General features: G+C 69.3%; 54 protein-coding genes and 1 pseudogene (1 of these 55 running past the window's edge). 29 read left to right on the forward strand and 26 right to left on the reverse strand.

Going from position 1 to position 57671, the window contains the following annotated elements:
- On the reverse strand, positions 1–866 hold the 5' portion of the coding sequence (locus Q5696_RS20935; RefSeq protein ID WP_305093157.1) for an ABC transporter ATP-binding protein. 217 nt of this gene lie to the left of the window's left edge; only the first 866 of its 1083 coding nucleotides appear in the window; it begins with the start codon at positions 864–866; its stop codon lies off the left edge, out of view.
- Positions 867–995: 129 nt separating this feature from the next.
- Positions 996–1475: a nitroreductase family deazaflavin-dependent oxidoreductase gene (locus tag Q5696_RS20940; RefSeq protein WP_305093158.1), complete on the reverse strand. Its 480-nt coding sequence runs from the start codon at positions 1473–1475 to the stop codon at positions 996–998.
- Between the two features lie 104 nt (positions 1476–1579).
- Between Q5696_RS20940 and Q5696_RS20945 the strand changes: the two genes are divergently transcribed.
- From Q5696_RS20945 to Q5696_RS20965, 5 genes are all read left to right on the forward strand, one after another.
- Entirely contained in the window at positions 1580–1903 is a 324-nt protein-coding gene (locus Q5696_RS20945; protein ID WP_305093159.1) for a hypothetical protein, read from the forward strand.
- A 70-nt stretch (positions 1904–1973) separates the two neighbouring features.
- Positions 1974–2768 (forward strand): LLM class F420-dependent oxidoreductase, encoded by a 795-nt coding sequence (locus Q5696_RS20950; protein WP_305093160.1) that lies wholly within the window; start codon positions 1974–1976, stop codon positions 2766–2768.
- Positions 2769–2781: 13 nt separating this feature from the next.
- On the forward strand, positions 2782–4575 hold the full coding sequence (locus tag Q5696_RS20955) for an ABC transporter substrate-binding protein/permease (protein WP_305093161.1): 1794 nt from the start codon (positions 2782–2784) through the stop codon (positions 4573–4575).
- Positions 4576–4578: 3 nt separating this feature from the next.
- Positions 4579–5310, forward strand: coding sequence for an amino acid ABC transporter ATP-binding protein (locus Q5696_RS20960; RefSeq protein ID WP_305093162.1), 732 nt, complete (start codon positions 4579–4581; stop codon positions 5308–5310).
- A 114-nt stretch (positions 5311–5424) separates the two neighbouring features.
- A complete protein-coding gene (locus Q5696_RS20965) occupies positions 5425–7518 on the forward strand; it encodes a PhoX family protein (protein ID WP_305093163.1) in 2094 nt (697 codons plus the stop codon).
- Between the two features lie 59 nt (positions 7519–7577).
- On the opposite strand, the gene Q5696_RS20970 is transcribed toward Q5696_RS20965, so the two are convergent.
- Both Q5696_RS20970 and Q5696_RS20975 read right to left on the reverse strand, forming a co-directional pair.
- Complete coding sequence (locus Q5696_RS20970) at positions 7578–8582, reverse strand: NYN domain-containing protein (RefSeq protein WP_305093164.1); 1005 nt, start codon at positions 8580–8582, stop codon at positions 7578–7580.
- 36 nt (positions 8583–8618) lie between these two features.
- Complete coding sequence (locus Q5696_RS20975) at positions 8619–9353, reverse strand: glycoside hydrolase family 25 protein (protein WP_305093165.1); 735 nt, start codon at positions 9351–9353, stop codon at positions 8619–8621.
- A gap of 102 nt (positions 9354–9455) precedes the next feature.
- Here Q5696_RS20975 and Q5696_RS20980 point away from each other — a divergent pair, with 102 nt between their 5' ends.
- The gene (locus Q5696_RS20980; RefSeq protein ID WP_305093166.1) at positions 9456–10142 is read left to right on the forward strand and encodes an SDR family oxidoreductase; all 687 of its coding nucleotides are present in this window, start codon (positions 9456–9458) and stop codon (positions 10140–10142) included.
- 13 nt (positions 10143–10155) lie between these two features.
- Here Q5696_RS20980 and Q5696_RS20985 read toward each other — a convergent pair whose 3' ends face one another.
- Positions 10156–10527 carry a nuclear transport factor 2 family protein gene (locus Q5696_RS20985; RefSeq protein WP_305093167.1) on the reverse strand — a complete coding sequence of 124 codons (372 nt, stop codon included), beginning with the start codon at positions 10525–10527 and terminating at the stop codon, positions 10156–10158.
- Positions 10528–10729: 202 nt separating this feature from the next.
- On the opposite strand from Q5696_RS20985, the gene Q5696_RS20990 reads away from it, so the two are divergent.
- The 5 genes from Q5696_RS20990 (at position 10730) to Q5696_RS21010 (ending at position 16196) form a co-directional block, all read left to right on the forward strand.
- The gene (locus Q5696_RS20990) at positions 10730–11725 is read left to right on the forward strand and encodes a siderophore ABC transporter substrate-binding protein (protein ID WP_305093168.1); all 996 of its coding nucleotides are present in this window, start codon (positions 10730–10732) and stop codon (positions 11723–11725) included.
- Between the two features lie 87 nt (positions 11726–11812).
- Positions 11813–12793: an ABC transporter permease gene (locus Q5696_RS20995; protein ID WP_305093169.1), complete on the forward strand. Its 981-nt coding sequence runs from the start codon at positions 11813–11815 to the stop codon at positions 12791–12793.
- Entirely contained in the window at positions 12786–13841 is a 1056-nt protein-coding gene (locus tag Q5696_RS21000; RefSeq protein WP_305093170.1) for an iron chelate uptake ABC transporter family permease subunit, read from the forward strand. The genes Q5696_RS20995 and Q5696_RS21000 overlap by 8 nt, the downstream gene beginning before the upstream one ends.
- Positions 13838–14593 (forward strand): iron ABC transporter ATP-binding protein, encoded by a 756-nt coding sequence (locus tag Q5696_RS21005; RefSeq protein WP_305093171.1) that lies wholly within the window; start codon positions 13838–13840, stop codon positions 14591–14593. Before Q5696_RS21000 ends, Q5696_RS21005 begins: the two co-directional genes overlap by 4 nt.
- A gap of 91 nt (positions 14594–14684) precedes the next feature.
- Positions 14685–16196, forward strand: coding sequence for a lipase family protein (locus Q5696_RS21010; protein WP_305093172.1), 1512 nt, complete (start codon positions 14685–14687; stop codon positions 16194–16196).
- 74 nt (positions 16197–16270) lie between these two features.
- Here Q5696_RS21010 and leuS read toward each other — a convergent pair whose 3' ends face one another.
- Complete coding sequence (gene leuS / locus Q5696_RS21015) at positions 16271–19114, reverse strand: leucine--tRNA ligase (RefSeq protein WP_305093173.1); 2844 nt, start codon at positions 19112–19114, stop codon at positions 16271–16273.
- A 144-nt stretch (positions 19115–19258) separates the two neighbouring features.
- Between leuS and Q5696_RS21020 the strand changes: the two genes are divergently transcribed.
- Positions 19259–19654: an SdpI family protein gene (locus tag Q5696_RS21020; protein WP_305093174.1), complete on the forward strand. Its 396-nt coding sequence runs from the start codon at positions 19259–19261 to the stop codon at positions 19652–19654.
- A gap of 28 nt (positions 19655–19682) precedes the next feature.
- Positions 19683–20663 (forward strand): DUF1648 domain-containing protein, encoded by a 981-nt coding sequence (locus Q5696_RS21025; RefSeq protein ID WP_305093175.1) that lies wholly within the window; start codon positions 19683–19685, stop codon positions 20661–20663.
- Positions 20664–20699: 36 nt separating this feature from the next.
- On the opposite strand, the gene Q5696_RS21030 is transcribed toward Q5696_RS21025, so the two are convergent.
- Complete coding sequence (locus Q5696_RS21030) at positions 20700–21542, reverse strand: LysR family transcriptional regulator (RefSeq protein WP_305093176.1); 843 nt, start codon at positions 21540–21542, stop codon at positions 20700–20702.
- An 83-nt stretch (positions 21543–21625) separates the two neighbouring features.
- Between Q5696_RS21030 and Q5696_RS21035 the strand changes: the two genes are divergently transcribed.
- From Q5696_RS21035 to Q5696_RS21045, 3 genes are all read left to right on the forward strand, one after another.
- Positions 21626–22612: a bile acid:sodium symporter family protein gene (locus Q5696_RS21035; RefSeq protein WP_305093177.1), complete on the forward strand. Its 987-nt coding sequence runs from the start codon at positions 21626–21628 to the stop codon at positions 22610–22612.
- A gap of 78 nt (positions 22613–22690) precedes the next feature.
- Positions 22691–24079, forward strand: coding sequence for a glutamate decarboxylase (gad, locus tag Q5696_RS21040; RefSeq protein ID WP_305093178.1), 1389 nt, complete (start codon positions 22691–22693; stop codon positions 24077–24079).
- A gap of 33 nt (positions 24080–24112) precedes the next feature.
- A complete protein-coding gene (locus tag Q5696_RS21045) occupies positions 24113–24724 on the forward strand; it encodes an AAA family ATPase (protein ID WP_305093179.1) in 612 nt (203 codons plus the stop codon).
- Positions 24725–24737: 13 nt separating this feature from the next.
- Here the strand turns inward: Q5696_RS21045 and Q5696_RS21050 are convergent, their stop codons facing one another.
- On the reverse strand, positions 24738–25343 hold the full coding sequence (locus tag Q5696_RS21050) for a YqgE/AlgH family protein (RefSeq protein WP_305093180.1): 606 nt from the start codon (positions 25341–25343) through the stop codon (positions 24738–24740).
- A gap of 71 nt (positions 25344–25414) precedes the next feature.
- Entirely contained in the window at positions 25415–26107 is a 693-nt protein-coding gene (locus Q5696_RS21055; RefSeq protein WP_305093181.1) for a TetR/AcrR family transcriptional regulator, read from the reverse strand.
- Between the two features lie 141 nt (positions 26108–26248).
- Here Q5696_RS21055 and Q5696_RS21060 point away from each other — a divergent pair, with 141 nt between their 5' ends.
- Together Q5696_RS21060 and Q5696_RS21065 are read left to right on the forward strand one after the other, a co-directional pair.
- Positions 26249–27190 (forward strand): NAD-dependent epimerase/dehydratase family protein, encoded by a 942-nt coding sequence (locus Q5696_RS21060; protein ID WP_305093182.1) that lies wholly within the window; start codon positions 26249–26251, stop codon positions 27188–27190.
- Positions 27191–27200: 10 nt separating this feature from the next.
- The gene (locus Q5696_RS21065) at positions 27201–28490 is read left to right on the forward strand and encodes an MFS transporter (protein ID WP_305093183.1); all 1290 of its coding nucleotides are present in this window, start codon (positions 27201–27203) and stop codon (positions 28488–28490) included.
- A gap of 18 nt (positions 28491–28508) precedes the next feature.
- Here the strand turns inward: Q5696_RS21065 and Q5696_RS21070 are convergent, their stop codons facing one another.
- The 8 genes from Q5696_RS21070 to Q5696_RS21105 all read right to left on the reverse strand — a co-directional run bounded on the left by Q5696_RS21070 (position 28509) and on the right by Q5696_RS21105 (position 35830).
- Positions 28509–28964 (reverse strand): hypothetical protein, encoded by a 456-nt coding sequence (locus Q5696_RS21070; protein WP_305093184.1) that lies wholly within the window; start codon positions 28962–28964, stop codon positions 28509–28511.
- A 36-nt stretch (positions 28965–29000) separates the two neighbouring features.
- Entirely contained in the window at positions 29001–30719 is a 1719-nt protein-coding gene (locus tag Q5696_RS21075; protein ID WP_305093185.1) for an alpha/beta hydrolase, read from the reverse strand.
- Positions 30716–31012: a hypothetical protein gene (locus Q5696_RS21080; RefSeq protein ID WP_305093186.1), complete on the reverse strand. Its 297-nt coding sequence runs from the start codon at positions 31010–31012 to the stop codon at positions 30716–30718. The genes Q5696_RS21075 and Q5696_RS21080 overlap by 4 nt, the downstream gene beginning before the upstream one ends.
- Positions 31013–31221: 209 nt before the next feature.
- Entirely contained in the window at positions 31222–32325 is a 1104-nt protein-coding gene (locus tag Q5696_RS21085; protein WP_305093187.1) for a sulfate/molybdate ABC transporter ATP-binding protein, read from the reverse strand.
- Positions 32322–33128 (reverse strand): ABC transporter permease, encoded by an 807-nt coding sequence (locus Q5696_RS21090; RefSeq protein ID WP_305093188.1) that lies wholly within the window; start codon positions 33126–33128, stop codon positions 32322–32324. Before Q5696_RS21090 ends, Q5696_RS21085 begins: the two co-directional genes overlap by 4 nt.
- Entirely contained in the window at positions 33125–33916 is a 792-nt protein-coding gene (gene modA / locus Q5696_RS21095; RefSeq protein ID WP_305093189.1) for a molybdate ABC transporter substrate-binding protein, read from the reverse strand. Before modA ends, Q5696_RS21090 begins: the two co-directional genes overlap by 4 nt.
- Positions 33913–34320, reverse strand: coding sequence for a TOBE domain-containing protein (locus tag Q5696_RS21100; protein ID WP_305093190.1), 408 nt, complete (start codon positions 34318–34320; stop codon positions 33913–33915). Before Q5696_RS21100 ends, modA begins: the two co-directional genes overlap by 4 nt.
- Before the next feature lie 58 nt (positions 34321–34378).
- Entirely contained in the window at positions 34379–35830 is a 1452-nt protein-coding gene (locus tag Q5696_RS21105; RefSeq protein WP_305093191.1) for a CCA tRNA nucleotidyltransferase, read from the reverse strand.
- Positions 35831–35920: 90 nt separating this feature from the next.
- Here Q5696_RS21105 and Q5696_RS21110 point away from each other — a divergent pair, with 90 nt between their 5' ends.
- From Q5696_RS21110 to Q5696_RS21130, 5 genes are all read left to right on the forward strand, one after another.
- Positions 35921–36475: an NUDIX hydrolase gene (locus Q5696_RS21110; RefSeq protein WP_305093192.1), complete on the forward strand. Its 555-nt coding sequence runs from the start codon at positions 35921–35923 to the stop codon at positions 36473–36475.
- Positions 36472–38916, forward strand: a complete 2445-nt coding sequence (locus Q5696_RS21115; RefSeq protein ID WP_305093193.1) for a DUF6049 family protein — start codon at positions 36472–36474, stop codon at positions 38914–38916. The genes Q5696_RS21110 and Q5696_RS21115 overlap by 4 nt, the downstream gene beginning before the upstream one ends.
- A 257-nt stretch (positions 38917–39173) precedes the next feature.
- A complete protein-coding gene (locus tag Q5696_RS21120; RefSeq protein WP_370654955.1) occupies positions 39174–42848 on the forward strand; it encodes a lipid II flippase MurJ in 3675 nt (1224 codons plus the stop codon).
- A gap of 70 nt (positions 42849–42918) precedes the next feature.
- Complete coding sequence (gene sigM, locus Q5696_RS21125) at positions 42919–43500, forward strand: RNA polymerase sigma factor SigM (protein WP_305093195.1); 582 nt, start codon at positions 42919–42921, stop codon at positions 43498–43500.
- 64 nt (positions 43501–43564) lie between these two features.
- Positions 43565–44317, forward strand: coding sequence for an RsmA family anti-sigma factor (locus Q5696_RS21130; RefSeq protein WP_305093196.1), 753 nt, complete (start codon positions 43565–43567; stop codon positions 44315–44317).
- 6 nt (positions 44318–44323) lie between these two features.
- Here Q5696_RS21130 and Q5696_RS21135 read toward each other — a convergent pair whose 3' ends face one another.
- The gene (locus Q5696_RS21135; protein WP_305093197.1) at positions 44324–44926 is read right to left on the reverse strand and encodes a TetR/AcrR family transcriptional regulator; all 603 of its coding nucleotides are present in this window, start codon (positions 44924–44926) and stop codon (positions 44324–44326) included.
- Between the two features lie 191 nt (positions 44927–45117).
- Between Q5696_RS21135 and Q5696_RS21140 the strand changes: the two genes are divergently transcribed.
- From Q5696_RS21140 to Q5696_RS21165, 6 genes and pseudogenes are all read left to right on the forward strand, one after another.
- Positions 45118–46245, forward strand: a complete 1128-nt coding sequence (locus tag Q5696_RS21140; RefSeq protein ID WP_305093198.1) for an ABC transporter permease — start codon at positions 45118–45120, stop codon at positions 46243–46245.
- Between the two features lie 32 nt (positions 46246–46277).
- Positions 46278–46979 (forward strand): ABC transporter ATP-binding protein, encoded by a 702-nt coding sequence (locus tag Q5696_RS21145; RefSeq protein WP_305093199.1) that lies wholly within the window; start codon positions 46278–46280, stop codon positions 46977–46979.
- 30 nt (positions 46980–47009) lie between these two features.
- Complete coding sequence (locus Q5696_RS21150; protein ID WP_305093200.1) at positions 47010–47603, forward strand: TetR/AcrR family transcriptional regulator; 594 nt, start codon at positions 47010–47012, stop codon at positions 47601–47603.
- Positions 47604–47828: 225 nt separating this feature from the next.
- The gene (gene trxB, locus Q5696_RS21155) at positions 47829–48818 is read left to right on the forward strand and encodes a thioredoxin-disulfide reductase (RefSeq protein ID WP_305093201.1); all 990 of its coding nucleotides are present in this window, start codon (positions 47829–47831) and stop codon (positions 48816–48818) included.
- A gap of 27 nt (positions 48819–48845) precedes the next feature.
- Positions 48846–49187 (forward strand): annotated as a pseudogene (gene trxA, locus Q5696_RS21160) (thioredoxin); the annotation flags it as partial.
- A 159-nt stretch (positions 49188–49346) separates the two neighbouring features.
- Positions 49347–50549 (forward strand): N-acetylmuramoyl-L-alanine amidase, encoded by a 1203-nt coding sequence (locus Q5696_RS21165; RefSeq protein WP_305093202.1) that lies wholly within the window; start codon positions 49347–49349, stop codon positions 50547–50549.
- Positions 50550–50570: 21 nt separating this feature from the next.
- Here the strand turns inward: Q5696_RS21165 and Q5696_RS21170 are convergent, their stop codons facing one another.
- The 8 genes from Q5696_RS21170 to yidD form a co-directional block, all read right to left on the reverse strand.
- Positions 50571–51263 (reverse strand): GNAT family N-acetyltransferase, encoded by a 693-nt coding sequence (locus Q5696_RS21170; protein WP_305093203.1) that lies wholly within the window; start codon positions 51261–51263, stop codon positions 50571–50573.
- Positions 51264–51483: 220 nt separating this feature from the next.
- Positions 51484–52611 (reverse strand): ParB/RepB/Spo0J family partition protein, encoded by a 1128-nt coding sequence (locus Q5696_RS21175; protein WP_305093204.1) that lies wholly within the window; start codon positions 52609–52611, stop codon positions 51484–51486.
- 4 nt (positions 52612–52615) lie between these two features.
- Entirely contained in the window at positions 52616–53626 is a 1011-nt protein-coding gene (locus tag Q5696_RS21180; protein WP_305093205.1) for a ParA family protein, read from the reverse strand.
- Between the two features lie 70 nt (positions 53627–53696).
- Positions 53697–54386 carry a 16S rRNA (guanine(527)-N(7))-methyltransferase RsmG gene (rsmG, locus tag Q5696_RS21185; protein WP_305093206.1) on the reverse strand — a complete coding sequence of 230 codons (690 nt, stop codon included), beginning with the start codon at positions 54384–54386 and terminating at the stop codon, positions 53697–53699.
- A 412-nt stretch (positions 54387–54798) separates the two neighbouring features.
- Positions 54799–55494 carry a 16S rRNA (guanine(527)-N(7))-methyltransferase RsmG gene (rsmG, locus tag Q5696_RS21190; protein ID WP_305095398.1) on the reverse strand — a complete coding sequence of 232 codons (696 nt, stop codon included), beginning with the start codon at positions 55492–55494 and terminating at the stop codon, positions 54799–54801.
- Between the two features lie 86 nt (positions 55495–55580).
- Complete coding sequence (locus Q5696_RS21195; protein ID WP_305093207.1) at positions 55581–56180, reverse strand: Jag family protein; 600 nt, start codon at positions 56178–56180, stop codon at positions 55581–55583.
- Positions 56181–56201: 21 nt separating this feature from the next.
- A complete protein-coding gene (gene yidC, locus Q5696_RS21200; RefSeq protein ID WP_305093208.1) occupies positions 56202–57287 on the reverse strand; it encodes a membrane protein insertase YidC in 1086 nt (361 codons plus the stop codon).
- 76 nt (positions 57288–57363) lie between these two features.
- Positions 57364–57630, reverse strand: a complete 267-nt coding sequence (gene yidD, locus Q5696_RS21205) for a membrane protein insertion efficiency factor YidD (RefSeq protein WP_305095399.1) — start codon at positions 57628–57630, stop codon at positions 57364–57366.
- Positions 57631–57671: the final 41 nt, after the last annotated feature.

Consider the following 57671-nt stretch of genomic DNA (forward strand, 5'->3'; position numbering starts at 1 on the left):
TTGGGGGCTGGCTCGAGATGCTCGGGCCGGATACCGAGGACGACCTGCCCCTCCGGAATCTCCGCGATGGTTTCACGGGAAACCGGGACGATCGTCTCCCCGAGGACGACACCGCCGTCGGTGACGGGCAGCGTCAGCATGTTCATCGACGGCGACCCCATGAATCCGGCGACGAACTGGTTGGCGGGCCGGTTGTACAGCTCGCGCGGCGGCGCGCACTGCTGCAGGACGCCGTCCGCGAGGACCGCGACCCGGTCGCCCATCGTCATGGCCTCGACCTGGTCGTGGGTGACGTAGACGGTGGTGGTGCCGAGCCGGCGCTGCAGCTGCGCGATCTGGGTGCGGGTCTGCACGCGCAGCTTCGCGTCGAGGTTCGACAGCGGTTCGTCCATGAGGAACACCTGCGGGCTACGGACGATCGCGCGGCCCATCGCCACACGCTGCCGCTGACCGCCGGAGAGTGCCTTGGGTTTGCGATCCAGGTACGGCTCGAGGTCGAGCATCTTCGCCGCCTCCTGCACACGGCGCTTGATCTCGTCCTTCGGTGTCTTCGCGAGTTTCAGAGCGAACCCCATGTTCTCGGCCACCGACATGTGCGGGTACAGCGCATAGTTCTGGAACACCATCGCGATGTCCCGATCCTTCGGCTCCTGGCCGGTGACGTCCCGGTCACCGATGAGGATGCGGCCGTCGTACACCTCTTCGAGGCCCGCGAGCATGCGCAGCGATGTGGACTTGCCGCAGCCCGACGGGCCGACCAGCACGAGGAACTCGCCGTCCTCGATGTGCAGGTCCAGCTTGTCCACCGCAGGAGTGGTCGCGCCCGGAAACAGGCAGGTCGTCTTGTCGAACGTCACCGAAGCCATGAGTGATGCGGTCCCTTCACCGGCAGGAACGTGCCGGACGATCCGAGTAAGGGTGGGCTGGCGGAGACTAGCGCCTGAATGCGTCCGGCGTCACATCGAGGTGATCCGAGCCGGTCCGGGATGTGGTTTCTACCGCACCGGCCGCAACCGCACGAAGTGGATGCGGCGTCCGGCCTCCCGGAAGTCGTCGGCGCTGCCGTCCACCTCGAAACCCATCACCCGGCACAGTCGGATCGCGAGCTTCCGGTGCTCGCTGCCGTAGCGGGCCATGAGCTCGCCCCCGGCCGCGGCATCGAGCAGTTCGGCGTCGACGTCCGCCCGGCGCCGCCCCGACTGCACGTGCGCGCGGGGATGCGCCTCGAGATTCCGGTACCAGTCCGATTTCGTACCGAACCCGGCCGCAACCACCCAGCCGTCGGCGGTGTCGTCGTGGTTGACGACCTCGAGCACCACCTGCCGGGTCTTGCCACTACGGCGGCCCACATGCTCGAGATACAGGAACCGGTGACCCAGCAGTGGCCCGAGATGCCATCGATACAGGGTGATCGGCAGCCGGAACAGCAGACGCTTCACACCGGTCGGCGGGGTCGAGCGCTCGAGGATCCGCATGGGTCCAGTGTGCGCCCGCAGCCCGCCGGACGGGGCCGGTCGGAGGAACGGGCCACACCGAATCACACGTATCGGAATCGAACCGGTCCCGATACCCTCGCCGGATGACTCGAGAGGTTTCCACACCCGGGTGGACTCCGATGCTCGTCGGCATCCTGACCGGCTCGCTCGCGGCGCTGTGGCTCTATCTGCTCACGGTCGGCATACTCCGCGACGTGTGGGGCGTCGCCCCGCATCCGTCCGCCGGCGGCATGTACTGGGTGTGCCTGCTGCTGCCCTTCGCCGCGGGAGTCGCCGCGGCCGCGACGACGCTGGTCTGGCGGCGGGCCCGGCCCACAGCCTGGGCGTTCCTGACCACTTTCGTGGTGCTCGGCATCGGGATGGCCGCGTTCCAGAACTTCCTCGACACGTTCGCCGACCACATGTGACCGATGTTCGGAGGCGGCGGCCCCGCCACGGGTCTACCGTGAGATGCACGTTCGCCGCGAAGGAGGCCCCATGACCCGTCCCGTGCGTATCGGTATCCAGTTGCAGCCGCAGCACACCCCCGATTACGGCATGATCCGCGACGCCGTACTGCGCGCCGAGGACGCCGGCGCCGACGTCGTCTTCAACTGGGACCACTTCTATCCGCTGTACGGCGATCAGGAGGGCGCGCACTTCGAGTGCTGGACGATGTTGGGGGCGTGGGCCGAGCAGACGGAGCGTGTCGAGATCGGCGCGCTGGTGAGCTGCGCCGGTTACCGCAATCCGGACCTGCTGGCGGACATGGCTCGCACGGTCGACCACATCAGTGGCGGCCGGCTGATCCTGGGGATCGGTGCGGGCTGGTTCGAGAAGGACTACGACGCGTACGGCTACGAGTTCGGGACCGCGGGGTCGCGGATCAAGCTGCTGGGGGAGTATCTGCCGCGGATCACGAACCGGCTCGGCACGCTCAATCCTGCTCCGACACGGCATATTCCGTTGCTGATCGGGGGGAGCGGCGAGAAGAAGACGCTGCGTCTGGTCGCCGAGTACGCCGACGTCTGGCACGGGTTCGGTGATCGTGACGAGTTCGTCCGCAGGTCGGCGATCCTCGGCGAGCACTGCGGTGACGTGCAGCGCGACCCGCACGAGATCGAACGCTCCACCTGGTGGCACGGCCCCGATCAGGCGGCCGCGTACGTCGATGCCGGAGTCACCCTGTTCACCGTCAACTCGAGTGGCCCCGACTACGACCTGACCGAACTACGGGAAGCCCTCGCGTGGCGGGACGAGCACACGCCGCCGCAACTGTCCGGGCTCGCCTAGAACGCCGAACACCGTGTCCGCCACCGCCGCTCCCCGAGTCCGCGCGGTGGCGGTCGTGTTCCTCCTGCTGGCGGTCCTGCTGGCGGCCTGTTCGTCGTCGAGGACCACGGCACCCACCGACCTGTGCTCGCCGCCGGGGGTGGACAGCGCGTCGGCACTGCCCGCGAACTTCGACGCCGCGTCCACCGCCGCCACCGAGGACCGGTACACCACCGCGGACACGGTGCCGCTCGGCGACATCGACATCGGCGCGCTCGGTCTCGTCACGCCCGGTGTCCTGACCGTCGGGACGCTGTCGGACGCCCCGCCGAGCATCTGCGTCGACTCGGACAACGTCTTCACCGGCTTCGACAACGACCTGCTGCGCGCGGTCGCCGAGAAGCTGGGGTTGCGAATCCAGTTCGTGGGCACCGAGTTCGCGGGACTGCTCGCGCAGGTCGCCGGACACCGGTTCGACGTCGGATCGTCGTCGATCACCACCACCTCGGCGCGCCGCGACCTGGTCGGGTTCACCAACGGCTACGACTTCGGCTATTTCTCCCTCGTCGTCCCGAACGGCAGTGCGATCCAGGGGTTTCCGGATCTGACGGCGTCGACCCGGATCGGTGTGGTGCAGGGGACGGTGCAGGACGACTACGTCGTGAACACGCTCGGATTGGATCCGGTGAAGTTCCCGGACTACAACACCGCGTACGCGAACCTGAAGACCGGGCAGATCGACGCGTGGGTGGCGCCGTCGCAGCAGGCGCAGGGTGCGATCGCGCCGGGGGATCCGGCGTCGATCGTGGCGAACACGTTCAGCCTCGAGAACTATGTGGGCTGGGCCGTCGCGAAGGATCGTCCGGCGTTGATCGACGCCCTGAACTCCGGCCTCGACGCGGTGATCGCCGACGGGACGTGGGCGCGGCTGTACTCGGACTGGGTGCCGCGCGAGGTGCCGCCGGGATGGAAACCGGGCAGCAAGGCCGCACCGGCCCCCGCTCTGCCCGACTTCGCCGCCATCGCCGCGCAGCAGACCCCGGCGGAGCAGACCACGGCCCAGCCGAAGTCGACGCTGCAACAGTTGAGGGACACGTTCTTCGACTGGGAACTGTACGAGCGGGCGTTCCCGGATCTGCTGCGCACCGGGCTACCGAACACCCTGATCCTGGCCGTGACGTCCGGTGTCGCGGGCACGGTGCTGGGCATGCTGCTCGCTGTCGCCGGCATCTCCCGCACCCGCTGGCTGCGCTGGCCGGCCCGCGTCTACACCGACGTCTTCCGGGGTCTGCCCGCCGTCGTGATCATCCTGCTCGTCGGGCTCGGGGTGGGACCGATCGTCAAGGGGCTCACCGGCAACAACCCGTACTGGCTGGGTGCGGCGGCACTGTCACTGCTCGCGGCCGCCTACATCGGTGAGATCTTCCGCTCCGGTATCCAGAGCGTCGAGCCCGGGCAGATGGAAGCCGCCCGGGCGCTGGGCTTCTCGTATCGGCGGTCGATGGTGCTCGTCGTCGTTCCGCAGGGGGTGCGCCGTGTGCTGCCGGCCCTGATGAACCAGTTCATCTCGCTCGTGAAGGACTCGTCGCTGATCTACTTCCTGGGGTTGCTGGTGACGCAGCGCGAACTGTTCGCTGTCGGCCGCGACCTCAACGCACAGACCGGGAACCTGTCACCGCTCGTCGCGGCCGGACTGTTCTATCTGGCGCTGACGATCCCGCTCACCCATCTGGTCAACTACATCGACCGGCGGATGCGCACCGGCCGCCCGGACACCTCCGGGCCGCTCGACGACCTCGAGCAGGCGATCGTCGTGGAGAGGGGCTGACGCATGACCGAGTCGGTGTCCCTCACCGGAACCGGACTGCACCTCGCGTTCGGATCGAACCGGGTGCTGCGCGGCGTGGATCTGCACGTCGACGCCGGCAAGACCGTCACCGTGATCGGGCCGTCCGGTTCCGGGAAGTCGACGCTGCTGCGCGTCCTCAACCGGCTGCACGAGCCCGACGCCGGCGACGTCCTACTCGACGGCCGGTCGGTGCTGCGCGACGACCCCGACGTGCTGCGGCAGCGGATCGGGATGGTGTTCCAGCATTTCAACCTGTTCCCGCACCGCACGGTCGCCGACAACATCGCGCTCGGGCCCCGCAAACTGAAGAAGCTGTCGAAGGATGCGGCCCGGGCGGTCGCACTCGAACAGCTCGACCTCGTCGGCCTGGCCCACAAGGCCGACGCCCGCCCGTCGACGCTGTCGGGCGGGCAGCAGCAGCGGGTCGCGATCGCTCGCGCCCTGGCGATGGCGCCGCAGGTGATGTTCTTCGACGAGGCGACGTCGGCGCTCGATCCCGAACTCGTCAAGGGGGTGCTGGCGCTCATGGCCGATCTGGCCCGGGGCGGTATGACGATGGTCGTGGTCACCCACGAGATGGGTTTCGCGCGGTCCGTGTCCGACACGGTCGTGTTCATGGATCGCGGTGTCGTCGTCGAGGCGGGTGAGCCGGGGCAGGTGTTCGACGACCCGCGCACCGAGCGGCTGCAGACGTTCCTGTCCGACGTGCTCTGACCGCACCGAATCTCCGACGGCTGTTGGCTGCTCGTTCACCCGGATGTCGCCTCCGTACCGTTCCCGGGTCCTACGGTGCGTCCGTATTGTCGTAGTCGATCTCGGGAGACCTCGGTGAATCTCAAGCCCCTCGCACTGTTCGTCAAGCACGACGGCATGTCGTCGCGTGCTTCGGTCACGTGCCGGTACAAGTGCGGAAACGCCTGCGCGCACAACGTTCCCAACGAGTCGGGCGGTGAGTACTTCGGCGACATCGTGAAGTCGGCGATGACGCGACGCGGTCTGCTGCGGGGCAGCGCGGCGACAGTACTCGCGGTCGGTGCCGGTAGCGTCCTGGCGGCCTGCGGAAACGATACGGCCACCGCCGCACCCGACTCCGTCGACAGTGGTTCGCTCGGCTCCGGCTCGGCCACCGGGTCCGGGGCCCCCGGAACCGTGTTCTCGCCGGTGGCGCCCAACAAACAGGACGCGGTCGTCGTGCCGGAGGGCTACGAGCAGGGTGTGGTGATCCGCTGGGGCGATCCCCTGTTCCCCGACGCGCCGGCGTTCGACTTCGACAACCAGACGGCGGCGGCCGCGGAGAAGCAGTTCGCGTTCAACAACGACTTCGCGGGCCTGCTGCCGATCGAGGGGCAGCCGAACGCATACCTGCTGGTGGTCAACCACGAGTACACCACCGAACCGTCGATGTTCCGCGGCTACGACCCGGAGAATCCCACCGAGGAGCAGGTGCGGATCGGCTGGGCCAACCACGGCCTGTCGGTGGTGCAGGTGGAGGGCGAGGCCGGATCGGGCCGTCTCACACCGAAGTTCGGTCGGTACAACCGGCGCATCACCGCGCTCACCGAGTTCACCGTCACCGGCCCGGCCGCCGGTTCCGATCTGCTCAAGACGGCCGCCGACCCCACCGGCACCCGGGTCGTCGGAACCCTCAACAACTGCGCCGGAGGTGTCACCCCGTGGGGCACGGTGCTCTCCGGCGAGGAGAACTTCAACCAGTACTTCGCGAACACCGACAAGGTCACCGACCCCGTCGCCGCGGCACGGCTGAAGCGCTACGGACTCGAAGGTGAAGCGTCCGAACGGAAGTGGGAGCGTTTCGATTCCCGATTCGACGTGGTTGCCGAACCCAACGAGGCCAACCGGTTCGGCTGGGTCGTCGAGATCGATCCGTGGGATCCGACGTCGACGCCCGTCAAGCACACCGCGATGGGACGTTTCAAGCACGAGGCCGCCACCGTCCACGTCACCGACGACGGCACCGTCGTCGCCTACAGCGGTGACGACGAGCGTTTCGACTACATGTACAAGTTCGTCTCGTCTCGGAAGATGCAGCCGGGCAACAGCAGTGGCGCGATGCGTCACAACATGACGCTCATGGACGCGGGCACGCTGTACGTCGCGAAGCTCACCGGGGACGACCCGGCCGCGATCGACGGCTCCGGGAAGCTTCCGGCGTCCGGCGTGTTCGCCGGAACCGGTCAGTGGATTCCGTTGCTGCGCACCGGGGAAGACGGTCGCGGCGAGTCCCTCGTCGACGGTATGACCGCCGACGAGGTGGCGGTGTTCACCCGACTGGCCGGCGACAAGGTGGGCGCCACCAAGATGGACCGTCCCGAGGACTTCGAACCCAACCCGCACACCGGCAAGGTGTACGTCGCGCTCACCAACAACACCAAGCGCGGCGAGGACGGCAAGGCTGCCGCCGACACCGCCAACCCGCGCAACAACAACAAGAACGGCCAGGTCCTCGAGATCGACGACCAGCACGCGGGCACGTCGTTCACCTGGAACCTGCTGCTGGTGTGTGGCGACCCGGCCACCGCCGACACCTACTTCGGCGGCTTCGACAAGTCGCAGGTCAGCCCCATCTCGTGCCCCGACAACCTGGCGTTCGATCCGCACGGCAACCTGTGGGTCTCCACCGACGGCAACGCCCTGAAGTCCAACGACGGCCTGTTCTCCGTCGTTCTCGAGGGGGATCGTCGCGGCGAGACGAAGCAGTTCCTCACCGTCCCGGTCGGCGCCGAGACCTGCGGTCCGATCGTCGACGAGAAGCGTGTGATCGTGTGTGTCCAGCATCCGGGCGAGACCGACGACGCATCCATCGAGTCGCCCTCGTCGCACTGGCCCGACGGTGGGGACGCCCAGCCGCGGCCGTCCGTCGTGGCGGTGTGGAAGTCCGGTGGCGGCCGCATCGGCCTCTGACCCGCGGTACCGCACCGACGGCCCGAACGGAACTCGTTTCCATTCGGGCCGTTGAGGATTCAGCGAGCCGGGCAGTCCTCTGCGTACTTCTCCCAGAACCGGGCCCGCAACCGGTAGCGGATACGCTCGTCGAGGTCGTAGCGCTGCATCGCGTCGGACGCGTCGAGCAGCAGCGCCCGATCGATCTCACGGGGGATCGACGGGCGCGCCCGCTCGAGCTCGAGTTCGTCGTCGGCCGAAGCACTTTCACGAAACGACGCGAGCACCCGCATCACCACCTCGTCGATCGCCCGATCCTGCTCGCCGTCGTCGGCGTCGTATCCGGGCCGCACGTGGGCGGGGGACACGGACGAGGAACTGTAGGCGAGCACACTCGTCGGTGGGGGCGGCGCCGGAACGTGCGGCACCGTCACCAGATCGAGCGGTGTCGGAACCGATGTCCGGACGGCCGGCTCCTCCACGTCGGCGGGGCCGGGTTTCGGGGCCGGCGGGGTGACCGGTGCGGGTGGCGGTTTGCGGTCGACCTTCATGACCGCGGCATCGACCGCAGCGCCGTCGACGGTGTCGAGTTCGTCGGCGGCCCGGACGAGGTGCCTGCTCACCCCGTGCGGTTTGCCCTCGACGGTCGGCACCGCGAACACCACCACCTGGACGCCGTGTACCTGCGCCTCCTCGACGGCCTCGGTGAGGTCGTCGTCGCCGGAGACCAGGAAGAACACGTCGGAAGTGCCGTTGCGGGCGTGTGCGACGAGGTCGAGCCCGATCCGCAGATCGACACCCTTCTGCTCGCCGTTGACGCCGAACCGGCCCAGCCGGAGCTTGACCTTGGACAGTTCGCCGATGCGTTCCTGCTGCGCATCCGGGAGACCGTTGCGGGCCGAGTCGTACCAGTGCACCCGCAGCACCGGAAGACCCGACCGGGTCTGCGCGGTGTCCACCAGGGAACGGATCAGAGCGGCGTAGTCGACGTGGATGCCGCTGCGCAGGGACGTCCCGGTGACCCGGGTTGCGGCGGACGCGAGCAGATAGCCGGCATCGATGTACAGGGAGCAGGTCGACCGCATGCCACCACTATGGCACGCATCGGGTACCGGCCGGGGTCAGCTTCCGAAGAAGTTGCGGGCGTACATGTTCAGGTCGCCCATCGCTCCGCTGTAGACGTTGAGATCGATGTTCGCGTTCACGCCGGGGATCCGGCCACTGTCGGTGTACTGCCAGAACGCCCAGTTCTTCCAGCCGCCCGGCAGCGGTCCGGGCGCGTTGCCGCCGTTGTAGTCCGCGATCCACAGCGGATAGTTCGAGAACTCGGTGGTGTTCGCCATCGCGGTACGCCAGAAGTTGGGGTACGTGTAGATGATCGGGGTACGGCCGGTGAGCCCCTGCACGGCATTCAGATAGCGGCGGGTCCAATCGATCAGCTGCGGCGCCGACAGTCCACCGGTGCTCTCGAGATCGAGGACCGGCGGCAGCCCACCGATCTGGTTGACGGCGAGTGCGTTGGCCGCGAAGAACGCCGCCTGCGCCTCGGGGGACGCCGACGGATCCGCGTAGTGGTAGGCGCCGCGCGCCACCCCGGCGATGCGCATCGCCAGCGAATCCTGAGCGAAGTACGGGTTGGTGTAGAACAGGCCCTCCGTGGCCTTGACCATGCCGAACTCGTGCCCCGACGCCCGCACCTGGAACCAGTCGATCGGGGCCCCGTTCGGATGCTGCCAGGACGCGACGTCCACACCGCGCGGATTGGCCGCGGCCACAGCCGGTGCAGCGAAAGCCACCGTCCCGGCCAGGAGGAGAACGACGGCACGCGGCAGGGAGCGACGAAGGTTCCTCGGCATGGCCCGAGACTAAACGACTTCCCGACCGCGCGTACCGATTTCGCAGCGATGTTCATCTTCACCCGCCAGGGCCCGAACACCGGAAGGACTACCCTCGGCGGCATGTCGTCTCAGCGTCCGATCGCCCTCGTCACCGGTGGCAGCCGCGGTCTCGGTGCCGCCGTCGCCCGCGCCCTCGCCCCCACCCACCAACTGATCCTCGGTGGACGCAGCGCCGAATCCCTCGAACCGATCGTCGGGGAACTGGGGGCGGCGCCGTGGCCCGTCGACCTCACCGATCACGCCGCGGTCGCCGACGCCGTCACCGACATCGACCGTCTCGACGTGCTCGTACACAACGCCGGTGTCGCGGATCTCGGCACGGTCGCCGAGACACCGGCCGAGGTGTGGCGGCGCACGTTCGACGCCAACGTGATCGCCGTGGCCGAACTGACCCGGCTGCTGCTGCCCGCGCTGCGGGCGGCTCGCGGGCACGTCGTGCTGATCAATTCCGGTGCGGGACTGCGCGCCAACCCGGGCTGGGGTGCCTACGCCGCGAGCAAGTTCGCGCTCCGCGCGTTCGGTGACGCCCTGCGCCTCGAGGAGCCGTCGCTACGGGTCACGTCGATCCATCCGGGCCGCATCGACACCGACATGCAACGCGCGATCGTCCGTGCCGAGGGCGGCGAGTACGACGCCGCGAAGTTCCTCACCCCCGAGACGGTGGCGGCTGCGGTCCGCGGTGCCGTGCTGACACCGGCGGACGCGCACCCCACCGAGATCGTGCTGCGGCCGAATCCCCGGCCGTGACGGGACCTGCGCCTCAGGCGACCGTCATGTCCGACTGCGCCCAGTAGGCGCGGGTGCTGGTGATCTTGGCGTCGTCGTCGAAGGTCATGACGTCGATCGGCTCGATGACGTACGTCTTGTCGCCGGCCTTCGTGGTGACCCGGAAATGGAAGGCGGCGCTGTTGCCGGCGACCCGGATCGTCAGCAGTTCGGCCGTCTGATCGATCTTCTCGGTCGCGGTGAAGAACGCCCGGATCTCCTCGACGCCCCGCTTCGGCTCGGTGCCGACCGGATCCTCGACCGTTGCACCGTCGGCGAACAGTGCGGCGATCCGATCGGCGCTCTTGCTGCCCAGTGCCTCCATGTACGCGGTGACGGTCTTCTCGATGTCTGCTACGGATGCCATGTTCGTCGAAACCCCTTACCCGATGTGTTCTGTTCCGGCAGCAGGGTATTCGGCCGGACGCGGGTGCACTCCGACGAATCCCGCACGGCGGGACAGGGGGTCGAATAGTCACTTACAGGACATTAGGTTAGGCTCACCACAACCGCGGGGCGGAGCTGTCGCGCGGTAGGTTCCTGTCCGCACGAATCAAGGAATTCCGCAGATGAACGCGACCCGACTGGTCCGTAGCGTGGCCGCCGCAGCACTGGCTGCGCTCACCCTCACCGCCTGCTCCAGCACATCCGACGATGCAGCCGCCACCGGCGAGACGACCACGGTCACGGTCGAGGACAACTTCGGCGAGCAGACGGTCACCGTGCCCGCGGGGTCGGTCGTCGCCACCGACAACACCACCTTCGAGACCCTCGCCTCGTGGGGTGTTCCGCTGAAGGCCGGCGCGGTGTCGCTGATGCCCGACACGATCTCCTACAAGCAGGACTCGAGCATCGTCGACCTCGGCACCCACCGCGAACCGAACCTCGAGGCCATCGTCGCCGCCGACCCCGATCTGATCGTCAACGGCAACCGCTTCGCCCAGTTCCGTGAGGACTTCCGGAAGCTCGCCCCGGACGCCGCGATCGTCGACGTCTCCCCCCGCAAGGACCAGCCGCTGGACGCCGAACTCAAGCGCGGCACCACCGTCCTCGGTGAGGTCTTCGGCAAGCAGTCCGAGGCGCAGCAGCTCAACGACGAGTTCGATGCGGCCGTCGCGCGCGTCGAAGCCGCCTACGGGGCCGACACGTCGGTGATGGGCGTGATCGTCTCCGGCGGCAAGATCGGCTACGTCGCCCCGCACAACGGGCGCACCATCGGCCCGATGTTCGACATCTTCGGTTTCACGCCGGCACTCGACGTCCCGCAGGGTTCCACCGGCGAGAAGGGCGACGACATCTCGGTCGAGGCGATCGCACAGTCCAACCCCGGCCTGATCATCGTCATGGACCGTGACGCCGGCACCAGCGAGGCCAAGAAGGACGGCTTCACCCCGGCAGCCAAGGTGATCGAGGGCTCCGCCGCCCTGCAGAACGTGGACGCGGTCAAGAAGGGCAACGTCATCTACATGCCCGCCGACACGTACACCAACGAGAGCATCCAGACCTACACCGCGTTCTTCAACGAGCTGGCCGACCTGCTCGAGAAGAACGCCGGCAACAGCTGATCCCGCGCCTTCGTCACCCCGTGACACCGGCCCCGCACCGGATCACGGGGTGACGGAGGCTCCACCTCGGTACGGAAGTTTCATCCGATGAGTGCACCGCCCATCCCGGTCCGCGACAAAGGCCGCCTGTTCGACTGGAAACTGCTGCTCGGTTTCCTCGGCGTCGGCGTGCTGCTCGTGCTCTCGCTGTTCACCGGTGTGTTCGACATCTTCGACGGCGAGGCCGGCTGGGAGATGTTCAACATCACCCGCATCCCGCGCACCGTCGCACTCGTCCTCGCCGGTGCCGCAATGGCCATGTCCGGCCTGGTCATGCAGTTGTTGACGCAGAACCGGTTCGTCGAACCCACCACCACCGGCACCACCGAGTGGGCGGGACTCGGCCTGATGATCATGATGATCGTCGCACCGGGCGCCGGTCTCGTACCGCGGATGATCGCCGCGATCGTCGCCGCCTTCGTCGGCACCATGATCTTCTTCCTGTTCCTGCGCCGGGTCACGCTGACGTCGTCGCTGATCGTGCCGATCGTCGGCATCATGCTCGGCGCGGTCGTCGGCGCCGTCACCACCTACCTGGCACTGGCCACCGACTCGCTGCAGAGCCTCGGGATCTGGTTCGCCGGCAGCTTCACCTCGGCCATCCGCGGGCAGTACGAGGCACTGTGGATCGTGGCGATCATCGCGGTGGTCGTGTTCGTCGTCGCCGACCGGTTCACCGTCGCCGGTCTCGGCGAGGACGTCGCCACCAACGTCGGCCTCGACTACAACCGCATCATCCTGCTCGGCACCGGACTGATCGCGATCGCCACCGGCGTCGTCACCGTCGTGGTGGGCAATCTGCCCTTCCTCGGCCTGATCGTGCCGAACGTGGTGTCGATGATCCGCGGCGACGACCTGCGCAGCAATCTGCCCTGGGTGTGTCTGCTGGGCATCGCGATCGTCACCGTGTGCGATCTCGTGGGCCGCACGATCATCGCGCCGTTCGAGGTTCCGGTGTCACTGATCCTCGGTGTCGTCGGGTCGTTCGTGTTCGTCGCCATGCTGCTCCGGAGTCGTCGCAATGCTTGAGACCCAGCCGATTCCCGCCGTCGCCGACGTGCCGGTCGCCCGTCGGAGCACCGGTGCAGGCGCCTTCGCCACCACTCGGGACCGCCGCCGCTACTGGATCGTCGTGGGCGTGCTCGCAGTGCTCGCGGTGACGTTCGCGTTCGGTGTGCTGGCCTGGGACAACCCGTTGCCGGTGGGCTCGCCGGGGTTCTGGCGGATCGCCGAGATGCGCGCGACCAGCCTGGTCGTCATCGCGATCGTCGTGGTCTGTCAGGCCGTGGCCACCGTCGCATTCCAGTCGGCGACGAACAATCGCATCATCACGCCGTCGATCATGGGTTTCGAGGCGCTCTACGTCGCGATCCAGACCGCGTCGGTGTTCTTCCTCGGCGCTGCCGGGGTGGTGGCCCTGAAGGGCGTGCCGCAGTTCGCGTTGCAGATGACGATCATGATCGTGTTCGCGATGCTGCTGTACGGCTGGCTGCTGTCCGGGAAGTACGGGAACATGCAGGTGATGCTGCTGGTGGGCATCGTCCTCGGCGGCGGGCTCGGATCGGTGTCGGCGTTCATGCAGCGGCTGCTGACACCGAGCGAATTCGACATCCTCACCGCCCGCCTCTTCGGGTCGATCTCCAACGCCGAGATCGCCTACCTGCCGTTGGCACTGCCGCTGTGCATCGTCGCGTCCGGCGCGCTGTGGTGGCGGTCGCGTCGCCTGAATCTGGTGGCGATGGGCCGGGACGTCACCACCAACCTGGGTCTGGACCACCGGCGCGAGATCATGATCGTGCTGTTCCTGGTCTCGGTGCTCATGGCCGTGTCCACCGCGCTGATCGGGCCGATGACGTTCTTCGGCTTCCTCGTCGCCACGCTGGCCTACCAGTTCGCAGGCACCCACGACCACCGCTACATCTTCCCGATATCCGTGCTGACCGGTTTCGTCGTACTCACCGGCGCCTACTTCGTGCTCAAGAACGTCTTCTACGCCCAGGGCGCGGTGTCGATCATCATCGAGGCGGTCGGCGGCGCCACATTCCTCATCGTGATCCTGCGGAAGGGCAGACTGTGATCGAGATCAAGGGTGTCCGTAAGGACTACAGCAGTGCGGTGACGATCGGACCGGTCGACCTGCAGATCCCGGCAGGCGGCATCACCGCACTCGTGGGCCCCAACGGGGCGGGCAAGTCCACCCTGCTCACCATGATCGGGCGCCTGCTGGGCGCGGATGCGGGCACCATCGAGATCGGCGGCCACGACGTGGTCCGCACCCGCTCGAAGGAACTGGCGAAGGTCGTGTCGATCCTGCGGCAGGAGAACCACTTCGTCACCCGGCTGACGGTGCGTCAGCTGGTGGGTCTCGGCCGGTTCCCGCACTCGAAGGGCCGGCTCACCCGAGTCGACGAGGATGCCGTCACCCGCGCGATCGACTTCTTCGGCCTCACCGAACTGGAGGGCCGCTACCTCGACCAGCTCTCCGGCGGACAGCGTCAGCGCGCCTACGTGGCCATGGTGTTGTGCCAGGAAACCGAGTACATCCTGCTCGACGAGCCGCTCAACAACCTGGACATGAAGCATTCGGTGCAGATGATGAAGCACCTCCGCAAGGTGGCGGACGAACTCGGCCGCACCGTCGTGATCGTGCTGCACGACATCAACTTCGCCGCCCACTACGCCGACCGGATCTGCGCCATGAAGAACGGTCAGGTCGTCGAATTCGGCACGCCCGCAGAGATTCTCGTGGACGACACCCTCAGCCGTGTCTTCGACACCCCCGTCTCCTGCATGACCGGGCCGAACGGGCCGATCGCCGTCTACTACTGACCGGCGTCGCCGGCCCGTAGGTCCACCGGACACTCCCGACAATCCGGTGAAGCGGCACGAGCGGGATTACCCGGCTGTTACCGTCCCGCGCATGCCGAACCAGCGTGGGGGATTCCGGGGACGTGTACTTGTCACCGCACTCGCGGTGAGTGTCGTGGTCGGGGGCGGGTCCGCCGGCACCGCCGCCGCCCAGTCGAGCGGCAGCGCCCTGCCCGACACGAGCATCGGCGGAGTGGGATCGACGGGCAGCGCGGCCGGGCAGGGGTTCATCGGCCCCGGATCACTGACCGACGGAACCGGTTCGGACGGAACAGGTTCCAACGGCACCACCCCGATCACCGGATCGTGGGGGACCGCATCGCTGGCCCGATCGGTGTTCGGATCGTGGATGCCCGGCCTGGTGGGCTCGGTGGTCCCGGAACCCGACCTGCCACCACCGCCGCTCGACACCCTGCACCAGGAGTCGCTGCCGTCGCCGATCGGGGAACCGTTCTTCGACGAGTATCCGCCCGGCCTGCCCGGCATGGCGAACGGCCAGGTCGTCGAGGTCCGCGACGTCACGCCCGTCGCGAAGAACCTGCTGCTCGGGCCGGTGCGTGAGGTGAAGCAGATCAAGGTCAAGACCACCGATGCGTCAGGGGCACCGTCCTTCGCGACCGCGACGCTCGTCATACCCGCCGGCGTCTGGCCGGGCCCGGGACCGCGCCCGGTCCTGGTGAACAACGTGCCGATCAACGGCCTCGGACGGGCCTGCACACCCTCCCACACCATGGCCAACGGGATCACCCCGTCGACCAACTTCATCGAATTCCTCCGGCCCGTCACGACGAAGGCCGAGGAACGCGGCTACGCCGTGCTGATCCCCGACCACGAGGGGCCCACGATGGCGTACGGCGAACCGTACGTCGCCGGGCATGCGATCCTCGACACCATCCGCGGCATGCGCAGCGTGTTCCCCGCCGAATTCGGCACCAGCAAGATCGCCATGATGGGGTACTCCGGTGGGGCGATCGCCACGCACGGCGCGGCCAAGCTGCTCGACGGGTATGCCCCGGAGTTGGCCCCCGACATCGTCGGTGCCGCGATGGGCGGGGTGCCGGCCGACTTCGAGATGCTCGGACGCACCATGAACGGCAATCTCGCGAGCGGTCTGTTCCTCGCCGCGGTGTTCGGGATCTCCCGGGAGAACCTCGAGATCCTGCCGCTGATCAACGGCCTGGGACAGCGCATCGGCATCTCGTCGATCAAGGACCAGTGCTCCACCAACCTCGCGGTCTCCGGGATCTTCGGGCTTCCCGCCGAGGCGCTCGCGAACGTCACGGACGCCCTGAATTCACCTGTCGCCCACGCCGTCTACGCCAAGATGAAGATGGCGGACCTCGTCTCCGGCACCCCGCTGTACATCTACAACGGCGGGCAGGACTTCTGGATCCCCGCCCTCGGCGCCCGCAACCTGTTCGACGAACAATGCGGCTACGGCGTACCCGCCGTGTACCGGCAGGTGCCCGGCGAGCACCTGCTCGGCGAGGCCCTGGGCAACTCCGGCGCCTTCGACTGGATCGACGCCCGACTCCGCGGGGAGCCGGCACCGTCCGAGTGCTGACCGGTCGTCCGTGAACAGCTGAAGGGTCCCTTCGTACGCTCGCAGCGTACGAAGGGACCCTTCAGCTGTTGCGGCTAGAGGACGACGTTGACCATCTTGCCGGGCACGACGATCACCTTGCGGGGATCCTTGCCGTCGAGCAGCGCAACGATCTTCTCGTCGGCGAGGGCGACCTTCTCGATGTCCTCGCGGGCCGCGTCGGCGGCGACGTTGATGCGGCTGCGGACCTTGCCGTTGACCTGGATGGGGTACTCGACGGTGTCCTCGACCAGCCATTTCTCGTCGGCGGCCGGGAACGGGCCGTGGGCGAGGGATTCGGTGTGGCCGAGCCGCGACCACAGTTCCTCGGCGAGGTGTGGGGCGACGGGGCCGAGCATGAGGACGAGCGGTTCGACCACCGAGCGCGGCGCCCCGTCGGGGTACGCCTTGGTGAGGTGGTTGGTGTACTCGATCAGCTTGGCGACGGCGGTGTTGTCGCGCAGGGCCGCGTAGTCCTCGGCGACACCGGCGATCGTCTTGTGCAGGGCCCGCAGCGTGTCCTCGGACGGCTCGGCGTCGGTGACGCGCAGGTTACCGGTCTCCTCGTCGACGACGACACGCCACGCCCGCTGCAGGAAGCGGTGCGCACCGATGACGTCCTTCGTGGCCCACGGGCGGGAGGTGTCCAGCGGGCCCATCGCCATCTCGTAGACGCGGAGGGTGTCGGCACCGAACTCGTCGCAGATTTCGTCGGGCGCAACGGAATTCTTGAGGCTCTTGCCCATCTTTCCGTACTCGCGGTGCACCTCGGCGCCCTCGAACCAGAACTTGCCGTTCTCTTCGGTGACCTCGGCCGCCGGCACGTAGACGCCGCGGTCGTCGGTGTACGCGTACGCCTGGATGTAGCCCTGGTTGAACAGGCGACGGTACGGCTCGGACGAGCTGACGTAGCCCAGGTCGAACAGCACCTTGTGCCAGAACCGCGAGTACAGCAGGTGCAGCACCGCGTGCTCGACACCGCCGACGTACAGGTCGACGCCGCCGGGATCGTTGGGGCCGTGGATGTCCGGGCGCGGACCGGTCCAGTAGGCCTCGTTCTCGGGGGCGACGAACTGTTCGCTGTTGGTGGGGTCGATGTAGCGCAGCTGGTACCACGAGCTGCCCGCCCACTGCGGCATCACGTTGGTGTCGCGGCGGTAGGTCTGCAGCCCGTCACCGAGATCGAGTTCGACGTTCACCCAGTCGGCGGCCTTCGCGAGCGGGGGAGACGGCTCGGACGAGGCGTCGTCCGGGTCGAACGACACCGGCGCGTAGTCCTCGACCTCCGGAAGTTCCACCGGCAGAGCCGATTCCGGAAGCGGATGCGCGACCCCGTCGGCGCCGTAGACGATCGGGAACGGCTCGCCCCAGTAGCGCTGACGCGCGAACAGCCAGTCGCGCAGCTTGTACTGGATGGTGCCCGTGCCGACACCGTCCGCCTCGAGCCGTGCGATGACGGCCTTCTTGGCGTCGGCGACGTCCAGGCCGTCCAGGTAGTCGGAGTTGATCAGCGGGCCGTCACCGGTGTACGCGGCCTCGGACAGGTCGGCGCCACCCTTGATGACCTCGACGATGTCGAGACCGAACGCGGTCGCGAACTCCCAGTCGCGCTGGTCGTGGGCGGGCACGGCCATGATGGCGCCGGTGCCGTAGCCGGTGAGCACGTAGTCGGCGATGAACACCGGCAGCTTCTGCCCGTTGACCGGGTTGACGGCGTACGCGCCGAGGAAGACGCCGGTCTTCTCCTTGTTCTCCTGGCGCTCGAGATCGCTCTTGGCGGAGATCGACGCCCGGTACGCCGCGACGGCCTCGGCCGGGGTGGCCGCGCCACCGGTCCAGCGGGGGTCGACACCGTCGGGCCACTGTGCCGCCACCAGCTGGTCGACCAGCTCGTGCTCGGGGGCCAGCGTGACGTAGGAGGCGCCGAACAGGGTGTCCGGGCGGGTCGTGAACACCTCGATGGCGTGGCCGTCGGCATCGAACGTGACCTGCGCGCCGTGCGAACGCCCGATCCAGTTGCGCTGCATGGACTTGACCTTCTCCGGCCAGTCCAGGTACTCGAGGTCGTCGACGAGCCGGTCGGAGTAGGCGGTGATCCGCATCATCCACTGCTGCAGGTGCTTCCGGAACACCGGGAAGTTGCCGCGCTCGGAGCGGCCGTCCGCGGTGACCTCCTCGTTGGCCAGCACGGTGCCCAGGCCGGGGCACCAGTTGACCATCGAATCCGAGTGGTAGACCAGGCGATACGAGTCCAGCACCGCGGCACGCGCGACGGCGTCCAGCGACGCCCACTCGCGGCCGTCGTCGAGGGTGCGCTCACCCGAAGCGAATTCGGCCTCGAGTTCGGAGATACGACGCGCCTTGCCGGCCTCCGTGTCGTACCAGGCGTTGTAGATCTGCAGGAAGATCCACTGCGTCCAGTGGTAGAAGTCGACGTCGGTGGTGGCGATCGAACGACGCGTGTCGTGACCCAGCCCCAGGCGGCGCAGCTGACGCTGCATGTTCGCGATGTTCGCCTCGGTGGTGGTGCGCGGATGCGTGCCCGTCTGCACCGCGTACTGCTCGGCCGGCAGACCGAACGCGTCGTAGCCGAGGGTGTGCAGCACGTTGTGGCCCTGCATGCGGTGGTAGCGGGCGTACACGTCGGTGGCGATGTAGCCGAGCGGATGCCCCACGTGCAGGCCCGAGCCCGACGGGTACGGGAACATGTCCTGCACGAACAGCTTGTCGGCGGGCACGTCGCCCTTCAGCGCACCCACCGGGTTGGGGGCGTCGAACGTGCCGCGCTCGCTCCACAGGTCCTGCCAGCGCTTCTCGATGCGGCCGGCGAGGTCCGCGGTGTAGCGGTGCTGCGGCGTCGAGTCGTCGGGGGCGGGGGTCTGCTGCACTGGCTCGGTCACGATGATCGCTATCTACTCGGACGACGGGAATTCCGTCAACCAGGGTAAAGCCTGGTCGGCCGCGACGGACACCAGGGAAGATCGGGGGAGATCGGAGAAGACCCAGGAACACACGTGCGTCGCCGCGAGGCTTATCGTGGACGCGTGGTCATTGTTGCTGTGCTCCTGTTCGTCGCCGCGCTCGGTCTCGGCGCCCTCGGTGTCGCCGGCCTGACCGGCAAGCTCTCGCGCAACCGCTGGCTGGGTATCCGCACCCCGGAGTCGCTGCGTGACGACGAGACGTTCGCGCTCGCCAACAAGGTGGCCTCCCCGAGCCTGCTCGGCGCCGCTGCGGTGCTGGTCATCGGCGGTATCGCCACGTTCGTGCTGCCCACCGTGGCCGGTGTGATCGCCACCGTCTTCGTGCTCGCCGCGGCCCTGTTCGTCGCCGCAGCCGGCGGTGCGCTCGGCTCCAAGGCCGCAGGCGCACTCCCGGACACCAGCGGCTGCGGCACGTCGTGCGGATCGTGCAGCCTGCAGGGGATGTGCGGTCCGGCCTGACCGGTCGTCTCTGCTTGAATCGGCGGGTGTGAGCACCCCCACAACCGCGCCCCGCGTCGTCGACCCGGCCGGTGTCGTCTTCGGCATCGTCCTCCCACTGCTGGCGGCCGCGTCCGGCGTCGTCGCGACGTACGCGCTACTGCCGCAGCTGCCCGAGCAGATCGCGACACAGTGGTCCGGCGGCACCCCCACCAGTTTCATGAGCCCGACCGCGAGCGCGTGGTCGGTGGCCGCGATCGTGGCGCTCGTCGGCGGCGGCTGCTGCGCGATCGCGGCGCTCGCACAGGCGCAGCTGATGATGCGCCGGCTCATGCTGCTGGTCGGGCTCGCCGTCACCGGGCTGATCGTCGCCGGCGAATTCACGATGATCCTCGGTCAACGCGGCCTCGTCGACGCATCCGACGCCACCCTGTCCGCCGAGGGCCTCGTGACCGGTCTGCTGATCGGCACCGTCGTCGGCCTGTTCGGGGCTGCGCTGCTGCGCGACCATCGGGTCCGGGTCCCCGCCACCGAGCCGCCGCCGGCGGACCTGCCGCGCGGACACGTCGAACTGCCCGTCACCGACGAGGTCGGGATGAGCGCCGGCGGTCTGGCCGCGACCGCCCTGGTCCTGGCCGCCCCCGCCGCCCTGGTGTGCTGGCTCGCGGACGCCTGGTGGCCGCTGGGCGTGTATCTGCCGGTCGTGCTGCTGGCGGTGGTGGTGCTGCAGTTCCGGCTCGTCGTCGACGCCGACGGCATCCGCGTCAAGAACCTGGCCATGCCGGCCGTCGAGTACGGCGTCGACGAACTCGAGAGCGCGAAGGTGGAGCACGTACGCCCGTTCCAGGACTTCGGCGGCTGGGGCCTCAAGATCAAGGGCCGCGGCAACTACGGCGTCGTCACCCGCACCGGCCCGGCCGTCGTCCTCACGTTCGCGAGCGGCGACCGGCTCACCGTCACCACCCCGAAGGCCGAGGAGATCGCCGGGGCCCTGAACACACTCGCCGACGCCCGCCCCGTACGGGGTTGACGAGTCGGGAGGTGCCGAGTCCCTGCCCCTCGCCACTCACGGGGCGGCGGCCCGGATCGCGTCCATGAGGGCGGCCTCCGGGCCGCTGGGGACGCTGGTCCGGCCGAGGAGCACGAACTCGACGTCCCCCGGATCGGGCAGGCTCAGACGGTCCCCGACGGGAACCAGTTCGGTCGGCAGCAGCGACTGGGCGTGCACGATGACGCCCAGCCCGGCGAGCACCGCGGCCCGAAGACCCGCCCGGCTGTTCGCCTGGCACGTGATCCGGCTGGGCAGGCGGGCCGCCTCGAGCGCGCCGAGCGCACACGCCCGCGTGATGCTCGGCGGCGGATAGGCCACCAGCGGCACCGGGGACGTCGGATCCCACCGCGAATCGGCCGTCCCGGCCCACACCAGCCGGTCCCGCCGCACCAACTCGCCGTGGGTCTCGCCGGGCCGGCGCATCACGAACGCCAGATCCAGCTCCCCGGACCGCAACTGCTCGTGCACCGTCCGGCTCAAACCCACCGTGAGCTGCAGGTCGATCAGCGGATGCGTGCGCCGGAAGTCCCGCAGGATCTGCGGCAAACCCTTCGCGACGAGGTCCTCCGCGGCCCCGAACCGCAGCCGCCCGGTGAGTGTCGAACCGGCGAAGTGCCGGCTCGCCCGCTCGTGGGCGTCGAGGATCGTGCGGGCGAACCCGACCATCGCGGTGCCGTCGGCGGTGAGTTCGACGGTGTGCGTGTCCCGGTCCAACAGCACGCGTCCGGCCGCCTTCTCGAGCCGCGCGACGTGACCGCTGACAGTGGACTGGCGCAGCCCGAGCCGGCGGGCGGCCGCCGTGAACCCGCCCGTCTGCTCGACGGTGAGGAACGTGCGCAGGAGAACCGGATCGAACACCCCACCTGCTTATCACGTTCCACGTTCACAGTTAACGCATTGAACGACTTCAACGATTACAGCGTCCCGTATACCGTTGAGCGGTGAAGTTTCTGAGCAGGTTCTACATCGACGGATTCATATTGTCGATCATCGTGGTCGCCGTCCTCGGAAGCCTGTTCCCCGTATCCGGCAGCGGCCAGACGGTCCTCGACTGGGCCACCAAGATCGCGATCGGCTTCCTGTTCCTGCTCTACGGCGCACGCCTGTCGCCGGCCGAGGCACTGCAGGGCCTCAAGCACTGGCGCCTGCACTCGGTGGTGTTCGCGGCCACGTTCGTGCTGTTCCCGCTGATCGGCCTGGCCCTGCGCATCCTGGTGCCCACCGTGATCACCGACGAGATGTACACCGGCATCCTGTACCTGTGCCTCGTGCCGTCCACGGTGCAGTCGTCGATCGCGTTCACCTCGATCGCCCGCGGCAACGTCGCCGGCGCCATCGTCAGCGCGTCGTTCTCCAACCTCGTGGGCGTGTTCGTCACCCCGCTGCTGGTGATCCTGCTGATGAACACCACCGGTGAGGCCACCGTCGACTTCACCTCGGTGATCGACATCGTCCTGCAGCTACTGCTGCCGTTCATGGTCGGCCAACTGATTCGCCCGCTCGTCATCGACTGGCTGCAGAAGTACGCGGAGCCGACCAAGCTCGTCGACCGCGGGTCGATCCTGCTCGTGGTGTTCTCGGCGTTCAGCGAATCGATGAACGAACACATCTGGAGCACCGTGACGGTGCTCGAGGTCGCCGCGGTGGTGGCGGTCTGCTGCCTGATCCTCGCGGTCGTCCTGGGGGTGACCGCGTTCGCCGGTAGGAAGCTCGGGTTCTCGCTGCCCGACCGGATCGTCATCGTCTTCTGCGGATCGAAGAAGAGCCTCGCCACGGGCCTGCCGATGGCGTCGGTGCTGTTCGCCGGTCAGCCCGTCGGTCTGATCGTGCTGCCACTGATGATCTTCCATCAGATCCAGCTGATCGTGTGCGCGGCCCTCGCCCAGCGGTACGCCAAGCGCACCGATCCCGAACCGGTCACGTCCTGACCCAACTCCTGTCGCGCACCGCGTCGCCGCAGTAGCGTCCTCGGGTGGGAGGGGCTGTCGCGACCGTCGGAGGCACACGTGAGCAGACATCACCACGAGGAGCCGCGGGGCGTCATCGCCCCCGCGTACACGGGCCGGCTCGCAACGAATCCGGTTCCGGCGCTGCGCCTGCCCGACGAGCCGATGGAGCCGCGGGCCGCCGCCCGGTTCATCCACGACGAACTGATGCTCGACGGCAGCTCCCGGCTCAACCTCGCGACATTCGTGACGACCTGGATGGACCCCGAGGCCGGGGAACTGATGGCCGAGACGTTCGACAAGAACCTCATCGACAAGGACGAGTACCCGGCGACGTCCGCGATCGAACAACGATGCGTCAACATGGTGGCCGCCCTGTTCCATGCGCCCGATCTGTCCGAGGACGATCCGGCGTCGGCGACGGGGGTGTCGACGATCGGGTCGAGCGAGGCCGTCATGCTCGCCGGCCTCGCCCTCAAGTGGCGGTGGCGGCAGGCCCGGCAACGGGCCGGACTGGACGCGTCCACCCCGAAACTGGTGCTGGGCAGCAATGTCCAAGTGGTGTGGGAGAAGTTCTGCCGCTACTTCGACGTCGAACCGGTGTACCTGCCGATGGAGCCGGGCCGCTATGTGATCACCCCCGAGCAGGTGACGGCCGCGGTCGACGAGCACACCATCGGAGTCGTCGCCATTCTCGGCACCACGTACACCGGCGAACTCGAGCCGGTCGAGCAGATCGCCCGCGCACTCGACGACGTGGCGGCCGGTGGCGGACCGGACGTCCCGCTGCACGTGGACGCCGCGAGCGGCGGATTCGTGGTGCCGTTCCTCGACCCACACCTGTTGTGGGACTTCAGGATTCCACGGGTGGTATCGATCAACGTGAGCGGCCACAAGTACGGGCTCACGTACCCCGGTATCGGGTTCGTGCTGTGGCGAGACCGCGAACACCTACCCGACGACCTGGTGTTCCGGGTGAACTATCTCGGCGGCGACATGCCCACGTTCACACTCAACTTCTCGCGGCCCGGCAACCAGATCGTGGGCCAGTACTACAACTTCCTGCGCCTCGGCCGCGAGGGCTACCGCGGCATCATGACGTCACTGCGCGGCACCGCACAGTGGTTGAGCGGCAAGCTGTCCGAGCAGGGGGACTTCCGCATCATCAGCGACGGCACCGCCGTCCCCGTCCTCGCGTTCGAACTCGACGGCGACCCCGGCTACACCGTCTTCGACATCTCCCACGAACTCCGCTCCCGCGGCTGGCAGGTGCCCGCCTACACGATGCCCGCCGACGCCGAAGACGTCGCGGTGCTGCGCATCGTGGTCCGCGAAGGGTTCAGCGCCGACCTCGCGCGACTGCTGTTCGACGACATCGTCGCGGTCTGCGAGCATCTGCGTGCGGACGGTGTCGCGGTCCACTCGACGGCACAGCACTTCGCACACTGAACGGACCCGACGCACCGAACTAGGCTCGATGCCATGCTGGTGTGGATCAACGGCGCGTTCGGCGCGGGAAAGACTCAGACGGCATTCGAGTTGCATCGACGTGTGGCCGGGGCGCACGTCGCCGATCCCGAACTCATCGGGTTCGGGATCCACCGGATGCTCCCGGCGTCGGCGCGCGGCGACTTCCAGGACCGGCCTCAGTGGCGGACGGCGGTGGTCGCGACGCTCGCCGACGCTGTGGCAGCGCACGACGGGCCGGTGATCGTGCCGATGACACTCGTGGATCCGGACTACTTCGACGAGATCATGTCCGGCCTGGCAGGAGCGGGCATCGCGGTGCGGCACTTCACGCTGACTGCCTCACCCGATACTCTGCGCCGCCGACTGCGGACACGCAGCGGCTATTGGTTGGGACGTGCGGTGGGCCGGGACGAGACCTGGGCAATGGCGCAGATCGACCGCTGCGTCACCGCTCTGGAATCGGCACGGTTCGCAGAGCACGTCGCCACGGACGATCGCGTCCTCGACGACGTCGTCGAAGATATCGCCGCCCGCGTGGGCGTGCCGCTACCGGGCGCCCGCTTGAACCGGGTTCGCTACCAGGCGCGACGAGCAGCAGTAGGGCTCCGACACATCAGACTCTGAGGCAGGTTCGTCATCAGTTCAGGTCGACATCGATCGGATGCGTCGCCAGTAGGGCCATCGGCAGCGGTTGACGGCGCAGCACCCGCCCCCACACATCGGTGCGGGGCGGACTGATCACATCGGACGGCAACGCGGACAACACGATCCAGTCACCGTTCCCGATCTCGGCATCGAGTTGACCGAACGTCCACCCGGCATAGCCGGCGAAGATCCGTAGCCCGTCCACGAGCGGGGCGATCGGCGCGGGGTCGGCGTCGAGATCGACGATCACGACACGGCCGTCGACACGGCGCAGACCCGCGACCTCGGTGATGTCGGCGCCGACCTTCAGCGTCGCCAGGCACAGCGCCGCCTCCCGTGTCACCGGGCCGCCCACGTGGATCGCCTTCGGATCGGACGCCAGGTCCGCCCACTGCGGCAGGATCTCCTGCACCGACGTCTCGCTGATCTGGTTGACCACGACCCCGAGACTGCCCGCATCGTTGTGTTCGATCACGTAGACGACGGTGCGCCGGAACGTCGGCTCGAACAACTCCGTGGACGCCAGCAGCAGACTTCCCGGACGCACCGTGGGATGCGCCGATGCCGTCCGGTCCTCCGGATCCTCCGAATGCGCCATTCGGTCATCATTCCACCGACACCGCCGAGACGGGAGGTGTGATTCGGGGACGTCTCGGTGTGGTCGGTGCGTCACCCCAGCCCGACGATCCGGTCCAGCACGGTCAGCTGATGCTCGAACAGCATCGCGGGATCGGTGAACGTGTCCGGGCCGTACTGCCCGAACACCTCGAAGTTCACCGCACCGAACAGGGCCGCCCACGCCGCCACCCCGTTCGCGAGTACCGGGCCGGGGACGGTCAGCCCCATGTCGGCGCGGATCCGGTCGAGGTCCGCGGACAGGACCGGGCCGACGGGCGACTCCGCCGGGGTGAGGGCCCCCGCCCGGTACGCGTCCTCGACGATGCCGACGAGTGCCACGACCACCCGGGTGCCGGGGCCGGTCGTGCGTTCGGCGGGCGCGTGATAGCCGGGGACAGGACTGCCGAACAGCAGTGCGTAGCGGGCGGTTTCGCGCACCGCCCACCCGCGGACGGCCCGCGCGAGGGCGTGCAGACGTCCCCGATGGTCGTCGGCCGGCAGTCCCTCGAGGGCGGCGTCCACCTCGGCGCCGAGCTCGTCGTAGGCGTCGACGACCAGCAAGGTGAGCAGGTCGTCGCGGCTCGCGACGTACCGGTACACCGCCGACGACACGACCCCCAGATCGCGGGCGACCGCGCGCAGCGACAGCGCCGCCGCCCCGTGTGTGGCCAGGTGCTCGCGTCCGATGCGGGTGATCTCGGCGAGCGTCCGTTCCCGGGCGCGTTCGCGGGGTGTCGTGGTCATGGCGTCCACCCTGCCCAGATCCGAGAGCACTGTCAACAAATGAGAGCACCGCTCTTGACACCACCTCCGGCGCGGCGCATCCTCGAAAGAGAGAGCACCGCTCTCGGTTCATCGGATCGCCGGAGAGAAAGCGAGCACACCATGCCGAAACTGCAGGTCGTCACCGGTGCCGGACCGGTCGGCCGGACCGTCGCACAGCAGCTGGCCGACGCCGGCCACGACGTCCGCATCCTCACCCGGTCCGGTAGCGGGCCGGAGCATCCCCGGATCGAACGGCGGCGAGTGGACATCTCCGACCCCGCGGCTCTCGCCCCCGCCCTCGCGGGCGCGTCCGCCGTCTTCCACTGCATCCACGGTTCCGCCTACGACGCCCGCGTCTGGGCGCGGGAATTGCCCGCCGCCGAACAGGTGGTGATGGACGCCGCCCGCCGGATCGGCGCCGTGGCCGTGTTCCCGGAGAGCCTCTACTCGTACGGCCGACCGGACGGCCCGATGACCGAGGACAGCCCCCGGACCGCGGCCACCGGGAAGCTCGGGGTCCGCACCCGGCTGCTCGCGGCCCGCGCCGCGCATCCCGCGGACACGGTGTCCGTCGTGGCGTCGGACTTCTTCGGTCCACACGCCCGGACGGCACACGCGGGGGAGCGAATGGTGCCGAATATTCTGCGCGGCAGGACAATTCGTGTCCTCGGCCGGGCCGATGCGGTGCACTCGTTCACGTACGTGCCGGATCTGGCGGCGGCGATGATCACCGCCGCCCACGATCCGAGCCGGTGGAACAGCGTCCTGCACGCCCCCACCGGCCCCGCCGTGACGCAGCGGCAACTGGTGGCGGCGTTCGCGGAGGCCGCCGGGATCCCGGCCCCGACGGTCGGCACGATCCCCGGCCCGCTGTTGCGCGCGGTCGGTGCGGTGCACCGCCCCACCCGGGAACTCGCCGAAACGCTGTACCAGTTCGAGGCGCCCTACGTGATGGACTCGAGCCGCAGCGAACACCTGCTCGGCCTCACCGCGACGCCACTCGACGAGGCCGCTGCCACCACCGTCCGGTGGTGGCGCAGCGAGGTACCGGCGGCCCGTTAGGGTCGGTTGCGTGCGCAGATGGGATTCGGTTCGCGATACGGCGGCAGCAGCCGCCACGACACTGCGCCACTCGCCGGGGCTGGCCCGGCTCACGACGGTCCGGTTCGCGAGCCAGTTCGGTGACGGCCTGTTCCAGGCCGCGCTCGGTGGCGCGATCCTGTTCAACCCGGAACGCGAAACCGAGCCGCTCGCCATCGCCGCCGGATTCGCGGTGCTGTTGCTGCCGTACTCGGTGATCGGACCGTTCGCCGGCGCCCTCCTCGACCGGTGGGACCGGCGTGCGGTGCTGCTGTGGGCGAATCTGCTGCGCGGCAGTCTCATCCTCGTCATCGCCACCCTGCTGATCTCGGGGGCCGGCGAAGGACCGCTGCTGGTGTTGGCACTCACGGCGATCGGGGTGAGCCGGTTCGTGCTCGCCGGGGCGTCGGCGTCACTGCCGCACGTGGTCCGGACGAGCTGGCTGGTGCCGACCAACTCCGTCCTCGCCACCGTGGGGTCGGCGTTCTCGGCCCTCGGCGCCACCACCGCCGTCACCGTCATCGGCATCGTCGGCGCCGGCGATCTGGGATCCGGTGTCGCCGTCGCCGTCGGTGCGATCGGATCGGTCGTCGCGGCCGCGGCGGTCCGCGGGTTCGCCCGACGCTCCCTCGGCCCCGCCGACGACCAGCCGAAAGGCACGGCCGCCGCGGTCCTGTCGGGGCTGCGCACGGGTGCGGGTGCGGTGTGGGAGAAACCCGGGGTGACGACCGTGATGATCGGAATCGGCGTCCACCGTGTCGTTTTCGGGATCGACACCCTCATCATGGTGCTGGTGTTGCGGACCCCTGCCACCGACTCCGGACTGCCCGCCGGCCTCGCCGGATTCGGTGTCGCAGTCGGCGCGACCGCCGCCGGCATGCTGCTCGCCGCGCTCGCCACCCCGTGGCTGATCCCGCGACTCGGCCGCTCCCGGACAGTGGTGACCGCCCTCGTGTTCGCGGTCCTGGTCCAGATACTCTTCGTCGCGTCCCTGACCCAGCCGCTGCTGCTGGCCGGCGCGTTCCTCCTCGGATTCGCCGGCCAGAGCATCAAACTCACCGGTGACGCCGCGATGCAGATCGAGATCGACGACGACCGCCGCGGCCAGGTGTTCGCCCTGCAGGACACCGTCTTCAACATCGCGTTCTGCGCGGCGATCGCCGCCGGCGCCGCCGTCGTCGCCCCCGACGGGCACTCGCTCGGCCTCGTCCTCGCCGGCGCCGGCATCTACACGGCCGGTCTGCTCGCGGTCACCGCCAACGGTCGCCGCACCGCGCGGTGACCGACCCGGCAGCGACCGTCACGGCTCGCCCAGAACCGTATCGAGCCGGCCGTCACCGTCGGTGTCGCTGAGCCGCATCGACATCCGTGCCGGATCGTCCCCGGCCACCAGGATCGTGTCGTCGCGACCGTCGCCGTCGGAATCGACACTGCGCCACACCGACGGCTCCGGAGGTGGAGCCTGCTGAGGCGGAATCGGTGGTGCCGGCGCCTGATCCACCTCGCGGGCCCACACGCCGCGGCCGTCCGGGTCGGCGAACCACCGTTCCCCCGCGCCGTCGAGATCGAGCACCACCCGGTCCGCCCGACCGTCCCCGTCGCTGTCCCACATCACGTCGTCGAGCAGACCGTCGCCGTCGAAATCGAGCCGGACCGCGTCGAACACCCCGTCATCTGTGACATCGACGTCGGCCACCGACGACCACGTGGTGATCTCGCCGTCCCCCGTCCCGAACCAGTACTCGAGTGCGCCCATACCGGTGTGGACGCAACGGGACGGCGTGCGGTTCCGTCACGGCGCAACCGAATTCGCCGGTACCGGTGTACCGCCGTCGACGAGCACCACGTTGCCGGGCAGTCCCGCGACGACGGCGGCCAGGTTGTAGCCGCTGGTCCGCAGCCGGCCGCCGGCGTCCGGGCGCGCGTACTCGCTGTGCCCGGACGCCCCGGCCCGCTCCGTGCCGTCGACGACGGTGGCCGCCGTGGACAGGTGCACGACACCGTCCACCGTGTCCGGACGCGGACCGAACCGTCCCAGCCGGGCGACCACGTCACCGTCCGCGGTCATCTCGTACAGGCGGCCGGGCCCGAGCCCCAGATCGGCCGGGGAACGGGTACCGACGAGGCCGGGGGAGCCGTACACCACCACGTCGTCGACCGGGTGCCGGCCGGGTTCGCGGAGCGCGAGACCGGTGGTGACCGACCCGTACGAGTGCCCGATCGCGGTGACGTGCGGATCGGACCCGGTGTGCGCGGCACCGAGACCGTCGTAGAACCGGGCCAGATCCCGGCCCCCGTCCCGGGCCCGGGACGCCGACGCCACCGCGACACCGCCCGTGGCGACGTCGGTGAGATTCCCGGCGGTCCGCGGCGGATCGTAGCCGATCCACGCGATCGTGGCGACAGTGTCGTCACTGCCGTTGTCCCGCAACTGGTTCGATGCTTCCTCCCGCAGCAGCGACGCCTCGTCCACCATCGAACCGAGACTCGATCGGACCGTCGTGTTCATACCCGGCGTCGTCACCGCGACATGATCGGCGGTATCGGGATCACCGACGGCCACCGCGGCCCGCACCTGCGCCCCGGAGTAGGCGTCGAGCAGCAGCAACCGCCGGTCCGGATGATCACGGACCGCACCCGCCACGGCGTCCAGGTCGGCGATCCGGTCGGTGACGTCCGCCAGCCGCCGGTACGCCACCTGCGCCCCACTGCCGTCGAGGCGGACAATGCTGTCGGCCAACGACTTCTGAATACCCATCAGCTCGTCCCGCACCACCGGCAACCGATCCAGGTTCGCCCGGTGCCGGGCGTCGGCGGGCACCCCGTCCCGGCTCCCGACGTCGTCGGCCGGTATGCCGCGCTGCTGCCCGGGTGTGAGCGCGTCCCACCAGCGCCGGTTCTCCGCCGCGGACGCGTCCCGCGGCGGCGGCAACGGTACCGGCACCACACCGTCCCACACCGCGCCCCGACCGTCGCGGGGCAACAGCGCGAACGCCGACGCGACCGCGGACCGGGCCGCCTCGTCGGCCGCGCCGAGGGCACCGAGCGCCGCCCGGAGCACGGCGCCGTGCTGCACCGCCCGCTGCGCGAGCACACCGAACGCACGGGCCCCGGCGAACCCGAACGTCGAGGACAACACCGCCGTCATCGCCGCCGACGGGGCCACCTCGCCGTCGTCGCCCACATCGAACCCGGCGGCCTGCGCGTCGCCGGCGGCGGACAACACCTCGGCCCGGGTGCGCTCGAGCCGGGGAACAGCACCGTGCGCGGCATCGGCGGCCGACCCCAGCACCGACACCGCCCGGACTCCCAGACCGCGGATCTCCTCGCCGCGGCGGCGGGCACTCTCGGCGGCGTCACCGCCCCAGTGGTCCCGGGTGCCGTCGACGGCCCGGAACGCCACCGCCAGTTCCCCGTCGAGGACGTCACCGCACCGGCGCCACTCGTCGGCCTGCCGGGCCAGCCCGGACGGTGTCCATGCCCGCGCCCGCGACACGGTGGGCACGCTCACCGCGGATCACCCGCCGCGAACAGCAGGGACGCCGCCGCCTCGTCCGTGCGGATGTAGTCGTCCGCCGCCTGCTGCGCGAGCCCCGACCAGCTGTGCAGCAGCTCCGCGACCACCTCCACGACCCGTCCCGTCGCCCGCGAGCCGGTATCGCACGCATCCACCACCGACGCACCGTCGAGCATCGAACCCACCTGTACGTCAGCAGGTTTCGCAGTATCGATATCCTTGCCTGCCGCACCGACCGTCCGTGCCGCCGCGGCCAGCAGCTCCGCATCGACCCACACCTCGGCCATGTCGTCCCCCTCACCCGTGACGTCCCACCCGCCCGGACGTTACGGCACCCTCGGCCCCCGACACCCCGCCCGACACCCGGTTATCCACAGGTTGTTCCCCCTTGTGGACAACTCGTGGGCCCTGTTTTCCGGGGCCTCCCTTGTGGCCGAATGTCACACCGGTTCAGTCGGACTGAACGCATGTGACATTCGGCCACAAGGGGAGACGACTACAGGCCGTCACCCGGCGGGACGTGGGCCGCACCGGCCGCGTAGACGGCGACCTCGGTGGCCTTGACGACGAAGAACACGTCGGCGCCCGGGACGAGGTCGAGATCGGCGACCGCGCCGGCGGTCACGTCGGCGACCAGGCCGGGGGAGCCGTCGGGATGGTCGTCGGCCCGCACCCGCACCGCACCGCCACGGCCGGTGACCTCGGCGATGCGCACCGGGAACACATTGCGCGGGCTACCGTCCGGGCGCGTCCGGTACACCGCCACCGCGGTGGGGGCGAACACTGCGACCGCGTCGTCGCCGACCGGGTACGACGCGTCCACGACACCGCGCACCGGACCGGCCACCGTGTGCAGTCGATCGCCGTCGAACCGTCCGGCGAGCAGGTTGACGCCGGCGATGCGGGCCGCGAAGGTGCTGCGGGGACGTGCCAGCACCCGGTCCACGGGGCCCTCCTCGACGATGCGTCCCCCGTCGACGACGATCGCGCGGTCGGCGAGCGCCAACGCGTCGAGGACGTCGTGGGTGACGACGACCGCGGTCCGGCCGTGCTCGCGCAGCACCCGTCGCAGCAGGGCCCGGATCGTGGGGGCGGCCGCGACGTCGAGGGCGGCCATCGGTTCGTCGAGCAGCAGCAGGGCCGGTTCGGCGGCGAGGGCCCGCGCCACCGACACCCGCTGAGCCTGCCCGCCGGACAGTTTCCGGGGACGGCGTCCGGCCAGATCGGTCGCGTCGACCTCCGCCAGCCACCGGTCCGCGGCCGCATACGATTCGGTTCGGCCCCGGCCCGCGCTGCGCGGGCCGAACGCCACGTTCTCCCGCACCGTCAGGTGCGGGAACATCAGCGGCTCCTGCGCCAGCAGTCCCACCGATCGCCGATGCGGCGGCACCGCAACATTTTCCGCCGTGTCGGTGAGAACGTGGCCGTCGAGGACGACCCGGCCGACGTCCGGGAGGAGCAGCCCGGCGACGACGTCGAGGAGTGTCGACTTGCCGGCCCCGTTCGGCCCCAGGACGGCGAGAACCTCACCGGACTCGACCGTGAAATCCACGTCCACGCCGCGTAATTCGATACGGGCGGACACGTCGAGGCCGGTCACAGGGCACCTGCCGGACGCCGGGACCGCACCCCGACGACGATCACGACGGCCACCACCACCAGTACCAGCGACAGCGCGACGGCGGCGTCCGGATCGATTTCCCGCTGCAGGTAGATCTCCAGCGGCAGCGTCCGGGTCACTCCCTGCAGGCTGCCCGCGAACGTGAGGGTGGCACCGAATTCGCCGAGTGCCCGCGCGAACGCCAGCACCGCACCGGAGATCACCCCCGGTAGCACGAGCGGCAGCGTCACCCTCCGCAACACCGTCGTGGGCCGCGCGCCGAGGGTGGCGGCGACGGCCTCGTAGCGGCGCCCGGCCGTGCGCAGGGCCCCCTCGAGACTGATCACCAGGAACGGCAGTGCCACGAACGTCTGCGCGAGCACGACCGCCGTCGTGGAGAACGCGATCTGGATTCCGGCGGCCTCGAGGTGCCGGCCGATCAGGCCGTGCCGCCCGAACGTGTACAGCAGCGCGAGTCCCCCGACGACGGGCGGCAGCACCAACGGCAGCAGGACCAGGGACCGCAGCGCGGCGAGTCCGGGGAAGTGGCAGCGGGCCGACACGAGCGCCATCGGCACCCCCAGCAGCAGGCACAACAGCGTGCTCGCCGACGCCGTCTTCAGGCTCAACCACAGTGCGGCACGGGATGATTCGGAAGTGACGAGGGGAACGAAGTGCGCCCAGTCGACACCGGCGAGCATCGCGGCGAGGGGCAGCACCACGAGCAGCCCGCCCACGGTCGCGGGCACGAACACCCAGCCGGGCAGCCCGGCCGGGGTCCGTCCCGTCGACCGGTCGGTCACGGCGCCCCGAACCCCGCGTCGGACAGCACCTGACGGCCCTCCTTGCCGAGTACGAACGCCACGAAACGCCCAGCCGTGTCTGCGTTCTCGGATTCCTTCAGCACCGCGATCGGGTAGGTGTTGACCACTCGCTCGGCCTCCGGGAACGGCACCGCCTCGACCTTGCCGCCCGCACCGGCGGCGTCGGTGACGTACACCAGGCCGGCATCGGCCTGCCCCGTGACGACCTTGCCGAGGACGTCGGTCACCGACGACTCCTCACTGACCGGTGACAGCCCGACCCCGGTGGCGTCCTCGATCTTCTGGGCGGAGGTCCCGCACGGCACCTGCGGGGCGCACACCACGACCTTCACGTCGGGGCGCGCCAGATCGGCGAACGACGTGACGTGCGCGGGATTACCGGGCGGCACCGCGATGGTGAGGATGTTGGTCGCGAAGTTCACCGGGGCGGCCGCGGGCAGACCGGCCTGCACCGCCTTGGTCATGTTCGCGGTGTCCGCGGACGCGAACACGTCGCCGTGCGCACCCTGGTCGAGTTGGGTGACCAGCGACGACGAGCCCCCGAACGAGAAGGTGACGGTGGTGCCCGGATTCTGCTCCTCGAACCGGCGCCCCAGTTCGGTGAACGTCGACTGCAACGATGCCGCGGCGAACACCGTGAGCTGCTGTTCGGCAACGGTGTCGGTGGTGGATGCCGCCGCCTCGTCGGGGGAGCTGCCGCCGCATCCGGACAGCAGCAGGACCGTCGCCGCGGCGATCCCGGCCGTGACCGCCCGCAACCGCCTCACGCGACCGCTCCCGGAGTCTCCACGATCACCGTCGTCGCCTTCACGACGGCGACCGTGACGCTGCCCGGTTCGAGCGCGAGCTCGCGGGCGGCGTCGGCGCTCATCAGTGACACGACGACGAACGGGCCGCACTGCATCTCGACCTGCGCCATCACCCCGTCGACGACCACTCGGGTCACCAGACCGGGGAACCGGTTGCGCGCCGAACTACCCACGCCCAGTGGATCCTCCGGGGTGCGGGTGGCGTTGACCCGGGCGAACTCGGCGAGCTGCCGGCCGTCGACCACCATCCTGCCGGTGTCGTCCTTGTGGGCGTCGAGGGTGCCGGCGTCGACCCACCGGCGGACGGTGTCGTCGCTGACGCCCAGCAACTGGGCTGCGTCGCGGATCCGAATTTCGGGCATTCACGGAGTCTAGGTCCGTGGATACGGAAGGTTCAACGGATCCGTGTCGCAGATACGGCTACTTCGGCTGTTCCGCCCACCACGCCAGCAGTGCCGCCTCGGCCTCGTCCCGCTCGAGCGGGCCGCGGTCCAGGCGCAGCTCCTTGAGGAACTTCCAGGCCTTGCCGACCTGCGGTCCGGCCGGGATCCCGAGCAGTTCCATGATCGCGTTGCCGTCGAGGTCCGGGCGCACCCGCGCCAGATCCTCCTGCTCGGCGATCCGGGCGATCCGCCTCTCGAGGTCGTCGTAGGTGGCCTGCAGCTTCGCCGCACGTCGCTTGTTGCGGGTGGTGCAGTCCGCGCGGACCAGCTTGTGCAGCCGGGGCAGCAGGTCACCGGCGTCGGTGACGTAACGACGGACCGCCGAATCGGTCCACTGGCCCTCGCCGTAGCCGTGGAAACGCAGGTGCAGGAACACCAGCTGGCCCACGTCGTCGACCATCTGCTTGGAATACTTGAGCGCCCGCATCCGCTTGCGCACCATCTTCGCGCCGACCACCTCGTGGTGGTGGAAGCTGACGCCGCCGCCCGGCTCGTTGCGCTTGGTGTCCGGCTTCCCGATGTCGTGCAGCAGCGCCGCCCAGCGCAGCACCAGGTCCGGGTCGCCGTCCTCGAGGTCGATGGCCTGCTTGAGCACCGTCAGCGAATGCCAGTACACGTCCTTGTGCTGGTGGTGCTCGTCGATCTCGAGCTTCAGCTGCGGGATCTCCGGGATCACGTGCGCCGCGAGCCCCGTCTCGCACATCACGTCGACACCGTCGATCGGGAACTCGCCGAGGATCAGCTTGTCGAGCTCGGTGTGCACCCGCTCGGCGGTGATCCGCTCGATCTGTCCGGACATCTCCACGATCGCCTGTTGCACGCGCGGGGCGAGGGTGAACCCGAGCTGCGAGACGAAGCGGCACGCGCGCAGCATCCGCAGCGGGTCGTCGTTGAACGAGATCTCCGGCGCCGCGGGGGTGTCGAGGACGCCCGCGAGGAGCGCGTCCATACCGTTCAACGGGTCGACGAACTCGAACGTGCCGCTGCCGTCGACCCGCACCGCCATCGCGTTGACGGTGAAGTCGCGACGGACCAGATCCTCGTCCAGCGTCGTGCCGTACTGCACCTCGGGATTGCGGGTGACGCCGTCGTACGTGTCGGTGCGGTAGGTCGTGATCTCGATCTGGTCGGCGCCCTTCGCGGCACTGATCGTCCCGAACGCGATGCCGGTGTCCCACTGGTTGTCGGCCCAGCCGCGCAGGATCTGCTGCACCTGCTCGGGGTGCGCGTCGGTGGTGAAGTCGAGGTCGGTGCCGAGGCGGCCCAGCACGGCGTCGCGCACACTGCCGCCCACCAGATACAGCTCGTGCCCGGCCTCGGCGAAACGCGCACCGAGCGGATTCAGCACATCCGACAGGGCACTCAAGGTCTCGTGCGCACCGCGGAGCAGTCGGGCACGCCGGTCGGCGGCGGGGGTGGGGGCATTCACGACCGCAAACCTTACCGAGGCCCGGGAGCGGCCGGATCGCGCTGGCGTGGGAATCCGGCAGTTCGAGCCGCGTCAACTACGATCGATGAGGTGTCCGCCGCCGAACGTTCCAACCGCAACCGCCGCTCCTCGCGGCGTCGCGGTTCCGGCACGGGTTCCGGCGCACCACACCTGCGCACGGTGCGGGAAACGTCCGCCGGAGGACTGGTCGTCGACGGTCTCGGCGGGCCCCACGACAAACTGTGCGCCGCCCTCATCGGCCGCACCGACCGGCGCGGACGGCTGCTCTGGTCCCTCCCCAAGGGGCACATCGAGCAGGGCGAGACAGCCGAACAGACCGCGATGCGGGAAGTCGCCGAGGAGACCGGCATCCGCGGGTCCGTCGTCGCCTCCCTCGGCAGCATCGACTACTGGTTCGTCACCGAGGGCCGCCGCGTCCACAAGACCGTGCACCACTATCTGATGCGTTCCCTCGGCGGGGAACTGTCCGACGCCGACATCGAGGTCACCGAGGTGGCCTGGGTGCCACTGTCCGAACTGGACTCCCGCCTCGCGTACGCCGACGAACGCAAACTCGCGGAGATCGCCGGACAGCTCATCGCGGACATGGAGCACTCACCCGTCGGGAGGACCGGCGCGGAATGACAGTGGCATCGCGTCCGGCATGGCGACGACCCGGTGCCTCGATCCTCACGGCGCTGACGCTCGTCCTCATGCTGATCAGCGCCGTCGCAGCGATCGGGACCGGCACCGCGTCCGCGCAGACGACCGGGCAGGACACCACCGACCCCACGACGGCCGGGACCCGGGCACCCGCCACCAAATCCCGCGGGCAGCCGAAATTCCTGGCACTGAGCGTCGACGCCGTCACCCCGACCGCCGTCACCACCACCACCGACCCGGTCGTCACCGTCACCGGCACCGTCCGGAACGTCGGCGACCGGCCCGTCACCGACATCGGGGTCCGGTTGCAGCGGGCGGCCGCGGTCTCCGCGAGCGAGGAACTGCGCACGTCCCTGGACCTGGACCAGGGGGCGTTCGACACCGTCGGCCCGTTCGTCCAGGTGGCGTCCGAACTCGACGTCGGTGAACGCAAACAGTTCACGCTGTCGCTGCCGCTGCGGTCGCGGGCCGGCTGGTCCCTCGACATCACCGAACCCGGCGTCTACCCGCTGCTGGTCAACGTCAACGGCAGCCCCGAGTACGGCGGGCAGGCCCGCCTCGACGACGCCCGATTCCTGCTCCCGGTACTCGGGTTGCCGCAGTCGGCGGGCTCGTCCGAGACGGCGCCGCAGGGCTCGCAGTCCGGGTCGGCGACCGCGCCCGTCCCCCCCGACACGTCGAATCCGCTGGCGGTCACGATGCTGTGGCCGCTCACCGACGAACCCCGGCTCGCGGCCGGTGTCCCCGGCTCGGTCGGCGACAAGGTGCGGCTCGTCGACGACGACCTGGCCCGATCGCTGTCCTCGGGCGGCCGGCTCGACGGGCTCCTCGACGCCGTCGAATACGCGACCGGACCCGACGTGGACCGGGACCGGCGGCTCGCCGACAGCATGTGCCTGGCCGTCGACCCCGACCTGCTCGTCACCGTCGGCAACATGACCCGCGGCTACCTGGTCGTCGACGATCCCACGGACCCGACCGGGCCGGCCCGGGACGGGACCGGACGCGACGCCGCCGCCGACTGGCTCGACCGGCTCACCACCCTGGCCCGCACGATGTGCGTCACCGCGGTGCCGTTCGCGCAGGTCGACCTCGCCGCGCTGAGCCGGGTGAACGATCCGTCCCTCACCGCGAGCGCCCTGACGTCGCCGTCGGACATCGTCGACGCCGTTCTCGGGGTGACGTCGCAGCGCGGGGTCACCTGGCCCGACGCCGGCGTCCTCGACGACGGCACCGCCCACCTGCTGCAGCAGCTCGGGTCCACGACGACGGTGCTCGCCGCGAACGCCGTCGAAACACCGTCCGCGACCACGAGCGGAAAGGTCACGCTCGTCCGCGACGGCGACACCACCGTCGACGCCACCCTGTTCGACGTGTCCGCTGCCGCCGCGCTGGCCGCTGTCGGCACCGACCCACAGACGCCGTCGTACGTGCCCGAACGGGCGCGCTACAACCTCGACCGGGACTCCCGGACCGCCCGACTGCAGGACGCGCTCGGCGCCGTGACCTGGTCGGCGCTGCAGAAGCCCGGCAGCCGGTCGGGGGAGCGGTCGATGCTCGTGGTGCCGCCGCAGCAGTGGTCCGCCGGCAGCGACGAGGCCGCGACGATCCTCTCGACGGTCTCCACCCTGTTCCGGACCGGTCTCGCGACACCGCGCCCGCTGAGCCGGGTACTCGCGCAACCGCCCGCGTCCCCCACCGACGCGACCCTCGCGTATCCGCAGCGGGCGATCGTCGACGGGACCCCCGACTCCGTCGAGCAGGGCGTGGCCGCGCAGATCCCGCGCATCGACGAGATGGCGGCCGCCCTGGTCGACGACCCGCAGGTGCCGCTGACCCCGACCCGGTTCCTGACCCCGCTGCGCGAGGACCTGGTGCGGGCGATGAGTCTGTCCGGGCGCCGCGACCAGGACCCCGGGTCCGTCGCCGCCGCCGAGGAGGCCGCGGCCGTCCGCGTGCACGCCGTCACCACCACGATGGACGGCATGTTCCGGGCGGTCACCATCCTGTCCCCGGGCGGCGTCTACACCCTCGCCTCCGAGCAGAGTCCACTGCTGCTGGTGGCCCGCAACGATCTGCCCGTGGCGATCTCGGTACGCCTGCGGGTCGACGCCCCGGACGAGATGCACGTCACCGATATCGGGCCGCAGCAGTTGCCGCCGCGCGGCAGCCGATCCTTGCAGGTCCCGGCCGAGGTCTCCGACTCCCGCACCATGGTGGTGAATTTCTCATTGACCACCGAAAGCGGCCACCACCTGGGTGAACAGGCATCCGTCACGGTTCGATCGAATGCGTACGGCCAAGCTTTGGCGATAATTACCGCGTGCGCTGGTGCGCTACTGCTGTTCCTCGCCGGACGACGACTCTGGCACCGATTCCGAGGCCAGCCCGACCGAGCCGACGAAGGATACGAACGCCGATGACCGAGAACTCTCCCGACGAGGGCCATCGGTCGCCGCACCGTCCACTGCCGCCTCACGGCCGGCCACCGCTGCCGCCGCACGCCCCCCGCCCCGTCCCCCCGGGCGGTCGACGGCCGCTGCCACCCGGTGGCCCGCGGCCCGCACCCCAGGGCATCCCCCGCCCCGTTCCGCCCGGTGCCCCCCGCCCCGTTCCGCCCGGTGCACCACGGCCCGTGCCGCCACCGGGACAGCGTCCGCCCCGGCCGCTGCCGCCCCGCATGGGCCCACCGCCGGGGTTGCGCCCCGGACCGCCCGGCCCGCCGCCGCCCCGGATCCAGCCGCAGCGCCCGCTACCGTCGCGACCCGCCCCGGTCACCACCGCACCGGCACCGGCCCCGGCGGCCGAACCGGAGAAGAAGAGCCTGCTCGCGGCCACCGGATCGATCGCGATCGCGACGCTGATCAGCCGTATCACCGGCTTCCTCAAGCAACTGCTGCTGCTGACCGCGCTCGGCCCCGCCGTGGCCAGTGCGTTCACCGTCGCCAGCCAGATCCCGAACATGATCTCCGAACTGGTGCTCGGCGCGGTGCTCACCGCGATCGTGGTGCCGGTGCTGGTCCGGGCCGAACGCGAGGACCCCGATCAGGGGGCGGCGTTCGTCCGGAGACTCTTCACCGCGGCCCTCGCGCTGCTGGGTACCGCCGCGCTGCTGGCGACCGCTGCGGCACCGATCCTGACCACCTATTTCTTCCTGCCGCCGGACGGCAAGGTCAATACGGCGCTGGCCACCGCACTGTGTTTCCTGCTGCTGCCCGCGATCCTGTTCTACGGCCTGTCGGCACTGCTCACCGCGATCCTCAACACCCGGCAGGAGTTCAAACCCGGTGCGTGGGCGCCGGTCCTGAACAACCTCGTCGTGCTCGGCATCCTCGCCGCCTACTGGCTGCTCCCGGGAGAGATCTCGCTCGACCCGGTCCGGATCAGCGACCCGCACGTGTTGCTGCTGGGGCTCGGTGTCACGGCCGGTGTCGTCACCCAGGCGATGAGCCTGATCCCCGCGATCCGCCGGCAGGGGATCTCGCTGCGCCCGCTGTGGGGCCTCGACGACCGGCTCAAGCAGTTCGGCGGCATGGCGATCGCGATCGTGCTGTACGTACTGATCAGCCAGGTCGGCATGGTGTTCGCCACCCGCGTGTCGGCACACGCCGACGAGGCCGGCCCCGCGATCTACAACAACGCCTGGCTGCTGCTGCAACTGCCGTACGGCGTCCTCGGTGTCACCGTGCTGACCGCGATCATGCCGCGGCTCAGCCGCAATGCCGCCGCCGACGACACCCCCGCCGTCGTCGACGACCTGTCGGTAGCCACCCGCCTGACGATGATCGCGCTCATCCCGGTCATCACGTTCCTGACCTTCGCCGGCCCGCAGGTCGGTCACGCCCTGTACGGCTACGGCAACTTCGGTGCCGGCAACGCCGAACGGCTCGGCGAGGCCGTCAGCTGGTCGGCGTTCACACTCGTCCCGTACTCGCTGGTGCTGATCCACCTGCGCGTGTTCTACGCCCGCGAACAGGCGTGGACCCCGACGTGGATCATCCTCGGCATCACCGGTGTGAAGATCGTGCTGTCGGCGCTGACACCGCTCGTCGCCGCGGACAACCAGCAGGTGGTGGTCCTCCTCGGTGCCGCGAACGGTCTCTCGTTCATCGCCGGAGCGCTCATCGGTGGGTTCCTGCTGCACCGCAGCCTCGGCGACCTGCGGATGGCGAACGTCGGCAAGACGGTGTGGGTGGTGCTGCTCGCGTCCGGTGCCGGCGCCGTCGTGATGTACGCGGCCGACACCCTCCTCGGCCTCGACCGGCTGTCCGAGAACTTCGGCGGCCCGGGCGCGATGATCCGGGTCGCGGTCACCGGCGCCCTGATGCTGGTCGTCACGTTCGTCCTGTTGTGGCTCGCGAAGGTGCCGGAGATCCTCGCGATCACGGTGGCCGTCCGCCGCCGGATCCCGGGACTCGGCGGCTCCGCCCCCGAACCGTCCGACACGCAGCGCGGATACGAGTCGGAGACCGAGCTGATTCCGGTGGTCCGGGACCTGCCGCGGTCCATCGATAGACCGGACGGTCTCCCGTACCCTGGACGCAGCGCATACGTCGGTCAGGACTACATACCCGACGAGTTCATAGAAGGAGCGCGTGTGAGCGACGACGACGGTGCCGACGACAAGACCGGTACGGCCGGCGACGCCGGCAACATCACTGCCGACACCCCGTCCGGCACCACCGTCGAGAACGACACCCCGGCCGCCCCGGAGCCGTCGGACATCCCGGAACGTCCTCGCCGCCGCGACCTGAACGTCGACACCGGGGTGTTCCCGATCGGGTCGCCGCAGCTGCCGCCGATCCGGGTCTCGGGCCCCGACACCGAGCCTCGGCGCCCGCTGCGCGGCCCCCAGCTGATCGCCGGCGCGTCCGTCGCGGGTGGGCGCTACCGGCTCCTGGCCCCGCACGGCAGCGCCCGGGGACTGCAGTTCTGGCAGGCCCTCGACGTCAAGCTCGACCGCGAGGTCGCACTCACGTTCGTCGACGCCGACCAGCAGGCCGAGGGCCAGGCGGCGACCGGCCCCGACGGACCGCAGGCCATCCTGTCGCGGACCCTGCGCCTGGGCCGGATCAACTCGCCCGGCCTGGCCCGCGTCCTCGACGTGGTACGCGGCAGCTCGGGCGGCATCGTCGTCGCCGAGTGGACGCCGGGCCGGTCACTGAAGGAGATGGCCGAGACCGAGCCGTCACCGATCGGTGCCGCCCGCGCGGTGCGGGCACTCGCCGCGGCCGCGGAGGCCGCCCACCGTGGTGGCAGTGCCCTGTCGATCGACGCCCCGGACCGGATCCGCATCAGCACGGCCGGTGACGCGGTGCTCGCGTTCCCGGGCACCCTGTCCGACGCCGACCCCACGTCGGACGTCCGTGGCCTCGGTGCGATGCTCTACGCCCTCGTCACCGACCGCTGGCCGCTGCCGGACGCCGGCGACGGGTCCGGCATGCAGGCCGCCGACCGGGACGAGTCGGGCCGTCCCGTCGAGCCCCGGGTCGCGCGCCCCGACGTGCCGTTCGAGATCTCCGCGGTCGCGGCCCGGGCACTCGGCGGGGACAGCGGTATCCGCACCGCCGCCACCGTGCAGCACATCCTGGACCAGGCCACGGTCGTCGACCAGAAGACCGATCTCATGCCCGCGCTGCGGCTCGGTCAGCGGGCCCCGGGTAGTTCCGGGCACGCCCTGGCCGACCCGGAGGCCGTGGCAGCCGAGAAGCAGAAGTCGAATCGCACACTGATCGCGCTGGTGTCGCTCGGTGCCCTCACCGTGCTGGTGCTGGCGCTGATCGGCTGGTGGCTGGCGAACCTGCTCACCGGCGGCAGTTCCGACGAGCCGCTCACCGACCAGAACTTCGGGCTGACGACCACGGCGGTGGCACCGCCGCCGTCGACCGAAGCCCCCACGGCCGCACCCGCGGTGACGACCACGGTGGCCCCGGCCTCGGTGTCGGTGTTCTCGCCGCAGGGCACCCCGGACAGTGCCGCGAACGCGCCACTGGCGATCGACGGGGACCCGGCGACGGCGTGGAGCACCGACGCGTACTTCCAGCCGTTCCCGTCGCTCAAGTCCGGGGTGGGGTTGATGGTGTCGCTGCCGGAGGCCGCGAAACTGGCGGGCGTGCAGATCATGTCGTCCACCCCCGACACGCAGGTGGAGATCCGGACTGCACCGGCACCGAACACGTCGCTCGACCAGACCCGGGTGATCGGGAACGCCACCCTGCGGGACGGGGTGACGGACATCCCGGTGTCCGCAGACGGTGCCACCAAGAACGTGCTCGTGTGGATCACCGGCCTGAGCACGGCGGACGGGAAGAACCAGTCCAGCATCGCCGAGATCACGTTCACGGCGGCTCCCTGACCCACCCCGGGCGGGTGTCCGGTACCTCCCGTGTACAGGTACCTCGCAACCGATCGGTTAGCATCCGCCGGTGCGAATCTTCAGGGGGGTCGCCAGGGCGGAGCTGTCGGATGCCGAGCTCCTGGCAGCGCACGCGTCGGGTGACGGGGACGCGTTCGCGGAGCTGCTTCGTCGCCATTACGAGCATCTGTGGCACGTAGCGAGGCGGACGAGTTACACCGTCGAGGACGCGGAGGACGCGTTGCAGGAGGCGCTGGTGTCGGCGCACCGCAAGGCGGGGACGTACCGCGCGGATGCGGCCGTGCGCAGCTGGCTGCACACGATCGTGGTCAACGCGTGCCTGGACCGGCACCGCCGCAACCGGGCGCGTCCGGCGGTGTCGTTGTCCACGGACGAGTCGATCGATCCCCGCGACGAACACGACCGGATCTCCGAACGGGAGACGACACTGCTCGTCGACCGGGCCCTGCAGCAGTTGCCGCCCGAGCAGCGGGCCGCGATCGTCGCGGTGGACCTGGAGGGATATTCGGTGGCCGAGGCCGCCCGTCGCCTCGGTGTTCCGGAGGGGACGGTCAAGAGCCGGTGCGCGCGAGCCCGGCTCAAGCTCGCATCACATTTGGAATACTTGCGCGACGCAGGGAACCGATCTTGATTCCCTCGCGTCTTATCTGATCGAAGGCACAAATCGTGCGCCGGAACCGGGGACAGGAGGTGGCATGACGGTCCACGACGACGAGATGGCGGGCCCCCCGTTCTCGGCGGATCTGCTCGCCGATCTGCACGCCGGTGTCCTGTCCGACGAGGACAGTGCCCGGTTGTGGCCGCTGGTGCGGCAGGACCCGGCCGCCGTCGAGGTCCTCGCGGCGCTCGACGCCGTGTCCGCCCGGCTCGGCGAGGCCGGACGCGATCACAGCGTGGGCACCCCCGTCCCGGATGACGTCGTGCGTCGTATCGATGCCGCGCTCGGCCTGCCGGCGTCGCGTCCCGACCGGACGGTGGTCGCACTCGATCCCACCCGGTCCCGGCGCCGACGGGGTGCGTGGATCGGTGCCGCGGCCGCCGCCGCGGCCGCAGTGGTCGGCGCGGTGGCCGTGTTCGGGGGAACCGGCGGCTCGGATCCGTCCGGTAACACACCGATCGTCGCCTCTCCGACCGAAACTCCCGGGGGGATCACCGATCTCGGCTCCGACCTGGACGACACCCAGGTTCTGACGTTGCTGAGCAACACCACGCCGACGACACCCACCGGCGCGCTCGCCGACCCGCAGCAGCGGGCCGGATGCCTGCAGTCGAACGGCATCGCCCGGGCCACCCCGGTACTGGCGATACGGGAGGTTCGGTTCCGAGGTGTCACCGCCGTGCTGGTGCTCGTTCCCGGCCCGCGACCACCGACCCTCACCGCACTGGTCGTCGGCTCGGCGTGCGATGCCACCCACCCCGAACTACTTACGCGTACCGAAATAGGTTGAGGCCGATCATTTTTCGTCGTCGTCACCGCTCCGGTCCGCCACGGGCAGCAACAGTTCACGAATACGTTCCCTGAGGGCGGGGGTGTCGTCGTCCGTCGCGACGAGGCTCGTGAACAGCGCAGCTCCCGATGCGAGAACCAGGATTGCCTTGGCGTCCAACAGGTCTCGCGTCTCTTCCGCATCGTCTCCGGCTCCGTGCGCCGCGAACAGCGCGGCGGCCGGACCGCTGAACCCCTGCCACAGCGCGGCACGCAGATCGTCGTGGTCCCGTAGCGCGGCGAGCAGACCGGGCAACGCCTCCCGAACGTCGGCGCGGGAGAACAACTGGGCGCTACCGGTGATCACCCACTCGATCCAGCCCTCCCGGTCGGTGCCGTCGAACGGGGCGAGGTCGGGAACCGCGCCGAGGAGTGCGTCGAGCACCAGATGCGCCTTGGACGGCCAGCGCCGCGACAGGGCCGCGCGTCCGACACCCGCGTGCGCCGCGATACCGCGCATGCTCAGCCGCTCCCAGCCGACGTCCAACAGCAGTTCCCGTGTGGCGGCCAGGACGTCGGCGTCGATGCGCGGATCTCGAGGCCTGCCCGTGCTGCCGGTGTGTGCGTTCATCGCCCCGCATTGTCGGACAGAACCGGGCGCTCGCGCCATTCCTTCGACTCCGGCACCGCGTCGGGCGAGACCGGAATCACCCTTTCTTGCCGACATGCCGTTGGTATGTTTATCGACATGCCGTCGGGAAGATTCGGGGGGTTCCCTCGTCGGCCACCGCGACCGATCACACCCACCAGGAGTCCCGACAGATGTTCCTCGCCCTACGCGAACTACGGTTCGCGCGATCCAGATTCGGCTTGATGGGCGGTGTCGTCGCCCTCATCTCCGTGCTGATGGTCCTGCTGTCCGGCCTGTCCTCCGGCCTCGTCGAAGACGGTGTCTCCGGCCTGAAGGCCACACCCGTCGACGGGTTCGCCTTCAACGAGGGCACCAAGACCGACTCGGCGTTCTCGCGCAGCGTCGTCACCGACGAGCAGGTCGACGCGTGGCGTCGGCAGCCCGGCGTCGCAGAGGCCGCGCCGTTCGGCAACATGCTCGTCAACGCCCACAACGACAAGGACGTCCCGGTCGACCTCGCCCTGTTCGGTGTCCCCGTCGACTCGTTCCTCGCGCCGACCGCGGCGCAGGGCACAGGGCTGAGCGAGCCGAACGGCATCGTCGTGAGCAAGAGCGCCCTCGACGAGGGCATCGCACTCGGCGACACCATCACGATCGACCGTCTCGGCACCGAACTGAAGATCGTCGGCATCACCGAGGGCAAGCAGACGTTCGGTCACGTCGACGTCGCGTACCTGCCGATCGAGATGTGGCGCCAGCTGCATTCGGGTGTGCGCCCGGGTGAGCCCGTCCCCGCCCAGTCGACGGTGGAGGCCACTGCGGTCGCGCTGAAGGCCGAGCCCGGCGCGAGCCTCGACTACGCGGCCGGTGACGCCGCCGCCGGGACGTCCACCGTCGCGCTCGAGGACTCGTTCGCGTCCTCGCCCGGCTACAGCGCCGAGACCATGACGCTGAGCCTCATCAAGGTGTTCCTGTACGCGATCTCCGCGCTCGTCGTCGGCGCGTTCTTCACCGTGTGGACGATCCAACGCAAGCACGAGATCGCCGTGATGCGCGCGATGGGTGCCTCCACCGGCCACCTGCTGCGCGACGGCCTGGCACAGGCGTTCGTCCTGCTGCTCGGCTCGGTCGCGGTCGGCGCCGCCGTCGGCTACGGTTTCGGCTCGCTGATCGGCGGGGGAGTGCCGTTCCTGCTCGAGCCCGGCGCGGTGGCCGCCGCCGCCGTGCTGCTGCTGGTCCTCGGCCTGGTCGGTGCCGCGATCTCGATCGTCCGGATCGCCTCGGTCGACCCGTTGAACGCGCTGGGAGGCCAGCGATGAGCGCCCGGAACGATTCCGGAAGGACAACCGCCATGACCACAACGTCGGACATCCGCATCGACACCGCCGCCCTCGAGATCGTCGACGCCGACTTGAAGCTCGGTGACGGCGAGCAGACCGTGACCGCACTCGACCGCGTGAGCCTGACCGTCCGTCCCGGCGAGATGGTGGCCGTCGTCGGACCGTCGGGTTCGGGCAAGTCGAGTCTGCTGGCCGTCGCCGGCGCGCTCACCACTCCCGACTCGGGCACCGTCCGCGTCGGCGGCCGAGACCTGCTGTCGATGACGAAGGCACAGGCCGCAAGGTTCCGGCTCGAACAGATCGGCTTCGTGTTCCAGAGCGGCAACCTGATCCCGTCGCTCACCGCCGCCGACCAGCTGCGCCTGGTGTCGCATCTCGGCAGCACGAAGGGCCGGAAGTTCCGCGACCCGCTCGCGCTGCTCGAGCAGGTGGGTCTGGGTCACAAGGCCGACCGACGCCCCGACCAGCTCTCCGGCGGCGAGCGGCAGCGGGTGGGTATCGCCCGCGCCCTGGTGTCGACGCCGTCGCTGTTGCTCGTCGACGAGCCCACCGCGGCCCTCGATCGGGTCCGCAGCCATGAGATCGTGCAGCTGCTGGCCCGCGAGACCCGGGAATCGAAGGTCGGAACCGTCATGGTGACCCATGACTACGATGTCCTCGACTATTGCGACCGTGTGGTCGAGATGACGGACGGCCGGCTCACGCCCCGGTAGTCCGGAACAGCCACAGCGAAAGGAGGGCACGTGCCGCGGATCAATGCACCCACCGTCGGTGAGCATCGGGCCGCGCAGCAACGTGCCCTCCTCGACGCTGCCCGCGACGTTCTCGCCGCGGGAGCGACCGAGATCCCGTCGTTCGGTGAGATCGCCGTCCGCGCCGGTCTCGCGCGGTCGAGCGTCTACCAGTACTTCAAGTCCCGCCGGCATCTCCTCGAGGCACTGGTCGAGGACGCCTTCCCCCGGTGGTCGGCCCGCGTCGCCGAGGCGACGGCCGACGCCGACGGTCCCGCACAGCGGGTCCTGGCGTACATCGACGCCAACCTGACGCTCGTCGCGGAAGGTGAGCACGCGATCGCGGCGGCACTCGCCCGGATCGCACCGGGGCCGGAGTTCGACGCCCGGAGCCGGGCGATGCACGCCGACCTCTACACCCCGCTGTCCGACGCACTGACCGAGCTGGGGGTGCAGGACGCCGCCGCGACGGCCGAATTGATCAATGCGATCGTGCATGCCGCCACCCGGCAGATCGAACGCGGCGAGGACGTCGAACGGGTGCGGAGGAACGCCGCCGACCTGGTCCGGCCGTTCGTGACCGAGCATGCGGCGCATTCCGGTTGAACGTTTGTCCGTCACGGACGTATGACTGGGGGCACAGCGATGTGTTCCACGTGAAACGTTCGACACCGCCGGACGTGCGGCGTCGCTCCCCGGGGGAACAACACCATCTAATCTGTTGTTGAGCTGACCGACTCCGCGAGGTGCACCGTCGGCGGTGGATCCGCGTGACCAGCAGCAGAACGAACGTTGTCCACTGGACAGCCGCACAGGACAGGAAAGGCCCGCATGACTACTCCGACCACGGTCCGTGACCTCATCATCGTCGGCTCGGGACCGGCCGGGTACACCGCCGGCGTGTACGCCGCCCGCGCGGAGCTCGAGCCCCTGCTGTTCGAGGGCACCCAGTTCGGCGGCTCGCTGATGACCACCACCGATGTCGAGAACTTCCCGGGTTTCCGCGAGGGCATCATGGGCCCGGACCTGATGGACGAGATGCGTGAGCAGGCCAAGCGGTTCGGCGCCGACATCCGCACCGAGGACGTCGAGGAGATCGAGCTGGACGGTCCCGTCAAGAAGGTCGTCGCGAACGGCGAGACCTACTACGCCCGCGCCGTCGTTCTGGCGATGGGTGCCGCCGCCCGTTACCTCGGTATCCCCGGTGAGGAGAAGCTCCTCGGCCGCGGTGTCAGCGCCTGCGCCACGTGCGACGGCTTCTTCTTCCGCGACCAGGACATCGTCGTCGTCGGCGGCGGCGACTCCGCGATGGAGGAGGCCACCTTCCTGACGAAGTTCGCGCGCAGCGTCACGCTCGTGCACCGCCGCGAGGAGTTCCGCGCATCCCGCATCATGCTCGAGCGCGCCAAGGCCAACGAGAAGATCCGCTTCCTCACCAACGCCGAGCCGGTCGAGGTCCTGGGCGAGAACAGTGTCACCGGCCTCGTGGTCCGGGACACCGTCACCGGCGAGCAGTCCACGCTCGACGTGACCGGCATGTTCGTCGCGATCGGTCACGATCCGCGCAGCGAGCTGGTCAAGGGCCAGGTCGACGTCGACGATGCCGGCTACGTCAAGGTGCAGTCGCCCACCACCGCCACCTCCACTGCGGGCGTCTTCGCCGCCGGCGACCTGGTCGACCACACCTACCGGCAGGCCATCACCGCGGCCGGCACCGGCTGCTCCGCCGCGATCGACGCCGAGCGCTGGCTGGCCGAGCAGGGCGACATCACCGAGAACACCCTCGCCGCCGCGGGCGAGCCCGTCGCCGTCGACGCCTGACCTGCCCCACCCTCAACCGACCGGAACAGATCCCAGGAGGATTCCGTGGCGAACACCATCACGATCAGCGACAACTCGTTCAAGCAGGAGGTTCTCGACTCGGAGAAGCCCGTGCTCGTCGACTTCTGGGCCACCTGGTGCGGCCCGTGCAAGATGGTTGCTCCGGTCCTCGAGGAGATCGCCGGCGAGCACGGGGACAAGCTCACCATCGCGAAGCTCGACATCGACCAGAACCCGGGTGCGGCCCGCGACTTCCAGGTCATGTCGATCCCCACGATGATCCTCTTCCAGGGCGGCAAGCCCGTGAAGACCATCGTCGGCGCCAAGGGCAAGGCTGCACTGCTCAAGGATCTCGCCGAGGTCCTCTGAGGCCTTCCTGCCGTCCCGTTCGGCCCGGTGATCCGTTTTCCGGCCACGGTGTGACCCGACTGCCACCGCAGTCTTGTCACACTGTGGCCGAACTTACGTGCCGTCCCGGCGACGCCGTCTGAGAGAATCGTTCGAGTCCGCTACGAAAGGTCCGCCAGTATGCAGCTGCTCCGTCACGGCGATCACGGCCCCGCCGTCGCCGAGATCAGGGGTACCTTGACCGGCCTGGGATTTTTCCATAACGGTGCGGCGCAGACGCACGGCGACGCCGCCGGCGGCTCGCACTGGATTGCTCCCGACGCCGTGTTCGATCATCGCCTCGACTCGGCTGTGCGTGCGTTCCAGCAGCAGCGCGGCCTACTCGTCGACGGTGTCGTCGGCCCGGCGACGTACCGGTCCCTCAAAGAGGCGTCGTACCGGCTCGGGGCCCGCACCCTCATCTACCAGTTGTCGGCACCGCTGTGCGGTGACGACGTCGCGCATCTGCAGACCCGGCTCGAGGATCTGGGTTTCTACATCGGCCGGGTCGACGGCTATTTCGGTCCGCGCACCCACGACGCGCTGAGCTCGTTCCAGCGGGAGATCGGGATCGCGTCCGACGGCATCTGTGGCCCGGCGACACTGCGAGCCCTCGAACTGCTCGGCACCCGGGTGTCGGGTGGTTCACCGCACGCGATCAGCGAGGAGGAGCTGGTGCGCCGCTCCGGCCCACAACTGAGCGGCAAGCGGATCGTGATCGACCCGGGACTCGGCGGCCCGGACACCGGCCGCATCGTGCAGGGCCCGACCGGCCCGATCAGCGAGGCGGAGATCCTGTGGGATCTGGCGAGCCGGCTCGAGGGCCGGATGGCGGCGACGGGGATGGAAACGTTCCTGTCGCATCCGCAGCACACCAACCCGTCGGAGGCGGACCGCGCGGAGACGTCGAACGGATTCGACGCCGATCTCATGATCGCGTTGCGCTGCGACAGTCATTCGAGCCCCGCGGCCAGTGGTGTCGCGAGCTTCCATTTCGGTAACTCGCACGGGTCCACGTCGATGATCGGTCAGATCCTCACCGGGTTCATCCAACGCGAGATCGTGGCACGAACCACGTTGCGGGACTGCAGGACTCACGGTCGTACGTGGGATCTTCTGCGGATCACGAAGATGCCGACGGTGCAGGTCGACATCGGCTACCTGTCGAACGCGTCCGACGTGGCGGTGCTGACCGATCCGCGGCAGCGGGACGTCATCGCGGAGGCGATCCTCATCGCCGTCAAACGCCTGTACCTGCTGGGGCAGGACGACGCCCCCACCGGCACGTTCACGTTCGCGGAACTGCTCGCACACGAGCTCGCGACCACCGAGGGCGCGCGCTGACCGACGCCCCGCCGGGGCCGGTCACACTCCCACGGGGCTCTTCTCGTCACGGCTCGCACCGCTGCCGACCATGGTGAGGGCTGCCGTCTCGAGGAGCCGTTCCAGGGCTGCCTCGACGTCCGCCTTCCAGAGGTGATCGCGGTCGAGTTCGAGGCGTAACCTCGGGAAACGATGGTGTGGCGCAACAACTTCGAAGCCGACGTCCTCGAGGAAGTCGGCACTGATCATGCACTCCTGCGGGGAGCATTCCCGGGCCGCGGTGGCGGTCGGGGTGTCGTGAGGGGAGCGGTCGCCGCGGATCCCGAACGCCTCGAGCGCGCGAACACCACGGCGGACCAGATCGGCGACCGCCGCCTGGATCAGGGTGGAACCGAGCGCGTACTCGTCACCGATCGGTTCGAGGCGCATCGTGGTGAGCAGGACGGCGTCGGCGCTGACCGGGGAGGTGGGGAACAGATCGGCGCGGGGCACGGTGCTGGGCGGCGCGTACAGGGCGCACCCGGCCGGCTTGTCGTCGACGAGCGCCACCTGACCGCAGGAACCCCATTCGAGCATGACCGTCGACAGCCAGGCTTCCTTCTCGAACTCGGGATCGCAGAAGTCGCGGGACGTGCGGAGGGCCGCGGGATCCATCTCCCAGAAGACGCATCGGCGAGCATGGGAGGACAGCTTGTCGAGGCCGTCGAGGGTGAGGGACGTGACGCTAGTCGACACCGTGTACGCCAGCCTCCATGCCCGCAGCCTCCGGACCACTCGGGGAGTCGAGTTCGTCTCCGCGAAACTTGTTCTTCCAGGATAGGCGATGCGTCCGGTCTCGGTGCGCCGGCGCCGGACTCCGACGACGGCAGCCGTCCGGTGCCCGAGACCACCGGATACGACGACACCCCTCGATTGCGTCACGGTGACGTAATCGAGGGGTGTCGTTCGAGCAGTCTCAGGCGTCGGCCTGCTGCTCCATCATCTTCACGATCCGCTCGAGATCGTCGACCGACCCGAACTCGACGACGATCTTGCCCTTACGCTTGCCCAGGCTCACCGTGACCCGGGTGTCGAACGAACTCGACAGCCGCTCGGCGACGTCCTGCAGCCCCGGCATCTGGATCGGCTTCCGCTTCGGCGCCGGGGTGGGGGAGGGGCCCTCACGGTTGGCGAGCACCACCGCTTCCTCGGTCGCCCGCACCGACATGCCCTCGGCGACGATTCGAGCGGCGAGTACCTCCTGCGCGTCGGCGCCGGCCTCGAGTGCGAGCAGTGCGCGGGCGTGCCCGGCCGACAGCACCCCGGCCGCCACCCGGCGCTGCACCGGGATCGGCAGTTTGAGCAGACGGATCATGTTCGTCACGACCGGACGCGACCGGCCGAGCCGTGCCGCCAGTTCCTCGTGCGTGACCTCGAACTCCTCGAGCAACTGCTGATACGCGGCCGCCTCTTCGAGCGGGTTGAGCTGCACACGATGAATGTTCTCGAGTAGCGCGTCCCGCAGCATCGACTCGTCGGTGGTCTCCCGGACGATCGCGGGAATCGTGTCGAGCCCGGCCAGCTGGCCGGCCCGCCACCGCCGTTCACCCATGACGAGCTGATACTGCTCGGCACCGGTCCGGCGGACCACGATCGGCTGCATCAGACCGAACTCACGGATCGAGTGCACCAGTTCGGCGAGGGCCTCCTCGTCGAACACCGACCGCGGCTGCTTCGGATTCGGCTCGATCAAGTGCGGCGGGATCTCGTGGTAGACCGCACCGGTGGGGGAGAGGGGATCCTCGTCGGTGCGGGTCGCCGGAGTCGGGGTCGGGGCCACGGCGACGGTATCGTCCGCCTTCGTTGCTGCCGTGGTCTTGGCCTTGGCCTTGGCCGCCGTCTTCTTCACGGGCTTCGCGGACTTCGTGGGCGGCACCACGGCCGACTCGTCGTCGGAGAAGAGATCCGGGGTGGACGCGGGTGCTGAGGTGCCGATGATGACGTCGGCCGCCGCGGTGCCGAGCCCGGGGCCACCACCCGTGGGTCCGGTCGGGATCAGTGCTGCGAGTCCGCGCCCGAGACCGCCCTTGCGTGTCTGCGCCATATTCCTACCGCTCCTGCGTCGTGGTGGTCATGCCGCGGGCCGCGAGTTCGCGGCCGGCGTCGAGGTAGCTCATTGCGCCCCGGGATCCGGGATCGTAGTCGAGGACGGTCATCCCGTAGCCGGGTGCCTCGGACACCTTGACCGAGCGGGGGATGACGGCCCGCAGCACCACGTCCCCGAAGTGCTTGCGCACTTCCTCGGCGACCTGATCGGCGAGCTTGGTCCGCGCGTCGTACATCGTGAGCAGGACGGTGGACACGTGCAGATCCGGATTCAGGTGGGCCTGCACGAGTTCGATGTTCCGCAGCAGCTGGCCGACGCCTTCGAGTGCGTAGTACTCGCACTGGATCGGGATCAGCACCTCCTTCGCGGCGACCATCGCGTTGACGGTGAGTAGGCCGAGCGACGGCGGGCAGTCGATGAGGATGAAGTCGACATCGAAGTCGGCGAGTGCCCGCTCCGACAGCGCGTTCTTGAGGCGGTTCTCGCGGGCGACCATCGACACGAGTTCGATCTCGGCACCCGCCAGGTCGATGGTGGCGGGAATGCAGAACAGGCGCTCGCTGTGCGGGCTCTGCTGGATTGCGTCCTTCGCAGTCACCTCACCGAGCAGCAGTTCGTAGCTCGACGGCGTACCCGACGTGTGCGGGATACCGAGCGCGGTGCTCGCGTTGCCCTGCGGATCGAGATCGACGACGAGAACACTGAGGCCCTGGACCGCGAGGGCCGACGCCAGGTTCACCGTCGAGGTCGTCTTGCCGACTCCACCCTTCTGGTTCGCGATCGTGAAAACGCGTCGCTGTGTGGGCTTCGGCAGGGCCACCGAACCCGGATGCAGCACCTGACTCGCCCGCTGGGCGGCCGCACCGATCGGTGTGTCCTCGAGGGAAATACCCTCGTAGGGGGAGGAGTGGGTGAAGTCCTGATCCCGACTGCCGCTCGTCGACTCGGGTGGGTGCCCGGTTTCACGTGAAACCGTTTCCCGTGAAACGGCGGATTCAGCTCCAGCCGACATCTACTGCTCCTTCGCTCGTTGTCCACTCATGACGCAATTCTCAACCCTGGCACCGACAATTGCCCGGAAGTCACCGCTTCCGGCGGCCGTGTTGCGCGACGCGTTCCGCGCGCACCACGATCGTCGGCACCGGCAGTATGTCGCCGCCGCACTCGAGCGCTTCCAGATTCCCGGCACCCAACCGGGTGAGCGCGGCCCGATCCCGGTCGATCTCCTCCGCAGCACTCGATCCCTTCAACGCCAGCATCCGGCCACCGACCCGCACCAACGGCAACGACCACCGCGCCAACTTCTCGAGCGGCGCCACCGCCCGGGACGTGACCACGTCCGCGCCACCGACCTCCTTGACCACCCCCGATTCCTCCGCCCGGCCCCGCACCACCGTCACGTTGTCCAACCCGAGTGCGTCGACGGTCTCCTGCAGGAACACCGACCGACGCAGCAACGGCTCCACCAACGTCACCCGAACGTCCGGCCGCGCGATCGCCAACGGGATACCGGGCAGACCCGCACCCGACCCGACATCCACCACGGTTTCCCCGGCACCCACCAGCTCACCGAGTACCGCACAGTTCAACACGTGCCGCACCCACAGCCGGGGCACCTCCCGCGGCCCGATCAACCCTCGAACGACACCGTCCGACGCCAACGCATCCCGATACGCCCCGGCCTGCTCGGCTCGTTCCCCGAAGACCCGCGCCACCGCACCGGCCACGTCCCACTGCTCATCCATCAACTCCACCAGTTCCACGTGAAACATCCTCTCCAACTCGTCGCGGCGCCACCAACCCGGGGGAGGGGAGGGGTGGCGCCGATCGCGATGGCCACCGACCGATGCGTAGGGCAGTCCGGTTACGCGACCCCGGAATGTTTCACGTGGAACCATCCGGCACGGAGCTGCTTTCGAGGACCCATCCCGGACTACATCGTCACAGTGACGAAATCTCCCGGTACTCCAAGGCCTGCGGCACTCCAACCGCGGTCCTCCGTCGACAGGATCCAGAAAAGAGTTGTAGGACAACAGTTTTCATTTCACAGCTCGGGTTCGGCGATTTTCCGGCGGATTACCGGGGAAGAGCGGGCTTCCGTCCGGCCGAGGCGGACTCTTCGGCCGGATGCGGGGCGGTCACCGTCACGGGTCGGCACCCGAGTAGGGGAGGGGAGCGGTCGGGTCAGTGCCGGCGCCCGCGATGCCGGTGCCCGGTGACGCGTTCGGCTCGAACGATCACGGTGGGGACGGGCAGTATGTCGCCGCCGCACTCGAGCGCTTCCAGATTCCCGGCACCCAACCGGGTGAGCGCGGCCCGATCCCGGTCGATCTCCTCCGCAGCGCTCGATCCCTTCAACGCCAGCATCCGGCCACCGACCCGCACCAACGGCAACGACCACCGCGCCAACTTCTCGAGCGGCGCCACCGCCCGGGACGTGACCACGTCCGCGCCACCGACCTCCTTGACCACCCCCGATTCCTCCGCCCGGCCCCGCACCACCGTCACGTTGTCCAACCCGAGTGCGTCGACGGTCTCCTGCAGGAACACCGACCGACGCAGCAACGGCTCCACCAACGTCACCCGAACGTCCGGCCGCGCGATCGCCAACGGGATACCGGGCAGACCCGCACCCGACCCGACATCCACCACGGTTTCCCCGGCACCCACCAGCTCACCGAGTACCGCACAGTTCAACACGTGCCGCACCCACAGCCGGGGCACCTCCCGCGGCCCGATCAACCCTCGAACGACACCGTCCGACGCCAACGCATCCCGATACGCCCCGGCCTGCTCGGCTCGTTCCCCGAAGACCCGCGCCACCGCACCGGCCACGTCCCACTGCTCATCCATCAACTCCACCAGTTCCACGTGAAACATCCTCACCGACCGGTCACGTCACCACAAGGAACGGCCGCGGCCCCCAGTCGAATCGACTGGGGGCCGCGGCCGGTGGTGTGGAGCGATCAGTCCTTGATCACGACGACGCAGCGGTTCGGCTCGGCGCCCTCGCTCTCGCTGGACACACCGTCGACCTTCGCGACAGCGTCGTGCACGATCTTGCGTTCGAACGGCGTCATCGGCGTCAGCATCTCCCGCTCCCCGGACGCGAGGACCCGCTCCGCGGCCTCCTTACCGAGGGCGCTGAGTTCGGCGCGACGGCCGGCCCGCCAGCCCGCGACGTCGAGCATCAGACGGCTACGGACACCGGTGGACTGCTGCACCGCGAGCCGCGTCAGCTCCTGCAGCGCGTCGAGCACCTCACCCTTGCGGCCCACCAGCTTCGACAGGTCGTCGCCGCCGTCGATGCTCACGACCGCGCGGTCGCCCTCCACATCGAGGTCGATGTCACCGTCGAAGTCGAGGACGTCGAGCAGCTGTTCGAGGTAGTCGCCCGCGATCTCGCCCTCTTCGACCAGCTCGTCCTCGGCGTCGATATCGTCGGCAGTCACAGCGGTGGCAGTGTCCTCGGATGGATCCTTGGTCTGCGTCTCGAGTGCCACGTCCGTGCTCTCCCCGTTCTCCCCGCCCGAGCCCTCCCGGGCGATGTCCTGCTCACTGGTCATCGTCGTTCTCTCTTCTCGAGGTCAGCGCCGCTTGCGCTTGTTGCTCTTGGGGCGGTTGGCAGCCGGCCGGGGTTTCGGCTTCGACGGTCGGGGGGCCGCGCCACCGGACGGCTCGTCACCGACCTCGGACGCCGTGGATTCGTCCTGGACAGGCTCCGTCGCGGCATCGGTGGCCGCCGGTGCGGCACCCTTCTTCTTGTCGAGCTTCGGACGGGCACCGGGCTTCGGGGCGTTGTCGGCACGGCGCTCGAGCGCGGCCTGCTTCTTCTCGGCCTCTTCGGCGTCGATGCGCCGGAAGACGATGTGCTGCTGCGCGTAGGTCCAGATATTGTTCGACACCCAGTACAGGAGGATGGCGATCATCAGGAACGGTCCACCGACGAGCACGCCGAGGGGGAACACCCACAGGGCGAGCTTGTTCATGATCGCGGACTGCGGGTTGGCGGCAGCGGCAGCGCTCTGACGGGCCACCGAGGCACGCGAGTTGAAGTGGGTCGCAACGGACGCGAGGACCATCAGCGGGATCGCGACCAATGCGATGTTCAGCGTCGACGGCACACCACCGAACGGCGCGAACGACTCCAACACACTCTGCGGCGAGGTGATGGCCGCGGAGATCGGGGCGCCGAACAGTCGGGCACTCAGGAACGACTGCACGTCCTCGGGACTGAACGCGTAGTTACCGATCGACGCATTCTGCTCGGCGGTCAGACCGAGCTGGCCCATGCCGGTGCCGGTACGGTTGAACGACCGCAGCACGTGGAACAGGCCGATGAACACCGGTGCCTGCAGCAGCACCGGGAGGCAACCCATCAGCGGGTTGAAGCCGTGCTCCTTCTGCAGCTTCTGCATCTCCAACGCCATCCGCTGGCGGTCCTTGGAGTACTTCTTCTGCAGGGCCTTGATCTGCGGTTGCAGTTCCTGCATCTGCCGCGTCGTCCGCACCTGCTTGACGAACGGCTTGTAGAGGATGGCACGCAGCGTGAACACCAGGAACATGACGGCCAGCGCCCACGCGAAGCCGTTGTCCGGTCCCAGCACGGCGCCGAACACCTTGTGCCAGACCCACAGGATCCAGGACACCGGATAGTAAATGAAGTCGAGCACGGCTCTGAGTACTCCTCTGTTCGTCCAGGTTCACCACCGCGGTGGTGTCGGCAAAGTTCAGGGCGAGCGGTGGGTGTCAGTCCCGGCTCACATGGTGGTGGTGGCGTCGGCCCCGCCGTTCGGGGACCGGATCCCATCCTCCAGGGTGCCAGGGTGCGCACTTGACCAACCGCACCACGGTCAGTGCCGATCCGACGACGAAGCCGCGGGTGCGCAGTGCCTCGACCGCATACTCGCTACACGTCGGCGTGAACCGGCACGTGGGCATCCGCATCGGGGACACGTAGGTGCGGTACAGCTCGATCAGGAAGATCAGGACGCGGGCGGGGAGGGACCGCAGCATCCGCAGCACCGTCAGGGAAGTGGCCACGAACGACGACGAGC

The sequence above is a fragment of the Prescottella sp. R16 genome (assembly GCF_030656875.1).
Lineage (GTDB): Bacteria > Actinomycetota > Actinomycetes > Mycobacteriales > Mycobacteriaceae > Prescottella.

Coding starts and splice junctions, on each gene's coding strand:
- trxB (WP_305093201.1), top strand. CDS start 47,829: ATGACTACTCCGACCACGGTCCGTGACCTCATCATCGTCGGCTCGGGA.
- Q5696_RS20960 (WP_305093162.1), top strand. CDS start 4,579: ATGACCGAGTCGGTGTCCCTCACCGGAACCGGACTGCACCTCGCGTTC.
- Q5696_RS21175 (WP_305093204.1), bottom strand. CDS start 52,611: ATGGCGCAGACACGCAAGGGCGGTCTCGGGCGCGGACTCGCAGCACTG.
- Q5696_RS21010 (WP_305093172.1), top strand. CDS start 14,685: ATGCCGAACCAGCGTGGGGGATTCCGGGGACGTGTACTTGTCACCGCA.
- Q5696_RS21140 (WP_305093198.1), top strand. CDS start 45,118: ATGTTCCTCGCCCTACGCGAACTACGGTTCGCGCGATCCAGATTCGGC.
- Q5696_RS21120 (WP_370654955.1), top strand. CDS start 39,174: ATGGGCCCACCGCCGGGGTTGCGCCCCGGACCGCCCGGCCCGCCGCCG.
- yidD (WP_305095399.1), bottom strand. CDS start 57,630: ATGCTGCGGTCCCTCCCCGCCCGCGTCCTGATCTTCCTGATCGAGCTG.
- Q5696_RS21000 (WP_305093170.1), top strand. CDS start 12,786: ATGCTTGAGACCCAGCCGATTCCCGCCGTCGCCGACGTGCCGGTCGCC.
- Q5696_RS20940 (WP_305093158.1), bottom strand. CDS start 1,475: ATGCGGATCCTCGAGCGCTCGACCCCGCCGACCGGTGTGAAGCGTCTG.
- Q5696_RS20980 (WP_305093166.1), top strand. CDS start 9,456: ATGTCGTCTCAGCGTCCGATCGCCCTCGTCACCGGTGGCAGCCGCGGT.
- Q5696_RS20990 (WP_305093168.1), top strand. CDS start 10,730: ATGAACGCGACCCGACTGGTCCGTAGCGTGGCCGCCGCAGCACTGGCT.
- Q5696_RS21055 (WP_305093181.1), bottom strand. CDS start 26,107: ATGACCACGACACCCCGCGAACGCGCCCGGGAACGGACGCTCGCCGAG.
- Q5696_RS21145 (WP_305093199.1), top strand. CDS start 46,278: ATGACCACAACGTCGGACATCCGCATCGACACCGCCGCCCTCGAGATC.
- Q5696_RS21180 (WP_305093205.1), bottom strand. CDS start 53,626: ATGTCGGCTGGAGCTGAATCCGCCGTTTCACGGGAAACGGTTTCACGT.
- Q5696_RS20945 (WP_305093159.1), top strand. CDS start 1,580: ATGACTCGAGAGGTTTCCACACCCGGGTGGACTCCGATGCTCGTCGGC.
- Q5696_RS20975 (WP_305093165.1), bottom strand. CDS start 9,353: ATGCCGAGGAACCTTCGTCGCTCCCTGCCGCGTGCCGTCGTTCTCCTC.
- Q5696_RS21115 (WP_305093193.1), top strand. CDS start 36,472: ATGACAGTGGCATCGCGTCCGGCATGGCGACGACCCGGTGCCTCGATC.
- Q5696_RS20985 (WP_305093167.1), bottom strand. CDS start 10,527: ATGGCATCCGTAGCAGACATCGAGAAGACCGTCACCGCGTACATGGAG.
- Q5696_RS21060 (WP_305093182.1), top strand. CDS start 26,249: ATGCCGAAACTGCAGGTCGTCACCGGTGCCGGACCGGTCGGCCGGACC.
- Q5696_RS20950 (WP_305093160.1), top strand. CDS start 1,974: ATGACCCGTCCCGTGCGTATCGGTATCCAGTTGCAGCCGCAGCACACC.
- Q5696_RS21070 (WP_305093184.1), bottom strand. CDS start 28,964: ATGGGCGCACTCGAGTACTGGTTCGGGACGGGGGACGGCGAGATCACC.
- Q5696_RS20970 (WP_305093164.1), bottom strand. CDS start 8,582: ATGCGGTCGACCTGCTCCCTGTACATCGATGCCGGCTATCTGCTCGCG.
- rsmG (WP_305093206.1), bottom strand. CDS start 54,386: ATGTTTCACGTGGAACTGGTGGAGTTGATGGATGAGCAGTGGGACGTG.
- rsmG (WP_305095398.1), bottom strand. CDS start 55,494: ATGTTTCACGTGGAACTGGTGGAGTTGATGGATGAGCAGTGGGACGTG.
- Q5696_RS21195 (WP_305093207.1), bottom strand. CDS start 56,180: ATGACCAGTGAGCAGGACATCGCCCGGGAGGGCTCGGGCGGGGAGAAC.
- Q5696_RS21050 (WP_305093180.1), bottom strand. CDS start 25,343: ATGGCGCATTCGGAGGATCCGGAGGACCGGACGGCATCGGCGCATCCC.
- Q5696_RS21080 (WP_305093186.1), bottom strand. CDS start 31,012: ATGGCCGAGGTGTGGGTCGATGCGGAGCTGCTGGCCGCGGCGGCACGG.
- Q5696_RS21045 (WP_305093179.1), top strand. CDS start 24,113: ATGCTGGTGTGGATCAACGGCGCGTTCGGCGCGGGAAAGACTCAGACG.
- Q5696_RS21100 (WP_305093190.1), bottom strand. CDS start 34,320: ATGCCCGAAATTCGGATCCGCGACGCAGCCCAGTTGCTGGGCGTCAGC.
- Q5696_RS21165 (WP_305093202.1), top strand. CDS start 49,347: ATGCAGCTGCTCCGTCACGGCGATCACGGCCCCGCCGTCGCCGAGATC.
- Q5696_RS20995 (WP_305093169.1), top strand. CDS start 11,813: ATGAGTGCACCGCCCATCCCGGTCCGCGACAAAGGCCGCCTGTTCGAC.
- Q5696_RS21130 (WP_305093196.1), top strand. CDS start 43,565: ATGACGGTCCACGACGACGAGATGGCGGGCCCCCCGTTCTCGGCGGAT.
- Q5696_RS21135 (WP_305093197.1), bottom strand. CDS start 44,926: ATGAACGCACACACCGGCAGCACGGGCAGGCCTCGAGATCCGCGCATC.